Source organism: Sphingopyxis italica (assembly GCF_011926545.1).
Lineage (GTDB): Bacteria > Pseudomonadota > Alphaproteobacteria > Sphingomonadales > Sphingomonadaceae > Sphingopyxis > Sphingopyxis italica.
Map to the genome: position 1 here is coordinate 1,004,939 of NZ_JAATIT010000001.1, position 56,437 is coordinate 1,061,375.

Genomic DNA, 56,437 nt, shown 5'->3' on the forward strand with positions numbered 1-56,437 from the left:
ATCAACGAAAGCGACATGATCCTCAAGCCCGACCTCGATGCGGTCTATGACGATCCCTTCTCGGCAACTCCGATGCTCGTGATCTTCTGCGACATCGTCGAGCCGTCGACCGGCGAAGGCTATGCCCGCGACCCGCGCACCACCGCGAAGCGCGCCGAGGCCTATGTCGCCTCGACCGGCATCGGCGACACCGTCTATGTCGGCCCCGAAGCCGAATTCTTCATGTTCGACGATGTCCGTTTCGAAACCGGCTACAACAAGTCGGGCTTCGAGATAGACGACATCGAGCTGCCGACGAACAGCGGCCGCAGCTATGAGGGCGGCAACCTCGCCCACCGTCCGCGCGCCAAGGGCGGCTATTTCCCCGTCGCGCCCGTCGACAGCGCCATCGACATCCGCGCCGAGATGGTTTCGACGATGCTCGAAATGGGCCTGCCCTGCGACAAGCATCACCATGAAGTCGCCGCCGCGCAGCACGAGCTTGGCCTGACCTTCGGCACGCTGACCGAAACCGCCGACCGCATGCAGATCTACAAATATGTCGTGCACCAGGTCGCGCACGCCTATGGCAAGACCGCGACCTTCATGCCGAAGCCGATCAAGGACGATAACGGCAGCGGCATGCACACGCACATCTCGATCTGGGAAAAGGGCAAGCCGCTCTTCGCGGGTAACGGCTATGCCGGCCTTTCGGACATGTGCCTCTATTTCATCGGCGGCGTGGTCAAGCATGCCAAGGCCTTGAACGCCTTCACCAACCCGACGACGAACAGCTACAAGCGCCTCGTCCCCGGCTTCGAAGCACCGGTGCTGCTCGCTTACTCGAGCCGTAACCGTTCGGCGTCGTGCCGCATCCCCTATGGTGCGGGCGCCAAATCGAAGCGCGTCGAATTCCGCTTCCCCGACGCGATGGCGAACCCCTATCTCTGCTATTCGGCGCTGCTGATGGCGGGCCTCGACGGCATCCAGAACAAGATCCACCCCGGCGACGCGATGGACAAGAATCTCTACGACCTGCCGCCGGAGGAACTGAGCGAAGTCCCGACCGTCTGCGCCAGCTTGCGCGAAGCACTCGACAGCCTGATGGCCGACCACGATTTCCTGCTCAAGGGCGACGTGTTCAGCAAGGACCAGATCGAGGCTTATGTCGAGCTGAAATGGGACGAGGTTTACCGCTTCGAACAGACGCCGAGCCCGGTCGAGTTCGATATGTACTACAGCGCCTGACCAACAGGGGGCTTTGTAGCGGGGCGTCCGGTTCGGGGGAACCGGGCGCCCCTTTTCGTTTGGCGGACCAGGCCGGTCGCGGATTGGCTCGGGTTGGCCGCTCCCCACCCCAAAGCTCGCCAAGGCGCCTATGGCGGCGTCATCATCCCGCGCCGCCCCACCGCGATGAAGGTCGCGAGCAGGAAGATGCCGAACGCGGCCGATACCAGATCGAGCGGATGCGGCCCCGCGACGAGCCCCGCCGCGGCGCCGCCGCCCCAGATGACGCAGAGGGCCAGCAGGATATTGCCCGCGATCGCCGACGCGTCGATCGTCAGCCGCCGCCACAGCTCGTCGAAATTCCGCCACATCGGCAGCATGATCGCGCTGCCGATGGCGAGCAGCGCCAGCACGAGCCAGAACGCCGTCGCCGCCGTCACCGGAGCATTCGCGCCGTCGACCGTCGCATAGGCGAGAAGTGCCAGCGCGGAGCCGATCAGGATGCAGCTCAATGCGCTGCTGCCCATATTCGCCCGTTCCTCGACGATTTCCTCGGCATCGGCGACGTTGAGCATGCGCTGGCCGAACGCGCGCGGCGCCAGCACGCCCAAGCCGACGAACAGCCCCATCAGAACGTAAATCAGGCCGACGCCGGCCAATATGATCTGCGACGGCTGCCAGTCGAGCGTCTCGCCCTTGAGCAACCACATCAGGGCAAACATGCCGCCGCCGCCGGCGAGCGCACCGATCAGGGCCTGCAGCGCCATCTTGCGGCGCGATAGGCCATGGACTTCAGTCGTCATGTCATTCCTCCGGGATCCAGTGATCGATGAACAGCTCGCGCACTTCGAGCCCGAACAGCCGGGTCAAGCGCAGCGCAAGCGGCAGGCTGGGGTCATATTTGTCGGTTTCGACCGCGTTGATCGTCTGGCGCGACACGCCGAGCCGGCGAGCCAGTTCGCCCTGGCTCCACCCCGCGCCCTCGCGGTGTTCGCGTACTCGATTTTCCAACGTCCGGCCCTTCCTTGTAAAGAACTCTTTACATCTCCTGAGGCCGCCTGTCAAACACTCTTTACACCCCTCGAACACCCCTCCTTACACTTTGGTAAGCCCTCGGCGCTAAAAGGCGCCGGACCTGCGGGGGATGTTCGATGTTGCGCATGATGATGACGATGGCCGCGATGCTGCTTACGGCCGGATGCGGCAAGATGATCGAACTGGCGAACCAGACGCGCACCGTCGCCGCGCCGCGCGAAGAGGTGTTCGCCAGCATGTTCGGCGACGATAGCGCCTTCGCGGGCCTGCCGCTCGTCACCAACGGCGGATCGACGCGGCTCTACGAACTCGTCGCCGAAAAGGGCGAGCCCGGGTTCGAGAAGCTGGTCACCGACGAACGGCCCGAAGCCTATAAGGTCAAGATCGCCGTCGCGATGGAAATCCCGCGCGAGGCGCATCTGATCTACAGCGTCGACGATGGCGCACTCCGCACCGGCCTCAAATTCACCTTCGAGGAGCTGGCGCCCGATCGCACCCGGGTGGCGTTCACGATCGACGAACTGACGGGCGCCGGCGCGAAAGGCCTGGAGGTCAACCGATCCGCGCTGAAGCGGATCGCTCGCGACGCGCTGGGCAAGCTCGACGATTTCGAGGAGGTCGAAGAGGCCGCCTGATCGACATCTGCGATATGCGGTAAAATCGCCGCGCTGCGGAGCCTTTCGGCGAATGGCAGGTTAAGGCCAAGGGGGCGGGTTCGATCGCGAAAGGCTGCTGGCCATGCGGATGTTGTTCGTCGTCTCCCTTGCCCTCGCCCCCCTGCTCCTCGCCTCCTGCGGCGACGGAGGAAGCGGCGGCGGCGACGGCGACCCCCCGGGTGCAAACGCCCCGCCCGCGTTCACGTCGCTCCAGACCGTCAGCGTCGCTGAAAACGGGACAGCCGCCTATCAGGCGGCGGCGAGCGACCCCGACGGCGACACGCTGAGCTTCGCGATCGACGGCGGCGCCGACGCCGCACGCTTTTCGATCACTCCCGCGGGCGCGTTGCGTTTCAGCGCCGCGCCCGATTACGACCTGCCCGGCGATGCCGACGGCGACAATGTCTATGCCGTCCAGCTCCGCGTCAGCGACGGCAGCGCAAGCGCGACGCAGGCGGTCAATATCACCGTCACCAACAGCCGCGAGGGAATCGCGGTCGCGCGCGTCGGCACGGGTTTCAACCAGCCCCTGTACGTGGCGCCGATCCCCGGCGACAGCCGCGTCTATGTCGTCGAGAAGGGGGGCAACGTCTATCGCTTCGACCCCGCGAACGGCAGCCGCGCGCTCGTGCTCGACATTGCCGACATCTCGACCGACGGCGAACGCGGGCTGCTCGGGCTGGCGGCCTATCCCGATCATGCCTCGTCGCAGCGGTTGTTCGTCGTCGCGACCGCCACGAACGGCGCGGTGCAGGTGCGCCGCTACACGCTGGGGCAACCCGATTCCTCGACCGCCTACGATACGGTGCTCGACATCCCGCATGCCGAAAACAGCAATCACAATGGCGGCTGGATCGGCTATGGGCCCGACGGCCACGTCTATGTCGCGGTGGGCGACGGTGGCGGATCGGGCGATCCGGGCAACAATGCCCAGAACCGCAATTCTCGGCTCGGCAAGATATTGCGCTTCGCGGTCGGTGGTGGCGGCGACAGCTATTCGCCCGCGCCGGGCAATCCCTTCATGGCGGGCGGCGGCGATCCCTATGTCTACGCCTTTGGCCTTCGCAACCCCTTCCGCGCCGCCTTCTCGGGATCGACGCTAATCATCGGCGATGTCGGGCAGACCGCGGTCGAAGAAGTCGACATGCTGACCACGAGCCAGCCCGGCCTCAATTTCGGCTGGCCGTTTCGCGAGGGGACCCAAAGCTATAGAGGCACCGCGCCGGGCGGATTGACCGATCCGGTCCTCGAATATCTGCGCGGCACGGGCCCGCGGCAGGGGCGGACGGTCACCGGCGGGTATGTTTATCGCGGTCCGGTCGCCTCGCTCCAGGACCATTATGTCTTCGCCGACTTCATCGCGGGCAATATATGGACGGTGCCCTTCGCGGACCTCGTCCCCGGCCAGACGCTCGCGTCTTCGCGCTTCGCGCGGCGGAACGAGGATTTCGCGCCCGATGCGGGGACGCTGAGCCAGATCGCGTCTTTCGGCGAGGACAGCGCGGGCAATCTGTTCCTCGTCAGCCTCGGCGGCGATATCTTCATGGTGCGCCAGGGAACCTGAGCGCGGTGTCGCGGCTTTCCCAAGCGGGGGCCTCGCCTGCAAAGGATACACCATGGCCGCCCCCCTCACCGCCACCGCGATCAACTGCTCGCTCTCGACCGGCGGGCGGGAAAGCTCGACCGACGCGATGCTCGCGGTGCTGACCGAACATTTCGAAGCCGCGGGGGTGAAGGTCGAAGGCCCGATCCCGATCGCCGCGCACGACATCAAATGGGGCGTCAAATCGGACGAGGGCGAAGGCGACGACTGGCCGCAAATCCGCGCGCGCATCCTCGCGTCCGACATATTGATCTTCGGCACCCCGATCTGGATGGGACAGGCGTCGAGCGTCGCGAAGCTCGTGATGGAGCGGATGGACGCCTTTTTGTCGGAGACCGACGACCAGGGCCGGATGCCGAGCTACTCCAAGGTCGCGGTCGCCGCGATCGTCGGCAACGAGGATGGCGCGCACAATGTCTCGTCGCAAATCTTCCAGGCGCTCAACGACGTCGGCTGGACGATCCCCGCGGTGGCGGCATGCTATTGGGTCGGCGAGGCGATGGGATCTACCGACTTCAAGGATTTGAAGGAGACACCGAAGAAGGTGACCGAGACGGCAAAGATGGTCGCAGCGAACGCCGCGCATCTGGCGCGGTTGCTCAAGGAGGCACCCTACTCGGGCTGACGAGGTTGCCGAGCCGCGTTCGAGACGGCAGAAGGGAGACGTCCAGAGGAGTCACCCATGAAATCATTGCCCTTTGCCGCACTCATCGCCCTTCAGATTGCCCTTGCCCCCACCGCACAGGCGAAGCTGAGCAAAGCCGAAAGAGCGATGGTACAGACGGTCGAGGCCGAGCAGAAACGCAGCGTCGCGCTGCTGGAAAGGCTGGTCAACCAGAATAGTGGCTCGCTCAACCTAGAAGGCGTCGAAAAAGTCGGACAAATGATGCGCGCCGAACTCGAGCGCTTGGGTTTCAAGGTCGAATGGAAGCCGATGCGCGATACCGGCCGCGCCGGCCACCTGATCGCGACGCATGTCGGTAAGCCCGACGCCAAGCGCCTGCTCCTGATCGCGCATCTCGACACGGTGTTCGAACCCGATTCGCCGTTCCAGCGCTTCGAGCGCATGGGCGACAAGGCCAAGGGTCCGGGCATCGGCGACGACAAGGGCGGAATGGTCGTCGTCGTCGCGGCGCTGCGCGCGATGGACAAGGCCGGGATGCTGGACGGCGCCAATATCGAATTTCACATGACGGGCGACGAGGAAGACACCGGCGACCCGCTCGCCGTGGCGCGCGCCGACCTGATCGCGGCGGGCAAGCGCGTTGACGTCGCGTTGGGCTTCGAGGGCCTGGTGCGCGATGGGGGCGCGGACATGAGCTCAATCGCGCGGCGGTCGTCCGAAAGCTGGCAGGTCACCGCAACCGGCAAGACCGGGCACAGCTCAGGCATTTTCAGCGCCAATGCCGGCGACGGTGCGATCTATGAACTCGCCCGCATCATCCACCGCTTTCGCACCGAGCTGCCCGAACCCAATCTGACCTTCAACGTCGGGCTGGTCGCGGGCGGCGAGCAGGTATCGCTCGACGAGGGCAAGATTCGCGCGAGCGCGAACGGCAAGACCAATATCATCGCCGCCACCGCGATCGCGCGCGGCGATCTGCGCACGCTTTCGGCCGAGCAGGCAGCGCGCGTGAAGGGCAAGATGGCGGCGATCGTCGCCGATCATGCGCCCGGCACCGGCGCGACGCTCGCCTTCGACCCCGGCGGCTACCCGGCGATGGCGCCGACCGACGGCAACCGCGCGCTGCTGACCCGGCTCAACGCCGTCAACCGCGACCTCGGGCTCGCCGAAATGGCCGCGCTCGATCCTTTGAAGCGCGGCGCCGCCGACATCAGCTTCGTCGCGCCGCACGTCGACAGCCTCGCGGGGCTCGGCGCCTATTCGACCGGCGACCACGGCCCCGAGGAGACGGTCGACATCCCGAGCATTACGCGCCAGGCGACGCGCGCCGCCATATTGATGTCGCGGCTCGCTGCCGAAAAACGCTGACCCGCCAGTTTTGGCAGTTGGCCGCGCTTGATTCATCGGGCACAGTGATTAGGTAGCAATCCGAGACGGAATTGACCGCCGATGGGAGACAGGACATGAGCACCGAAACGCATCTCAAGCAGAATTACATCGGCGGCCGCTGGGTCGATTCGAAGGGCGGCAAGCTCCACGACGTCATCAACCCTGCGACCGAGGAAGCGGCGTCGACCGTCGTGCTCGGCACCGCGGCCGACGTCGACGATGCCGTCGCGGCAGCGAAGACCGCCTTCAAGAGCTTTTCGCAGACGACGCGCGAGGAACGGCTCGACCTGCTGAACCGCATCGTCGAGGAATATAAGAAGCGCGCGCCCGATCTCGCCAAGTCGATGGCGTCGGAAATGGGCGCACCGGTCAGCTTTGCCGGCACCGCGCAGGTCGGCGCCGGCATCGGCGGCTTCCTCGGCACGATCGCGGCGCTCGAGGATTTCAGCTTCACCGAAAAATATGCCGCGGGCATGATCGCCTATGAACCGATCGGCGTCGTCGGCATGATCACGCCGTGGAACTGGCCGCTGAACCAGATCGCGTTGAAGGTCGCCCCCGCGCTCGCCGCGGGTAACACGATGATCCTCAAGCCCTCCGAAGAATGCCCCGGCAATGCGGTGATCTTCGCCGAGATCCTCGAAGCCGCGGGCGTCCCCGCCGGCGTCTTCAACCTCGTGCAGGGCGACGGCCCGACCGTCGGCAACGCGATCAGCGCGCACCCCGGCATCGAGATGGTGAGCTTCACCGGCTCGACCCGCGCCGGCATCCTCGTCGCCAAGGCGGCCGCCGACACGGTCAAGCGCGTCCATCAGGAACTCGGCGGCAAGTCGCCGAACATCGTCCTGCCCGACGCCGATTTCGCCGCCGTGCTGCCGCCGACGGTGCAGGGCGTGCTCGTCAACACCGGCCAGAGCTGCATCGCGCCGACGCGCATCCTTGTCCAGAAGGAACGCGAGGCCGAAGCCGTCGGCGTCATCAAGGCGATGTTCGATGGGACGCAGGTCGGCGATCCGCAGAGCGAAGGCGGCCACATCGGCCCCGTCGTCAACAAGGCGCAGTTCGACAAGATCCAGGGCCTGATCCAGTCGGCGATCGACGAGGGCGCGACGCTCGAAACCGGCGGCACCGGTCTGCCCTCGAACGTCAACCGCGGCTATTACATCAAGCCGACGGTCTTCTCGGGCGTTACCCGCGACATGCGCATCGCCAACGAGGAAATCTTTGGCCCCGTCGCGACGATCATGGCCTATGGCGACCTCGACGAAGCCGTCGATATCGCCAACGACACCGAATATGGCCTGTCGGCGGTGATCTCGGGCGATCCCGCCAAGGCCGCCGACGTGGCGCCGAAGCTGCGCGCCGGCATGGTCGCGGTCAACGCGTGGGGCCCCGGCCCCGGCGCGGCGTTCGGCGGCTACAAGGCGTCGGGCAACGGCCGCGAAGGCGGCGTGTTCGGGCTGAAGGACTTTATGGAAGTGAAATCGATCAGCGGCATTCCGGCGTAAGCCGATAACCTCCCTGCGGCGAAGCCGTGGGGAGGGGGACCGCCGCGAAGCGGTGGTGGAGGGGCCGCGCCCAAGCCCCTCCGTCGGCCGCTACGCGACTGCCACCTCCCCATCGCTTCGCGACAGGGAGAATCAAAGGCCCCTCCCTTGCAGGGAGGGGTTTTTCTTTGCGCACCGGAAAGCTACACGCCCCCCATGACCACCCGCTCGCCGCTCGCCCCCGCCGCCTTCCCCGCCCTCCCCGACATCGCCGGGGTGACGCGCCGCGTCGCGCGCGCGCGGTACAAGGAATGGGATCGCTGCGACCTCACCTTTGTCGAACTCGCCCCCGGCACGACCGTCGCGGGCGTGTTCACGCGCAACGTCTGCTGCTCGTCCGAAGTCGAACTTGGCCGCGAGCAGGTGAAGGGCGGCAAGGGCCGCGCGCTGATCGTCAACGCGGGCAACAGCAACGCCTTCACCGGCTATCGCGGGCGCGAAGCGGTCGAGCAGATCATGGCGCAGGTCGCGGGCCACCTCGGCTGCGAGCCGAGCGAGGTCTTCGTCTGCTCGACCGGCGTCATCGGGGTGCCGCTGCCGAAGGACAAGGCGCGCGCGGGGGTCGAGGCGGCGCTCACCGCCGAGCCCTGTTCGTGGGAAGCCACAGCCGAGACGATCGGCACCACCGACACCTTTCCGAAAGGCTCCGCCGCCAGCGCGATCGTCGGCGACCAGACCATCCACGTCGCCGGCATCGTCAAGGGATCGGGCATGATCGCCCCCGACATGGCGACGATGCTCGGTTACATCTTCACCGACGCCGCGGTCGCACCCGCGCTGTTGCGGGACATGCTGAGCGAGGCGACCAGCGGCAGCTTCAACAGCATCACCGTCGACAGCGACACCTCGACCAGCGACACCGTGCTGCTCTTCGCCACCGGTCAGGCGGGCAACGCCGTGCTGACCACGCGCGACGATCCGGGCGCCGACGCGCTCTATGCCGCGATCCGCGCCGTCGCGCTCGACCTCGCGCATCAGGTGGTCCGCGACGGCGAAGGCGCATCGAAGTTCATCGAGGTGCAGGTGACCGGCGCCACCAGCGACGACAGCGCCAAGCGCGTCGCGCTCGCGATCGCCAACTCGCCGCTGGTCAAGACCGCGATCGCGGGCGAGGACGCCAATTGGGGCCGCGTCGTGATGGCGGTGGGCAAGGCGGGCGAACCCGCCGACCGCGACCGCCTCGCGATCCGCTTCGGCGATCATTGGGTCGCGAAGGACGGCCTACCCGTCGATGGCTATGACGAAGCGCCCGTCGCGGCGCATCTGAAGGGTCTCGAAATCCGCGTCGGCGCCGACCTCGGCCTCGGCGACGGCCGCGCGACCGTCTGGACGTGCGACCTGACGCATGGTTACATCAGCATCAATGCCGATTACCGGAGCTGACGCTCTCCTGTCAGCCTGCGAGCGAGGTCCACTTCGCGTCGCCGGACGCATTCTCGATCACCGCTTCGACGAAGGCCATCGTCCTTAGGCCGTCGGCAGCTCCGGGGAACCAGTCGGCCGCGCCGCGCGGCGGCGGGGTCGCGGCGCCCGCGCGCCCGGCACCCGCACGCAGCGTGCGGCCGAAGCTGCGATAGAGGTTCGCGAACGCTTCGATATAGCCTTCGGGGTGCCCCGCCGGCGTGCGCAGCCGCGCCATCGCCGATGGATCGAGACCCGGCCCGCCGGCGCGGATCACCTCGGTCGGGCGGTCGAGCCAGCGCAATGTCAGGCTGTTCGGCTCCATCTGCGACCAGTCGAGGCCGCCTTCCTCGCCATGGATGCGCAGCCGCAGGCCATTCTCGTCGCCCGCGGCGACCTGACTCGCTTTCAGCACCCCGCGCGCGCCGCCTTCGAAGCGCAGCAGCGCCGCCACATCGTCGTCGAGGCGGCGGCCCGCAACATGCGCCGTCAATTCGGCGCTCAGCGATTCGACCGCGAGCCCCGAAACATGTTCGGCAAGCTGGAAGGCGTGCGTCCCGATGTCGCCGAGGCAGCCGCCGAGCCCGGCGCGCGCCGGATCGGTGCGCCATTCGGCCTGCTTGTTGCCGTCCCGGTCGATCGGCCGGCTGAGCCAGCCTTGCGAATATTCGACCTGCACCAGCCGGATTCTGCCGAAATCGCCGCGCGCGACGCGCACGCGCGCCTCTTCGATCAGCGGATAGCCGCTATAGGTGAAGGCGAGGCCGTAGAGCTTGCCGCTGCGCGCGACCGCCGCGCCGATCACCCGCGCCTCGGCCAGATTCAGCGCCATCGGCTTTTCGGACAGCACGTGAAAACCCGCGTCGAGCGCGGCGATCGCCATCGGGGCGTGGAGATGGTTCGGGGTGACGATCGCGAGCGCCTCCATCCGCTCGTCCGCGGGAAGCGCCGCTTCCGCGGGAAGCAATTTGTCGAAGGTCGCATAGGCGCGGCCCGGATCGAGTCCCAGCACTTCGGCACTCCGCCGGTTGCGGTCGGCGTCGGTGCTGAACGCACCGCATACCAATTCATATTCGCTATCGAGCGCGGCGGCCATACGGTGCACCGCACCGATGAAAGCGCCCTCGCCGCCACCCACCATGCCATAGCGAATTTTCGACCGACCGTTCATCGCATTCCCTCTGCCATAATTCGTAAAATTGTTTGCATTATTCGCTTTCAAACGGTTACATCATCGCACCGGCTGTTGCCAGACGGGAGAGGATAATGAAATTTCTGTTCGCCCTGCCATTGGCGGGTGCAATATTGACTGCCGCGATGATCATGCCATCGCCCATAGCCTACGCCGGCCCTGCCCAAGCGGCCGGCGCGCAGGCCTTTGCCGCGTGCAAGGCCTGCCATACGCTCGAAGCGGGCGGCAAAAGCGTGATGGGGCCCAATCTGCACGGTCTGATGGGCCGGCAGGCGGGCTCGGTTGCCGGGTTCAAATATAGCCCGGCGCTCAAGGCGTCGAAAATTCGCTGGGACGAAAAATCGCTAGACGAATATCTGGCCGCGCCGACGAAGAAGGTCCCCGGCACGCGCATGGTCGTCAAAGTGGCCGATCCGGCGCGCCGCGCGGCGCTGATCGCCTATCTCAAAGCCGAAACCAAGTGACCGGGAAGGCCATCGCATGAAGGGTCCGGCCGTTTTCCTCGCGCAGTTCATGGGCGATGCGGCACCGTTCGACACATTGCCCTCGGCGGCGCGCTGGATGGCGGATGCGGGTTATGTCGGCATCCAGATTCCGACTTGGGACAGCCGCTGCATCGACCTCGCCCAAGCCGCCGAGAGCCAGGATTATTGCGACGAACTCGCCGGCACCTGCCGCGAGGCGGGGGTCGAGATCACCGAGCTGTCGACGCATTTGCAGGGCCAGCTGGTCGCGGTGCATCCCGCCTATGACGCCCAGTTCGATGCTTTTGCGCCCGACGCGCTGAAGGGCAAGCCGGCCGAGCGGCAGGCATGGGCGGTCGAACAGCTCCACCTTGCGGCCAAGGCGAGCCGGCGGCTCGGCCTTGATGCCCATGCGAGTTTTTCGGGCGCGCTCGCCTGGCCCTATCTCTACCCTTGGCCGCAGCGCCCCCCGGGGCTGGTCGAAGAAGCCTTCGGCGAACTCGCGAAACGCTGGCGGCCGATCCTCGACGCCTTCGACGAGCAGGGCGTCGACCTCGCCTATGAGATCCATCCCGGCGAGGACCTCCACGACGGCGTGACCTTTGAACGTTTCCTTGCCGGCGTCGACAATCATCCGCGCGCCAACATCCTCTACGATCCCAGCCATTATGTGCTGCAGGCGCTCGATTATCTCGCCTTTATCGACATTTATCACGAGCGGATCCGCATGTTCCACGTCAAGGATGCGGAACTCAACCCGACCGGGCGCTCGGGGGTCTATGGCGGCTTTCAGGACTGGGTCGATCGCCCCGGGCGTTTCCGATCGCTCGGCGACGGTCAGGTCGATTTCGGCGCGATTTTTTCGAAGCTCACGCAATATGGCTATGCCGGCTGGGCGGTGCTCGAATGGGAATGCTGCCTGAAGCATCCCGAGGACGGCGCGCGCGAAGGTGCTCCTTTCATCGCGGCGCACATGATCCGCAAGGCCGACAAGGCGTTCGACGATTTCGCGGGCGGCAGCGACCCGGCGCTCAATCGCGCGATGCTGGGGCTCGACTGAAAAAATAATCGATAAAAATAACCGCCAAGCGGGGAGAGGGACGCATGACTACGACATTGCACAAGGGCCGGTTATTCTGGCTGGGCGTGCTCGCGCTGTTCACCGCCGCGGCGAGCCTTGCGATCCGCGGCGCGATCGCCAGCGGGCTCAAGGCCGAATGGATCGACCCGGTCGCGCCCTTGCAGGCGGGCGAGCTGATCGCCGCCGCGCTGGGCGCCGCCTTCCTCAGCTTCGCGATCACGCTGTTCGTTGCGAGTGCTTTGCTCGACCAGATCGGCATGAAGCGGTGTCTCGCGGGAGCGGGACTGTGCTTCATCCTCGGCCCGTTGATGATCGTCACCGCCGGCCATGTCGCGACCGGCATGACCATCTATTGGCTTGTCTGGACGGGCATGCTGCTCAGCGGCATCGGCTGGGGGCTGACCGAAGCGGCGATCAACCCGCTGACCGCGCAGCTTTACCCCGAAGACACGACGCACCGGCTCAACGTGCTGCACGCATGGTTCCCCGGCGGCATCATCGTCGGCGGGCTTGCCGGCTTCTTCCTGTCGGCGACCTTGCCGTGGCAGGGGATCATGGCGCTGGTGATGATCCCCGCCGCCGCGACCGTGATCATCGCCGCGACGACGACCTTTCCGCCGCCGCTGCGCGAGCAAAGCGGCGTCAGTTTCGGCGAGATGATGGGCGAGGTGTTCCGCCGTCCGAGCTTCTTCATCTGGTTCGGCGCGATGTTCCTGACCGCGGCGTCCGAACTGGCGCCCGGCCAATGGATCGACGTCGCGCTGTCGAACCGCGTCGGGATGCGCGGCATCTTGCTGCTCGTCTATGTCAACGCGTTGATGTTCATCTTCCGCCATTTCGCGGGGCGGCTCGCCAACAAAATCTCGAACCCCGGTCTGCTCTGGGTGTCAAGTCTGCTCGCGGCGATCGGCCTGTTCATGCTGAGCCAGGCGCAGTCGCCGGCGGCCGCGATCCTCGCCGCCACCGTCTGGGGGCTCGGCGTCTGCGTGATGTGGCCGACGATGCTCGCCTCGGTCGCCGAACGCTATCCGCGCGGCGGATCGTGGGCGATGGGTCTCGTCGGATCGGCGGGCGCGCTCGCCAGCTTCTTCGTGCTGCCGCAACTCGGCGCGATGTTCGACCGCGCCAAGATCGAGTTCGCCGGCGGTCCCGAGGCCTTCGCGCGGCTGACCGGTGCCGCCAAACTGGCGGTCGAGGATGCGGCCGCGTCGCTGTCGTTCCAGCGGCTGGCGATCCTGCCGATCATCCTGCTCGCCGTGTTCGGCTTCATCTGGCTGCGCGAGCGCGGCAAGTCGCGCGCGGCGCTCGCGGGTGAGGCGGCGTGAAGTTTTCACGTCGGACAATGCTGGCGGGCGGCGCCGTCGCGGCGGCAGCCGCAGCGACGGCGGCGCGCGGCGCGGTGCCGTCGAACGCGGCCCGCTTTTCGCTGAAATACGCCCCGCACGAAGGCAGTTTCAAAAGTCGAGGGAGCCGGCTCGGACAGATCGCTTTTGCCGCCGATCAGGGCTTCACCGCGTGGGAAGATAATGAGGCGGCCGGCCGTTCGGTCGCCGACCAGAGTGCGATGGCGCGGGCGCTGCAACAGCGCGGCATGACGATGGGCGTATTCGTTGCGAGCATGCCGCGATGGGGCGATTTCCGGCCGCAGCTCGGCGGCAACGACGATGCCGATCGCGAACGTTTTCTGGCCGACATCCGGGCTTCGGTCGACGTCGCCAAGCGGCTGAACTCGAAACATATGACGATCGTCCCCGGCTTCATGGACCGCAAGCTGCCGGTCGAGATCCAGACCGCGCGCGTGATCGACGTGCTGCGCCGCGCCGCGGAAATCTATGAACCGCATGGGCTGGTCATGGTGATGGAGCCGCTCAACACGCTAGTGAACCATCCCGGCGTCTTCATGTCGACCGTGCCGCAAGGCTATGCGGTCGCGCGCGCGGTGAACAGCCCGGCGATCAAGATATTGGCCGACCTCTATCACGAGCAGATTCAGGCCGGAAATCTGATCAACACGCTGGAGAGCTGCTGGGACGAGATCGCCTATATCCAGTTCGGCGACAACCCCGGCCGCAACGAGCCCGGGAGCGGCGAGATCAATTATCGCAACATCGTCCACTGGCTGCGCGCGAAGAATTTCGCGGGCGTGATCGGCATGGAGCATGGCAATTCGGTCGAAGGCCGCGCGGGCGAGGAGCGGCTGATCGCCGCCTATCGCGCGATCGACGCGGCATGAGGGAGAGACAAGTGAATCGTTTCGCATGGGCCGCGGCCATCGCGGCCGCCATGGCGGCGGGCAGCCCCGCCGCCGCAGAGGAAAAGCCCGGGTTCAAGGACACGCCGATGCTGCCCGGCGGGAAGTGGCATGTGCATGATTCGGATCGTCCGCATCCGGTGGTGGTGACGCCCGGCGCGGTTCCCGGCGCCCCGCCCTCCGACGCCATCGTCCTGTTCGGCGGCCAATCGCTCGATGCGTGGCAGGCGCAGCCGACGCCGTGGGTCGTCAAGGACGGCGCGGCGACCTCGGTCCCCCGCGCCGACGGCAAGGGCGAAAATGCGCTGGTCAGCAAGCAAAGCTTCGGCGATGTCCAGCTCCACCTCGAATTCGCCTCGCCCAACCCGCCCACCAAAACCTCGCAGGATCGCGGCAACAGCGGCATCTGGTTCATGCAGCGTTACGAGGTGCAGATCCTCGACGGCTATCAGAACCCGACCTATGCCGACGGCACCGTCGGATCGATCTATGCCTGGAAGCCGCCGCTGGTGAACCCCTCACGGAAGCCCGGCGAATGGCAGAGTTACGACATCATCTTCGAACGTCCGCACTTCGGACCCGACGGCAAGCTCGTTCGTCCCGCCTATGTCACCGCCTTCCTCAACGGTGTGCTCGTGCAAAACCGCCAGCCGTGGCTCGGCAGCACCGTCTGGCGCAAGGTCGCCACATATGAGGCGCATGGCGATGCCGCGCCAATCCAGCTTCAGGACCATCATTCCCCGGTCTCGTTCCGCAACATCTGGGTGCGCCCATTGCCCGAGGCGGCGGCAAGCCATGATTTCGAAGGCGAAGTGAAATGATCATCGATCGCAGAGACGCGCTCGCGGGCATGGCCGCGATGTTCGGCGCCAGCCTGTTCGCGCCGATCGCCCGCGCGGCGGCCACGCAGGTGACGCCGATCAGCGCCGGCCCGCCCTCCTCGCCGGTGTTCACGCCGCCGCAGCGCGCGCTGATGACCGCGCTCAGCGAGCGGGTGATGCCGACGACCGACACCCCCGGTGCGATCGCCGCCGGCGTCCCCGAATATATCGAGAAGCTGCTCGCCGATTGGGCGAGCCCCGACGACCGCAAACCGATCCTCGCGGGACTCGACGCGATCGAGGCGCGCAGCCGGGCCGATTATAAGGTCGCCGCCGACAAGGCGACGCCCGCGCAGCAGGACGCGTTGCTGACGCTGGCGATGGAAGACAGGCTGCCCGGCGGCGCCGACTTTTTCGACAAGTTCCGCCAGCTCGTGCTCACCGGCTATTTCACGTCGGAAGTCGGCATCACGCAGGAACGCGAATATCTCCCCGTCCCCGGGCGCTACGACGGCGCCTATCCCTATTCCGAGATCAAGAAGGTGTTTTCGTCATGATGATCGGCAGGCGGCAATGGATGGCGGGCGGCGCCGCGCTCGCGGCAACACTCGCGGCGGGGCCACTCATGGCAAAGAGCCTCAAATCAAAGCCGATCGGCATCCAGCTCTACACCGTGCGCGAACTCTTCGCGAAGGACCCGATGGGGACGCTCGAACAGGTCGCGGCGATCGGCTATCGCGAGGTCGAATATGGCGGCGGCGGTTACGACAAGATGGACCACGCCGCGCTCCGCAAGACGATGGAGCGGCTGGGGCTGACATCGCCCTCGATCCACGTCGGCTATGAGGCGCTCGCGAGCGATTTCGACGGCGCGGTCGCGATGACCAAGGCGCTGGGTGCCGACACGCTGATCGTCCCCTATATGGGCGACGCGCATCGCAATGCCGAGGGATGGAAGGCGGCGGTCGCCGATTTCAACCGCTATGCCGAGCGGCTTAAAAAGGCCGGGCTGGGTTTCGCTTATCATAATCATGATTTCGAGTTCACGATGAAGCCGGGCGGCGTCAGCCTGTTCGACACGCTGATCGCCGACGCCGATCCGGCGCTCGTGCAGATCGAGCTCGACCTGTTCTGGGCGGTTGCCGCCGGCGAGGATCCGAAGGCGATCATCCGGCGCCTGGCCGGGCGCATCTATGCCTATCATGTCAAGGACCGCACCGCCGAGGGCAAGATGACCAGCGTCGGCAAGGGCGTGATCGATTTCGCCGACATCTTCACGCTCAACGCCGTCGCCGGCGTCAAGCATTTCTATGTCGAGAATGACCAGTCGCCCGCGCCTTACCTGCCCGACATCACCGCCAGCTTCAGCGCGCTCAGCCGCCTTCGCGCCTGACCGATATTCGAGGATATGACATGACAGACCAGTTCGATGCGATCGTCATCGGCTCCGGCGTGAGCGGCGGATGGGCGGCGAAGGAATTGACCGAAAAGGGCCTCAAAGTGCTGATGCTCGACCGCGGGGTGATGGTCGAACATGGTGCCGATTATGATTATGACGGCCGGCCGGCCTATGAGATCCCGGCGCGCGACAGAATGCCCGAACCTTTGGTCAAGAGCGATTATTTCATCGCCACCCACGGCTATGTCTCGCCGTCGACGCAGAAATTCTACAACAACGACCGGCTCAACCCCTATGCCTATGACGAGGGCGAGAAATTCTACTGGATCCGGCCGGGCGCGGTCGGCGGCAAGTCGCTGATCTGGGGGCGCTGGAGCTTTCGCTGGTCGCCGGAGGATTTCGAGGCGAACAAGCGCGAGAATGTCGGGATCGACTGGCCGATCCGCTATGACGACATCGCACCCTGGTACGATTATGTCGAAAATTATATCGGCGTGTCGGGGTCGCGCGAAAATCTGCCGCAACTGCCCGACAGCGCCTTCCAGCCGCCGATCCAGATGAACGTCGCCGAGAAATGGGTGAAGGAGCGGCTCGAGGCGACGTCGCCGGGGCGCAAGCTGATCAACACCCGCCTGTCGAACATGACCGAGGACAAGGAGGATCAGGGCCGCAGCAAATGCCAGTTCCGCAACCAGTGCGGCCGCGGCTGCTCGTTCGGCGCCTATTTCTCGACCCAGGCGGTCACCCTGCCCGCGGCGCGCGCGACCGGACGGCTGACGCTGCGCTCCGACGCGGTGGTCTCCAACCTCGAATATGATCCGAAGACCAAGAAAGTCACCGGCGTGCGCGTCGTCGACACCAAGACGAAGCAGGCGGAGGTGATACCCGCGCGCCTCGTCTTCCTCTGCGCCTCGGCGATGGCCTCGACCCAGATATTGATGAACTCGCGCATCCCCGGAACGGCCAAGAGCCATTTCGACGCCAGCGGCACCTTGGGCCGCTATGTCATGGACCATATCTTCCGCGTCGGCATTTCGGGCGACATAGCCGGGATGACCGACTATATCGAATATGGCCGCCGCCCGGGCGGGGTTTATGTCCCGCGCTTCCGCAATGTCGGCGGCGAGGAAGGCGTGGGGTTCAAGCGCGGCTATGGCTATCAGGGCAGCGCGCGGCGCGATCCGCTGCCGCCACAGGGCTTCGGCGCGTCGATGAAGCACGGTATGCGCGGCTATGGCCCGTGGAAATTCGGCATGGGCGCATTCGGCGAATGCCTGCCCTATGAGGATAATCGCGTCAGCCTGCACGCCGACAAGGTCGACCGTTTCGGCATCCCGCTGATGCGTTTCGACGTCACCTTCCGCGACAATGAGATCCGCATGATGGACGATGCGCGCAGCGAAGGCGAAGCGATGCTGCGCCGGGCGGGCCTCACCAACGTCACCAGCGGGCGCAGCGAACATGTGCCCGGCGACGCCATCCATGAAATGGGCGGCGCGCGCATGGGCGCCGATCCGCGCCGCTCGGTGCTCAACAAATGGAGCCAGGCGCACGACGCCGCCAATCTGTTCGTCACCGACGGCGCCCAGATGGCCTCGATCTCGTGCGTCAACCCGTCGCTCACCTTCATGGCGCTCACCGCGCGCGCGGCCGATTATGCCGTAAAGCAGCTCAAGGCGGGTGCTATTTAGGCCAGTGGTATCGCGCCGGTGACGATGGCCGCGAGGGTCAGCGTCAAGCTGATCCCGATCGCATATTTGAGCGCGAAACGCTGTGCGTCGGCGACGTCGACGCCGAGCAAGCCGCACGCCAGATAGACGGGCGCGAGCAGCGGGCTCAGCGAATGGACGGGGCCGCCCATCAGCGACGCGCGCGCGATCGCTTCGGCGGAAGTGCCATAGGCCTCGCCGGCATGCGCCAGCACCGGCACGACGCCGAAATAATAGGCGTCGTTCGACATGACGAAGGTGAGCGGCAGCGCCAGCAAGGCGGTGATCGGCGCGAGATAGGGGCCGAAACTCTCGGGTACGCCCGACAGCAGCGACCGCGCCATCGCGTCGGTCATTCCGGTGCCGCCCATAATGCCGGTGAAGGCGCCGGCCGCAAAGATCAGCACGACCACCATGACCACATTGTCGGCGTGCGCCGCGATCCGCTCGCGCTGATCGGAAAGCCGCGGATAGTTGACCGTCAGCGCCACGGCGAGCGCGCCCATGATCAGCACCGGCAAGGGCGCGAGTCCGGTGACCATCCCCGCCATCAAGGCGGCGGTCAGCAGCAGGTTGAACCAGAACAGCCGCGGCCGCCGCTCGGGCCGGTCCGCCGCGACGGGCGGCGCGGGCATCGCGGGGCCGTCCGACTTCCAGCCCAGCCGCGCCCGCTCGCGCGTCCCGAGCCACCACGCGAGCGCCGCGAGCGCCGCCAGCGCGATGAGCATCGCCGGGACCAGCGGCAGGAAGACGTCGTGAACAAGATCGACCTTGACCGCGGCGGCCGCGCGCGCCGAGGGTCCGCCCCAGGGCAACAAGTTCATGATCGCATTGCTGCTGCCCAGAAGCGTCGCGAGGATCAGCGGGTTCATCCCCACGGCCCGGTAGAGCGGCAGCATCGAGGTGATGACGATCAGCGCGGTCGTCGTGCCGTCGCCGTCGAGCGACACGAGTGAGGAAAGCGCCATCGTCCCGATCGCGATGCGAACCGGATCGTCGCCGACCATCGCCAGGATCCGGTTGACCAGCGGATCGAACAGCCCCGAATCCATCATCACCGCGAAATATAGCACCGCGAACGCCAGCATCGTCGCGATCGGCGCCACATCGAGTATGCCGTCCAGCATCATGTCGCCGATCCGCGGACCGGCGCCGGCCAGAAGGCCGCCGACGATCGGAACCGCGATCAGCGCGGCGGCCGCCGACATCCGCTTGGCCATGATCAGGATGATGAACAGCAGGACGGTCGCGAAACCCAGCAGCGCCAATGTCATCGTGAATATCCTCCGGGAGCACGGCTCTCGCAGCCAACACGACAAATCCATCGCAGAAGCCGGCGTCGATCCGCCATATTATCTATCCTTCGCCGACCCTGACCAGCGGCGTCAGCCGGCGAGTTCGGCATCGAGCAGCGGCACATATTGCTGTCCCGAGTGCATGTCGCGTTCGACCATGCCGCCCTGCGGCGTGGTGCGCGGATAGGAAATCTTGATCATCGACAGATCGTCGACCGGAATCCGCTTCACCATCGCCGCCTCGGCGCCATAGAGGCGCGCGAAACTGTCCGCCGAAAGCGCGGGATCGTCGTGATAGCGGGCGAAATTGCCCGGCCCGTCGAAAAATATGTCGAAGGTGACCCAGAAAGGGCCTGCATTCTTCGACCGGATTTCGTGACAGACGTCGCGGAGCTTAACCATGGACCGCCACCTTGCGCGCTTCGGTGGGCCGGGGCGCCAGATCGATATATTCGATCCGGACCAGCTCGAACGGGTCGTCGAGCGCGACGATATGATTCAGCCGGAATTCGAAAAACTGGCCGCACGGCACGTCCGCCGGGCTCAGCATGAAGCCATAGCTCGGTATCTCCTTGTTCATCACATTGGGAAAATGGAAGAAATAGGGATTGCAGGCGTGTGCGATCGCAGTGGCCAATTCCTGCGTGTCGGCGGTGGCGACGAAGATCATGCCGATTTCCGGCGGCGGCGGCGTGCCGGGGGGCACGGGCTTGCCGTCGATGCCATTCCATCCGTACATGCGCAGCGAGATATGGAATTCGCCGAGCTCTTCGGCCGGAAACGATTTGCGCGTGCGGTCGTAAAGCGCCGCCAGCAGCTTGTCGTGGAAATTCCCGATGTCGGTCAGCACTTCGGGATCGCGGATGCCGACGAGCATCATCGTTTGATACTGGCCCGCGCTCGCGCCCTCCAGCTTCATCGAATAGGGTCCGGGTTCCCATGCCGATCCGCTCACCGAAACGGTGCGCTCGTCCTTCTGAACATAGCGCGCGCGCGGGCACCGACCGCGAAGTCGTCATGCAGGAAACGGTGATGACGCGGATCGGCACCGACCGGATTCTGAAATTCGCCTTCGACCTCGCGCAGCGGCGCGAAAAACGCCATCTGACCTCGGCGACCAAGTCGAACGGCATTTCGATCACCATGCCCTATTGGGACGAACGGGTCGAAGCGATGGCGGTCCATTATCCCGATGTAGCCTGGGACAAATATCATATCGACATTCTGACCGCGCATTTCGTCCAGCACCCCGACTGGTTCGACGTGGTGGTCGCGTCCAACCTGTTCGGCGACATCCTGTCCGACCTCGGCCCCGCCTGCACCGGTACGATCGGCATCGCTCCCGCGGGAAACATCAACCCCGAGCGCCGCTTTCCGTCGCTGTTCGAACCCGTCCACGGCTCGGCGCCCGACATCGCGGGTCAGGGGATCGCCAATCCGGTCGGGCAGATCTGGTCGGCGTCGCTGATGCTCGACCATCTCGGTGAGCTTGAGGCGGCGAAGGCCGTGCTGCGCGCGATCGAAGAGGTGCTCGCGTGCCCGCAATATCGCACGCGCGACCTCGGCGGCGCGGCGAGCACCGCCGAATGCACCAGCGCCATCATCGACGCGCTCGAATGACGCGCGCGAGCTGTTGTTAAAGCGCGCCTTCGAGCCAGCCCTTGAGCGCGCTCTTCGGCGCCGCACCGACCTTGGTGTCGGCGATCTCGCCATTTTTGAACAGGATCATCGTCGGGATGCCGCGCACGCCATATTTGCCCGGCGCGTCGGGATTTTCATCGATGTTGATCTTGGCGATCACGACCTTGCCCGCGAGTTCATCCGAAATCTCTTCGAGCGCCGGTCCGATCATCTTGCACGGGCCGCACCATTCGGCCCAGAAATCGACGAGCACGGGGGTGTCGTTGTCGATGACGTCGGCCTGAAAGCTCGCGTCGGTAATCGCTTTGGTACCCATAGTCAGAACTCCTGAAACTCTATTGCCCTCAAGCTAAGGCGTCGGCGCGTCCGGCTCAAGGGCTGAACCCGGCAAATTCGCCTTGGTTGCCGCCAAGCCCGGCTTGTGCGCGTCGAGCAAGGCGTCGCCGAGGACGACCAGCCGCGGCGCGGCGGTATAGAGCAAGGCCGCCTCGACACGCCGCCCCGGAAAGATTACCGCCAGCGCGTCGCGATAGGCCGCCATCTGGCGCAGATAGGCGGGCGCGACCTCGGCGGCGCCCGCCGGCACATGCCGCCCCGTCTTGTAATCGACCACCGTCACCGCCGTATCGGTGACAAGCAGCCGGTCGACGATTCCCGCGACGACGACGCCGTCGACCACCGCCGACAGCGGCACCTCGGCAAGGCTACCGGGACCGAACAGCGCGGCGTGCGCGGGATCGTCCAGCACCGCCAGCACCTCGTCGACCATCGCCGCGCGCGCGGCGGCGTCGAGGGGCGATGCCTGCGCCGACAGCCAGTGCAGCGCGGCGGCGCGGCGGCGCTCGGGCCGGACGGGCGGCAGCCGCTCGAACAGCGCGTGGAGCAGCAGCCCGCGCGTCACAGCCGCCGCGCGCTCGCCACCCTGCGGCGGCGAAGCGACATCGTCCTCCCCGAGCGCAGACGGCGCAAGCGGGCGCGGCGGACGCGCTTCCTCGGGAGCGGGCTGAGTGGCCCAGCGCGGCACGACGACCGGCCCCGATGCCTGCCGCGCCTTCTCCTTCGGCGGGCGCGCCCATTTCTTGGGCTGCACCGCATGGACGCGCTTGCGCCCCCAGCGCGGCCCGGCATCCTGCCAGTCGGCGCCCATATCGGCCATCACCGCATCGACCGCGCTATGCCAATTGTTATCGGGCAGGCTGCGGTCGGCGGTCTTGGTGATCCCGGTGACGACCAGCAACTCCTCGGCGCGCGTCATCGCGACATAGAGCAGTCGCCAATGCTCCTCGCGCTCGGCCGCCTCCTTCGCGTCATGCGCGTTGGCGATCGCGCCGTGGCGTTCGTCCTTGCCGAGCGCGAACACCGGCAATTTCTCCCACTCGCCCATCGACAGATCGAAGCTCAGCCGCCGCGGCCGCGGGTCGTCGGTCGCATCGGCGAGGATGACGATCGGCGCCTGCAGCCCCTTCGATCCGTGCACCGTCATCACCCGCACGACGTCGCTGCGCGCCTCGCTCTGGCGTTTGATCTCGGCCGTGCTGGCGGTGATATGGGCGAGGAAGCCGAGCAGCGACGGCGCTTCCTGCCGCTCGAAGGCGAGCGCCTGCCCGAGCAGTTCGTCGATCGGATCGCGCGCCTCGCGGCCAAGGCGGCGATAGAGCTTGCGCCGCCCGTCGAGCGGCCCCGACAACAGCGCGTCGAGGAAACGAAAGGGCGTGGTGAAGTCGGCCATGCCGAGCCATCCGCGCAGCGCCGCCATCGTTTCGGACGGAGCTTCGCCTTCGCGCGCGCGCAAGGCTTCCCACAAGGCGCGGCCCTTGCGATCATGGGCAAAGCGAAACAGATCGTCCTGCGTCCAGCCGAGCAGCGGCGAGACGAGCAGGTTCGCGAGGTTGAGGTCGTCGAGCGGCTGGACCGCGAAGCGCATCGCCGCGAGCAGATCCTGCACCGCGAGCGATTGCGTCAGCGAAAAGCGGTCGATCCCCGCGACCGGCACATGCCGCGATTGCAGCCGCGCGACGATCCGCGCCGCAAGGTCGCGGCGGCGGCGGACGAGGATCAATATGTCGCCCGGCGCGACGCTCCGCCCGTCCTTGCCATGTTCGATCCAGTCCTGAACCTCGTCGGCGATCGCGCGCGACAGGAGCAGGCTGGCGGGGTCGCTCGCCGCCACGGAGGAATCGTCCGACCCCGCTTCGCCTTCGCTTTCGTCGCTCTCGCTTTCGTCATCGGCGCTGGCGCCGGCATCGATCGCCTTGCCGACGGGCAGCGGCTCCCACAATTCCACGCGGCCCGCGCGGTCGCGGTTGAAATCGGCGGGAATGTGCGGCGGCTCGTCGCTCGCCAGCCCCATCAATTCGGTCGCGCCCGCCGCGATCCACGCGTCGACGACGTCGAGCACCGCGGGGCTCGACCGGTAATTGGTGTCGAGATCGACATCCTCGAACGGCCGCCCGCCCGCCACCGCGCGCTCGCCGAAGCGGATGCGCGCCGCCTCGAACGCCGCGGGCTCGGTACCCTGAAAGCCGAAAATCGCCTGCTTGCGGTCGCCGACGGTGAACATCGTGCGGACCCGGTCGTCCTTGGCGCCCAACCCGGCAAAAAACTCCGCCGCCAGCGACAGGATGATCGCCCATTGCCGGGCATTGGTGTCCTGCGCCTCGTCGACCAATATATGGTCGGTGCGCTGGTCGAGTTTGAAGCGCACCCACTCGCCGAAATCGCCGATCGCGAGCAGGTGGCCCGCGATGCTGATCAGGTCGTCGAAATCGGCATAGCCCTTCTCGCGCTTGGCGAGCGCATAGGCCTCGGCGAAGCGGCTCCCGAGGTCCCAAGCCGCCGCCAGTTCGTCGGCGACCTGCATGGCGGCCGCGGTCGCCAGCAATTCGTCCGCCGCAGCGACGATGCGTTCGGCGGCGGCCCGGCAGCCGCGCATCCCGCCCTTGTCCTTGACATAATCGGCGCGCATGTCGCCGGTCGCGGTGAGGAAGCAGCCGCGCACCGCGGCCAGCATCGCGGCGCGTTCATGCACATCGGCGCGCGACCAGTCGCCCATCATCGCGGCGCGCCCTTCGCCGGTTTTCGTCCCCCAATCGCGCCCGCTGGCCGCGACGGCGGCAATATCCCCGTCGGCGATCGCGCCGCCCGCCAGCGCCGCCGCCTGCCATTCGACCGGATCGCCGTGCGGCAGGCCGAGCCGCGTCCGCAGATCATGCGCCTTGGGCGCCAGACGCGGGGCGTTCGCCGCGGTGAAGCTGCTCGCGCAGCGGGCGAGGAAGGCGATGGCGGCATCCTGCCCCAGCCGCCGCGACAGCATCGCGGCGACGCCGCGCATCGCATCGCCATCGGCGCCCGGCTGCGCCAGCAGCTTGCCCAGCACTTCGCGTTGCAACGCCCCCGCCTCGCCATCCTCGAGCGCGCGGAACCCCGGCAATATCCGCGCCTCAAGCGGAAAGCTCGCCAGCAGGGTCTGGCAAAAACTGTGGATCGTCTGGACCCGCACGGCGCCGCCGGGGCTGTCGATCACGGTCGCGAACAAGGATCGCGCACGCTGCATCAGCGCCGGAACGCCGCGATCGTAACCGATCAGGTCGAGGTCCAGCCCCAAGGCCTGAAGCTCGGTGCGCAGGTCGCCATCGTCCATCCGCACCCACATCGCCAGCCGCTCGTGGATGCGGTGCGCCATTTCGGCGGCGCCCGCCTTGGTGAAGGTGATGCACAGGATCGCCTCGGGCGACACGCCTTCCAGCATCAGGCGCAGCACGCGTGCCGACAGCACCTGCGTCTTGCCCGTGCCCGCCGACGCACCGAGCCAGACATGATCGCCCGGCTGCGCCGCCGCGCGCTGCCCCCGATCGAGCATTTTCAACAGCTTGTCGGGATCGATCATGTCGGTCGCTCCTCGTCCGCACGGTCGTCGGTGTCGCCGCGCCCGAACCATTCGTCGCGGCGCATCAGCTGGTCGAAATCGGCATAACGCTTGCCAGCCTCGCCCGGAACGAAGGGCTCCTGCCCCCGCAAGTAGTGCGCCATCAGGTCCGCGAGAACCTCCTGGGCGCGCTCGACGACCGCCGCCGCGGTGGGGGGATTGGGCTTTTGCCCGCGGATCGCCTTGACCGCGCCATCGACGCCTTTTTTCCGGTCACGCCGCAATTCCCAATATTCAAACGCATCGACCGTTTCGGGAGCGAGGTCGCCGAGCCCCGCCTCCTGCGCGAGCAGCCCGAGAAGACCAAGCTGGCTGTTCAATCCGTCGCCGGTCGATTTGGCCGACGGCGCCGCGCCCGTCTTGTAATCGACGATCGCGAGTGTCCCGTCGGCCGTCTGGTCGACGCGGTCGGCGGTCCCGTGCAGCCGGATGCCATCGACGACCAGTTCGCCGCGCACCTCGCCCGCGACCGGCCAGCGTTCGTCGCGCGACGCCCATATGCGCTCCGCCGCCCAGCGCAGCGACGGCTCGATCCGCGGCAGCCAAAAGGCACGGGCGAGCGAATCGAGCGCCGGGTCGGAACGCAGCGCCGCGAGTTCGGCATCGAACGCGGCTTCGGTCAGTCCCGCCGCCTGCCAGTCCTGCAGGAATTTATGGACACGGATGCCGAACCATTTGGCGTCGGGGCCGCTGCTCAAGGGATCGAGTTCGCTCAGCCGCAAGATCTTCGCCGCGTAAAAGGCGAAGGGATCGCGGGCGAGCTGGTCGACCCCGGTGACGCTGATCGCGGTCGGCCGCGCCGCGAGCGGCGGCGCCGGGCACGGTTTTTCGGCCGGCGCGCTGGTGCCCGGCGGCACGTCGAGAGCGGCGGCGAGCGCCGTCACGCTTTCGCCGCCGACTCGCGCCTCGGGCAGCTCCCCCGCCAGCGCCGCGAGCCGCAGCCAGAAGCGCGAGGCCACCGCGGGATCTCCGCCGCTCCGCTGCGCGCGCGTCACCACCACCTCGCGCGCCGCGAAAGCGCCCGCGAAATCATGCGCCGCCGCGCCCTGCTGGCGCTCGGGCGCGGCGAGACCGAGCATCCGACGAATGCCGGGCGCAAGCCATGGATCGGGGCTCTGCTGCTGCGGCCAGCGACCTTCGTCGAGCCCGCCGAGAATCATCAGATCGGCGCGCTGCAGCCGCGCCTCGAGCAAGCCCCAGATGAACAGCCGCGGATGCCCGCCATAGGGCGGCCGCACGCGCTCCCCCGACAGGAGGTCCGCCAGCATCGCGGGGAAATCGGCGGGCAGGGCGAGCGCCGGCCCGTCGCCCTTCGCCAGCGCCCAGCGATCGAACAGTTCGGACAGCGCGCGCCCGGCATGGCCCGTCCACACGCCCTCGCCGGCGAGCCAGCCGAGCGCAGCCTGCAACGCGCCGAGCAGCACCGATGGCGGCGCCGGAACGCCCGCCGCGAAGGGCGCCATCACGACGCCGAGGCCGGCGGCGACATCGCCCCACCATTCGCCGATCGCCTGCGCCTCGGCGTAACAACGCCCCTTCGGATCGGCGGCGCGTTCGGCAATCCGCGCCGTCACGCCGCCCCAACCGGGAACCAATCCCGGCCCGCGCAGCACCAGATCGAGCCGCCGTACCTGATCGAGCCAGCCGCGCCGCGCCGCGCCTGCGCGCACCAGCGGATGCCCGAGCAGGCCGACGAGCCGCACCGGATCGAACGCCGCGGCGAATTCGGCGAGCGCGAGCAGCAGCGCGCCGGGCGGCGTCTGGCCGAGCGGCTGCCCCGCGCTATCGTCGACCGCAATATCCCAGCGGGCCAGCGCCGCCGCCACCCGCGTCGCGAGCGCGCGGTCGGGGGTCACCAGCGCCGTGGTGCGCTCGCCCGTTTCGAGCGCGTGGCGCATCATCAGCGCGATCCCCTGCGCCTCCTGCCCGTCGTCGGCGAAGACGGCGGCGCTGACGCCGGCGATGCCGGATGCGAGATCCCCCGCCCGCTGCCAGCGCGCCGTATAGGCGGCGGGCGCGAAGAGCAGCGAGGTGAAGGAAGCGCGCGCATCGGGGCCGTCGAACGGTGACGCGGCGGGCCACTCCATCACCTCGTCGCGCGATACGCCCATCCGGCCGAGCAGCAGCTTCAGATGATATTGCGGATGCGTTTCGAGCGGGCGCTCTCCCGGCTTGTCGGGATCGGCCTTGACCGGCCCGAGCGCGTCCCATTCCTCGTCCGCCATGCCCAGATCGAGCCCCGGCAGGACGACCATGCCGGTATCGAGGTCAGCGACGGTGCGGAGCAGCCGCGCGATCGCGGGCGCCGCCGTCGTCACCCCCGCCGCGACGACGAAACGCGCGGGCGGCGCCACGCGCCACCCCTTGCTCACGCGGCCCAGCAGCCGGTTGCGCCGATCGGCACGGTCGATATGCCCCGTCGCCCCGAGCATCGCGGGCCACGCATCGACGAGCAGCGACAGCCGCCGCCACGACGCCTGCCAATGCCCCGCGAGATCGCCGAGTGCGCTTTCGATGTCGGCGAGCCGCGCCGGCGCGACCTCCTCATAATGAAGCTGGTCGATCACGCGCCCCAGCCCCTCGGCAAGCTGGAACGCCGCCGCCCCCACGATCGCGTGCTCGCCCGGAACATTGTGCTTCTCGATCAACCCCGCGAGCATCAACCGCCGTTTCAGCGCGTCGATCGCGGGGGGAATGGCGTCGCTCTCGTCGATCGGGTCGAGAGCAAGGGCAACCGATTCATCGAGATCGGCATCGCCGATCACCGCGAGCCGCGGCATCAGCAGCCCCGCGCCGCCGACACGCACGAATGCCGCCTGCACCGCGCTGCGCGCGCGGTTGCTCGGCAACAGAATCAACCCCTCGGCCAGTCCCAGCGCGCCGTCGGCGTAACGATCGATCAACCCCGCCGCGAGCGCGTCGGCAAACGCCCGCTGGACCGGGATAGAGAAAATGGTGGGCCGGCCAGTCGCAGCCATTTCAATCCTTTTCGTGTCAAACCTCACTCAGCGCGGCTTCGGTCGGAGCGATGCTCGCGGGGGTGCCGACGTCGAACCATTGCCCCATATGCGACAGGCCATAAAGCCGCCCCGCCGCGATCGCGCGTTCCCAAAAGACCATCGTCGAAAACGGCCCTTCGGGCGCATTGTCGAGAAACCGCCGCGAAATAAGCTGGATCCCCGTATAGACGAAGGGGGCGATATGCCCCGGCTTGCGGCGCGACAACTTGCCGGCGGGATCCATGTGGAAATCGCCGCGCCCGCCATGCCCGCTCGCGCTCGCCTGACGGATCAGCAGGAGCAGCGCGTCCATCCGCTCGCCATCCCAGTGACGCGCAAGGTGCCGGATGCTGTCCTGCGGCCCGTCGGTCCAGATATTGTCGCTGTTGACGATCAGGATCGGATCGCCCTTGAGCTGCGGCAGCGCCTTGACCATGCCGCCACCGGTTTCGAGCAATTGCTCGCGCTCGTCGGACACCGCGATGGTGAACGGGCGCTTCTGCGCCGCGAGATGCGCTTCCAATGCGTCCGCCAGATAATGGACGTTGACGACGACATGGCCAATGCCGGCCGCCTCGATCCGGTCGAGGCTGTGGTCGATCAGCGCCTTGCCCGCGACACGCACCAGCGGCTTCGGCCGCGTTGCGGTGAGCGGTCGCATCCGCTTGCCGAGCCCCGCCGCCATCACCATCGCGCTTTCGATCTTCGCGCTCACAACCATGCCTCCGCCCGCTTCGAAGCGGGGACATTGGCGTCGAACCATTGCCGAACCGGGACAAGCGCCGGATGCGCGAGGTCGCGTTCGAGCAGCCCCCACATGCGCGGTTGGAAGCTCTTGTAATGCGGCTTGTCGTCGCGCTTCCACAGGCGGACGAAGACGCCGAGGATACGCGTGTTGCGCTGTGCCGCCAGCGCCCAATAGGCGTTTTCGATATCCCGCCCCGTCGCTTGGCTGTAGCGCGCGAGCATCGCCGCCTCGACCGCGGGCGTCACGTCGCGCCGCGCGTCTTCGAGCACCGACGCGAGATCGTAGGCCGGATGTCCGACGAGCGCGTCCTGAAAATCGAGCAGGCCGTAATGCGCGATCCCGTCCTTTCCGCGCACCAGCATGATATTCTCGGCGTGGAAATCGCGCAGCACGGTAACGCGCGGCAGGCCATCGGTCTCGACCGGGGTCAGCACCGCTTCCCACGCGCCGCGAAACGCATCGCGGTCGACCGCGATATCGAACGCCGGGCAATACCAGTCGGTGAACAGCATCACTTCGTCGAGCCATTGTTCGAGCCCGTGCACCGGCAGCCCGTCCATCGGCGGCCGCGCGTGGAGGTGGACGAGCAGATCGGTCACCCCCGCATAATAGCCGGCCTCTTTATGAAGCTGCGCATCGACCGTTTCGCGCAGCCGCACGTCGCCGAAATCCTCGATCAGCAGCAGGCCTTGCGCAAGGTCGCGGGCGATGATCGTCGGCGCGCTCAGTCCCTGCTCGCACAGAAATTCGGCCACCGCGATGAACGGCCGCGGGTCCTCGTGCGGCGGCGGCGCGTCCATCAGCACCGCCTGCCGGTCGCCATCGACAATCCGGAAATAGCGGCGAAAGGACGCATCGCCCGCCAGCGGCAGAATCTGGGCATCGCCCCAGCCATGCGCGGCAAGAAAGGCGGGCGCATGGGCGGGCGGAATCATCGGAGCGGCCATCGTGCTTCCCAAGCGGGCGGTACATCGGCTGTCAAGACGCGCACGTCGCCTTCACCCGAAATGCGCAGGCTCAGCGCATCGGACCAGCCTTCGCCGCCCAGCCGCTCGGGCCATTCGATCAGCAAGGCGCCGTCGTAAAGATAGTCGTCGAGCCCCAGTTCAATGAGTTCGTCCGTATCCTCGATCCGGTAAAGATCGACATGCGCGACGGGCAGATCGGTCTCGGGCGGCGCATAGGGCTGAACGATCGCGAAGGTCGGGCTCGGCGCCTCGCCCGCCAGCCCGCGCGCCTTCAGCATCGCGCGCGCCAGCGTCGTCTTGCCCGCGCCGAGATCGCCCGACAGCAAGACAACATCGCCCGCTGCCAGCGCCACACCGATCGCGGCGCCGATCCGTTCGGCTTCGTCGAGATTATAGGAAAATGTAAAGCTCATCGGACCAGTTTTCATGTCTGCGCCCCTGCGAAGGCAGGGGCCCATCTCCGGACGGCGCCATGTTGAGTCTGCAGGAGATGGATCCCTGCCTTCGCAGGGATGCAGTCGGAAAGGAGGACCGTATGGATTCTCACGCTCCCCGCGGCAGGCTGATCCGCACGAGCGTGCCCTGACCTTCTTCGCTCACCACTTCCATCGTCCCGCCGTGCGCGGCGACAAGCTGGCGCGCGAGCGCGAGGCCGATGCCGCCGGTCGCGGTGCCCGCCTGCCCCCCCTTGGCGACCGCGGCCGCCGTCTCGGGCATGCCGGGGCCGTTGTCGGACACGATGATGTCGACCCCGCGCGCGTCGCCGTCGGCGTGGAGCAGCACGCGCGCACCCGACTTGCGCGACGGCGAGGTGAAGCGCACCGCATTGTCGAGCAACCCCGCGACCAGCCGCGACAGCCGCGGCGCATCGCCCTCGACGCTGCCGAGATTCGCCGAGATATTGCCGACGAGCTCGACCTTCTCGCCGTCGGCAAAAGGCTTCGCATCGGCGAGCGCGCCTTCGAGCAATGCTTTCACATCGACCGGCGCGCGCTCGATCGCGAGCGTCCCCGCCTCGCCCTGCGCCAGGTCGAGCACATTGTCGATCTGGCGCCCAAGCACGCCGACCGAATCCATGATCGCATCGATATAGGCGCGCTGCTGGTCGCCGAGCTTTCCGGCATAGCCCGCCTGCAGCATCTCGCCGAAGCCGCCGATCGAGGTGAGCGGCGTGCGCAGTTCATAGCTCATCCGCGACAGGAAGGCGGTCTTGGCCTTGTCGGCCGCCTCGAGCGCCTCGTTACGGTCGCGCAGCGCCCCCTCCATCTTCCGGCTCGCGGTGATGTCGAGCATGATCAGCAGCGCATTGCCGTCGGGCAGCGGGATCGACGCGAAGTCGAAATGGCGCCCGTCGGCGAAACGCACCTCGCCGACGCGCTGCTGCCGTTCCAGGGTCGCGGCGCGGATGACCTCCTGCACGATGCTGATCTGGTTGGGCTTGGCGAGCCGGTCGGCAAGCCCCGCCATCAGCGCATCGACGCGCGGGTGCGCCGCGAGCGTCGGCTCGTCGATGCCCCACAGACGGCGGAAACGCTGGTTCCACAAATGCAGCCGCCCGTCGGGGGCGAAGACCGCGACCGCCTCGAACAGATTGTCGAAGGTCGCGGTGCGCACGCGCAGCAGCGTGTCGCGCGCGCCAGCGAGCTGCACTTGCTCGGTCTTGTCCTCGGCGATCAGCAGCAAGCCGCCGTCGGGGGTCGGCTGCGCGACGACGTGCAGATGCGTCCCGTCGCGGAGCAACCAGTCCTCCTCGCTCGCCTCGGCCTGCGCGAACCAGTCGACATGCGCCTGCCGCCATTCGGGATAGTTGCGCACCTCCGGGGTCCGCCCGCCCTCGCGCCACGCGTCGAGCAGCCGCGCGAAGGGCAGCGCCTCGGCAACATCGTCGGCCTCGATTCCGAACAGGCGGCGGAACGGCAGGTTGGCGAAACTGAGTCCCTGGTCGGGGCCGAATTGCGCCACCGCCGCCGACAGCCGGTCGAGCAGTTCGCGCTGCGTATCGACGAAGCGGCGGTGCGCGCCGCGTTCGGTTTCGAGTTCCTGGATGTCGATCGCATAGCCCGCGACGCCGATCAGGCGGCCGCCCTCGGGCGCCAGCGGCACGTCGACGACGCGCATGATCCGCCGCTCGCCCTCGATCGTCACCGGAATGGTGCGCATCTGCGCCGACCCGGCGGCGCGCGCCGTGTCGGCGGCATCGGCGGCGCTCACCCCCGCGACGGTTTCGCACAGCTCGATACCCCCGTCGATCACCGCGGCGGCACTTTTTGCCTCGACCGCGCGGACATAGGCATTGTTGACGAGCGCGAGCGACAGGTCGGTGTCGCGGAACCACATCGGGAAGGGCGCGGCCTCGATCAGCCCCGACAGCGCCTCGAACGCCGCCATCGCCTCGTCGCGCTCCTGCCGCGCATGCGCGAGCGCCTGCTGCCCGTCGGTCGCATCGCTCAGCCACAGCAGCACGCTGCCCGCTCCCCCGACCGCCTCGGGCGCCGCGGCGCCGTGGACGATGATCGTGCGGTGGCTGCCGTCGGGCTTGAGGCTCAGCACAAACGGTTTGGCGCCGCGCTGCGCGCCGAGGATCGCCTGACGCAGCGCGTCATGCGCCTGCGCATCGAGCCCGCTACCGAGCCCGCGCAGCTCGTCGAAATTGCGCGGGCCTTGGTTAAGCCCCAGCCAGCGCCCGAGCCGCTCGCTCGCCTCGATCCGCCAGTCGGCGCGGACGATCACGGGAAGCTGCGGCGACGCCTCGACCAGGCTCGCCAGCCGTTCGGCCTGCCCGGCGACGAACGCCGAACGCCGCTGCATCGCGATCCCGCGCAGCGTCGCCCATAATCCGGCGAGCAGCCACAGCGCCGCGAACAGACCGAGCGCGAACAGAAACGCGGGGGAAAGCGTGTCGCTCATCCCGTCCTATGTCCTCGTCTGTCCGAATATCCCGCGCGCATGATCGCCAGCCCTAAAGGCGAAGGAGTCATGTTTCAATCGCATGTCATACGGATCGGCGCGCCGCATCATCCGATGGGCGCGCCGATCACAGCTATTGTGATGTTTCCGCTATGCGGAAACGTTGCGGCACCGGCCCGCTCCCCCTCCCGGCCTCCCATAGGCTACTATCGTCAGGGAGGCCGGGAGGGGGAGCGGGCCGGTGCCGCCTTCGCCGTCAGGCGAAGAGATCAATAACGATAATGGTCGGGCTTGAACGGCCCTTCGACCGGCACGCCGATATAGTCGGCCTGCTTCTGGCTCAGCTGGCTCAGCTTCACGCCCAGCTTTTCGAGGTGCAGCGCCGCGACCTTTTCGTCGAGATGCTTGGGCAGCACGTAAACGTCGTTCTTATACTGCTCGCTGCGCGTCCACAGCTCGATCTGCGCCAGCGTCTGATTGGTGAAGCTCGCCGACATCACGAACGACGGGTGACCCGTCGCGTTGCCGAGGTTCACGAGGCGGCCCTTCGACAGGATGATGATCTGCTTGCCATCGGGGAACTCGACCAGGTCGACCTGCGGCTTCACTTCGGTCCACTTGTAGTTGGCGAGCGCCGCGATCTGGATTTCGCTGTCGAAGTGGCCGATGTTGCAGACGATCGCCATATTCTTCATCGCCGCCATATGTTCGGCGGTGATCACGTCGGCGTTGCCGGTCGCGGTGACGAAGATGTCCGACCGCTGGACGGCTTCGTCCATCGTCACGACCTCGAAACCTTCCATAGCCGCCTGCAACGCGCAGATCGGGTCGATTTCGGTGACGAGCACGCGCGCGCCGCCGTTGCGGAGGCTCTGCGCGCTGCCCTTGCCAACGTCGCCGAAGCCGGCGACGGTGGCGACCTTGCCCGCGAGCATCACGTCGGTGCCGCGGCGGATCGCGTCGACGAGCGATTCCTTGCAGCCATAGAGGTTGTCGAACTTCGACTTGGTGACGCTGTCGTTGACGTTGATCGCGGGGAAGGGCAGCTCGCCCTTCTTGGCGATGTGGTACAGGCGGTGGACGCCGGTGGTCGTCTCTTCGGACACGCCCTTGATCGCCTTGACCGTCTTGGTGAGGTAGCCGGGGTTCGCCGCGACGAACGCCTTCAGCGCGCGCTGCATCTCGATCTCTTCCTCATTCTCGGGCGCCGGCATCGTTTCGCCGGCCTCGAGCTTCGCGCCCCACAGCGCGAACATCGTGGCGTCGCCGCCATCGTCGAGGATCAGGTTGCAGGTCGTGCCGTCCTCGACACCCCAGTCGAAGATGCGGCCGACATAGTCCCAATAATCGGCGAGGCTTTCGCCCTTCACCGCGAACACCGGCACGCCCGTCGCGGCGATCGCGGCGGCGGCATGGTCCTGCGTCGAGAAGATGTTGCACGTCGCCCAGCGGACTTCGGCGCCGAGCGCGGTCAGCGTCTCGATCAGCACCGCGGTCTGGATCGTCATGTGCAGCGAGCCGACGATCTTGGCGCCCTTCAGCGGCTGCGCCGCGCCGAATTCGGTGCGCAGCGCCATCAGGCCCGGCATTTCGGTTTCGGCGATGTTGATTTCCTTGCGCCCGAAATCGGCGAGGCTGATGTCGGCAACGACATAGTCACGGGTGTCGGCGGCGAGAGTGGCCACGGGGGATTCTCCATATTGGCTAAGGTCGACCGCAGGCGAGCGGCCACGAAAAACATGCCCGGCGCCCTATCCGAAAGCGCGCTGCGGATCAAATATAAACTTTTCTTTATATCGCTTCCGCCGCACCGCCCGTCGTCGCACGGCCCATGCGAATCGGCGGCGCCAAAACGCACCGTCCGCGAAAATAATTTTTGCGCGCACCGATTATGACAATCGGGACGTCCCGATTGTGACAAGGAGTCGCCAAGCCCAAGATTCTGAAAAACCGGACTTATAATGCGCCTTGCATTCAGCATAATCGCTCTTTGTGACAGCTATGTTACAAACCCCCGAAAACATTGACTTTTTGTCCAGCGCGCGAGAAAATCATCTCAAGTTTTCGGGGAGATACCAGAGATGAAAAAAATTCTGCTGCCGCTGATCGCCTTGGCTCTTTCGAGCCCCGCCGCGGCGCAATCGATCGTCGTCGTAACCGCGCCGCACGCCGATTCGGACGTGCTGCCGGTCGCCTATTCCGAACTCAGGGCCGGTGAGAATCGGGCCGCGGTCGAGAAACTGACCGGCGAAACGACGCTCGACGCGCGCGACCCGTCGCGCCTGATCAATCTTGGCACCGCTTACGCGCGTCTGGGTCGTACCGCCGAAGCCGCCGCAGCCTATGATGCCGCGATCGGCAGCCCGATCCGCTACGACGTCGAACTGGCAAGCGGCCGCTACATGGATTCGCGCTGGGCCGCGCGCACCGCGCTCGCGAGCCTCAGCCAGGGCAAGCCGCTGCTCGCGCTGGCGCGCTAAGCCTCGCCGCCCTCGGTCGTCAGCAGACGGGCATCCACTCCCGCCTCGGCGAACGCCGCCTGCCACCTTTGGGCGGGCGGCGTTTCGAACAGCAGGCCATCGCTGCCCGGCGTGACATGCCAGCCATGGCGGACCATTTCGTCTTCGAGCTGCCCCGAGGACCATCCCGCATAGCCGAGCGCCACCAGCCAGCGCGACGGGCCGCGCCCTTCGCCGATCGCGCGCAAGATGTCGTGCGAACTCGATATCATCCAGCGATCGCCGACCTGCACCGCCTCCTGCCCGCCCCAGTCCCGGCTGTGGAGCACGAAACCGCGCGACGGCTCGACCGGACCGCCGAGGAAGACCGGCTGGTCGAGCGGTTCGTCATGTTCGATCTCGAGCTGGTCGAGCACCGCGCCGACGGTCATCCCGTCGATCGGATCGTCGATACCGATCCCCATCGCGCCATCCTCGTCATGGCTGATCATCGCGATCACCGAATGCTCGAAACGCGGATCGCCGATACCCGGCAGCGCGAGCAACAATTGGCCGGTGAACCAGGTCGGGGCACTCTCCATATCCGTACAATGCCGCGACACGCCCAAAGGGTCCAGCCTCTTTGCTCCGGCGAATGGTGAATATCGGTTTTGGGGCGGGATGCGGAAAAAGCGGTCCATACCCGCGAACGGCCCGTCCGGCTAAAGCGCCCATCCGAACGCGCGGCGCAGTTCGGCCGCGCCGTCGCGTTCATAGGGGAGGCCGTGCGCCATCACGACGCGCTCGCAATCCCAGGAGAGGATTTCCGCCATCGCGGCGCGCACCGCGCGGCGGCGCGGCCAGAAGGTCAGGCGCATGTCGACCGGCGTGCCGCCCCCGGGGTGCGCGACCCCCGCCAGCCGCACCAGCGCGCGAAACAGCCGGCTGCGTACGCGCGCGGGTTCGAAATTCTCGATCAGATCGGTCAAAATGACGGTGCGCGAGGCTTGGTGAAAGAAGACCGCTTCGCTGACCATCGTGCCCGGCAAGAGCACGCCGGCGATCCCGTCTGGAAGCGGCATGGCGGGACCTTCGAGCAGCGCGTCGACACGGAAATGGCGCTTCGCCTTTTCCGCGAGCCCCGGCACCGCGAGGGTTCGTGCCACGGGATAGCGCGCCTGCCAGTCGGCGACATACCAGTAATGGATGCTGTTCGGAGCGACGAGCCAGACGACCTCGCCCAACCGGTCGATCACGGCGAACAGCGCATCGTCGGGTGCGGTCGGTGAGTGGACCCACAGCCGCCCGCCAGGCAGGCGCACGACCGTCATCCGCGTCGGAAAGGGCATCGATGCCGGGCCATAGTCCATGCGGATTTCGGGGCCGTCGACGGTCCAGATTCGCTCGCCGAACGGCTTGGGCACGTTGAGCGGCGCGTAGGGGACGAAGCTGGACATGCGCGGCAGGGTAACAGATGCGGCGGCGGGGTTGCAATTTGCGGGCGGCAGCGGACATGGAGTGCGGACGGGTTTAGGCAGGAGGTGGCGCTGAGTTCAGCCCTAAACCCTCTCAGTCTCTAAATGCGGCAGAAGTGCGATCCGCCGAACCGACCACTTTACCCAGTCTTCGCCGGTTTCATGGACATCGGCCTCATAGTATAAATCGATGGATTGCTCGTTTCGCGTCGGCCCGCACGAAGTCAGAGATTTCAGATCGTCGGCGAAAGTGAGTTCGATCTTGTTCATACGCCCTTGCTGAAGACTGCCAACAAGATGGGATTTGACCAGAGATCTCGCGGCCGACTCATCTTCTTTCATTAGCTGGTAATTGCGAAATGAGACGAGCGCCTGTTCGACCGCTTCCTTTCCTTTAAAAAACATCTCCGACTCGGTCAGCATGCTCGCGTCGAAGGCTACAAGTGTCGTTTCTTCCTGAAAGAGGCCTTCAAGTATACCGCCGTCGCCCGATTTGAGGAAATCGACCAGGCGACCACCCCAGTCGTCATTGTCATATTCGGCATAGCTGCATGCAGAGACGGACTGCGATGCCGTAATTGCCAAGCCGACGGCCAACCCGCGCATCAAGTCGCGACGCTCGATCATCCTTATTCTCCGGTTGAGCTTTAGCGGAAGAAACAGTTCGCGCCGGCGAACAGCGCGTCGATCTTTGCCGCATCGCCCGGCGCGGCGAACATGCCGCCGATGACCTTGTCACCCGTGCCGATGCTGAATTCCTCGCCGAGTGTGCTGTCCTCGATGTCGACGATCGTCACCGATTCCGCCGCCTTGGCACGCGTCGTGCCCACCGCGATCCCGCTCATCGTCGAATAGCTATCGGCGCCGGGTTCGTTGCCGAGGAACCAGCCGGCGAATTTGCCGTCCTGGAAATTGAGCGTCATCGCATCGTAGCGGGTGAATTCCATCGCTCCCGCGCCGCATTCCGCGTTCGTGCTGCGGTCGTCCTCCTTGCCCGCGACGTTCGCCAAGGCCGTTTCGGCCTGCGCGCGCGGGACGCCGAAGGCGAGCAGGCTCGTCTTGCCGCTGGTCTTGTCGACGAAGCGCAGCCCTTCGCCGTCGAGGCTGACCGCGGTGGTCGCGGCGTTGGGGCCGTCGTTCTTCGCCGCGGGCACCGGCGGCGCGACGGGGTCGGCGTCCGCAGGCGCTTTCTCGGCGGCCGGTTTGCACGCCGCGAGCAGGCCGAACATCGCGAGGGTCATGAAATTGCGCATATTATCTCCTTTCGCGGTGCGGGATCGCGAGCACCAGTATCGCACCCAATAGCGCGAGCGCCATATCCTTTTGCGCGTCCCAGATGTCGCCTTGCTGCCCGTTATAGCGGTCGACGGTCTCGCCCGCCGCGACGATGGTGAGAAGCCATTCGAAAATCTCGTAAAGACACGAGATCGCGAGCACCCAGCCGAGCACGGCTAGCCCCGCGCCGCGCCGCGCGAGCCCGCCCCAGCGCCTCGCGATTTCGGCGACGGGAATGACCGACAGCGCACCGAAGGCGAAATGGACGAGGCGGTCATAATGGTTGCGCGTCCAGCCGAAGGCGTCGGAGAGGCTGGTGCCGGTCAGCGCGCGCGCCCAGTCGTCATAGGGGACATTGCTGTAGGCGTAACGGCCGCCGAGCGTGTGGAGCGCCATGAAGGCTACGATGCAGGCAACCGACGCGGTCGACATCGGCCAGCGGCGGAGCAACCAGGGGGCCGCGACGATCAGGAGCATCGTCGGAATATGCTGGAGCAGCGCGATCTCGGGATAGGGCTGGTCGATCTGTGCGAGAAGCAGCAGCGCGAGGAGCAGGCCGAGCAATTGTTTTTGCGCGCGCGGGAAGGTTGCGAAAACGGCGATCATCGCCCCTTCCTATCCGCTCGCATCGAGCGAAGTCGAGATGCCCCGAAGGAGTGGACTCCGACGGGTGTCTCGAAGGTCGAAGTTTATCCTGAGCGCCTGCCAAGGCAGTCGAAGGGCTCGACACGAGCGGGATCGGGAGTTCGATCAGCCCTTCTTCAGATGCCGGCGGCCGAGCAGTTCGGCGATCTGCACCGCGTTCAGCGCCGCGCCCTTGCGGAGGTTGTCCGAAACGCACCAGAGGTTCAGCCCGTTTTCGACCGTCGGGTCTTCGCGGACGCGCGACACGAAGGTCGCGAAGTCGCCGACACATTCGACGGGGGTGATGTAGCCGCCGTCCTCGCGCTTGTCGTGGAGCACGACGCCCGGCGCCTCGCGCAGGATGCGCTGTGCGTCCTCGGCCGACAGCTCGTCTTCCATCTCGATGTTGATCGCTTCCGAATGGCCGACGAAGACCGGAACGCGGACGCAGGTCGCGGTGACCTTGATCTTCGGATCGAGGATCTTCTTGGTCTCGACGACCATCTTCCACTCTTCCTTCGTCGATCCGTCGTCGAGGAATTTGTCGATGTGCGGGATGACGTTGAAGGCGATCTGCTTGGTGAACTTCTGCACGTCCTTCTCGTCGCCGACGAAGATCTGGCGCGTCTGGTTCCACAGCTCGTCCATGCCCGACTTGCCCGCGCCCGACACCGACTGATAGGTCGAGACGACGACGCGCTTGATCTTCGCGGCGTCGTGGAGCGGCTTCAGCGCGACGACCATCTGCGCGGTCGAGCAGTTCGGGTTCGCGATGATGTTGCGCTTCGTATAGCCGTCGATCGCGTCGGGGTTCACCTCGGGCACGATCAGCGGCACATCGGGGTCCATGCGATAGAGCGACGAATTATCGATCACGACGCAGCCGGCGGCGGCGGCCTTCGGCGCATGAATCGCCGTCGCATCGCTGCCGATCGCGAAGATCGCCATGTCCCAGCCGGTCCAGTCGAAGTTGTCGATGTTCTGGCATTTGACGGTGCGGCCGCTGTCGCCGATTTCGACGTCGGTGCCCTGGCTGCGCGACGATGCGACCGCTGCCAGTTCGTCGATCGGAAATTCGCGCTCGGTGAGAATGGCGAGCACTTCGCGCCCGACATTGCCCGTGGCTCCGGCGACAACGATACGATAACCCATTTACTCACTCCTCAAGGCAAGAACTCGATTGAAAATGTTTCGGTAATTCAGACTTTCCAGCGGAAATGGCCGGTCAGCTTGTGGTCGAACAGCGCATCCTCCTCGCGCGTTCCGCCGCCGATATTGTGGAGAACGAGCGGCACGCCCGTCGTATCCTTGCGGTCGGACACGACGCCGGTGTGCGGCATCCGCCCGCCGACGATCTGGGTGAAGATGTCGCCCGGGCGCCAGTCGGCGGGATCGTCGGTCACGGGAAGCGCGGCGCCTTGTCTGCGCCAATAGGTCGCAAGGTTGGGCACGCGGCGATGATCGATGTTGCGATCGGGGCGCCCCAGCTTCCAATTCTTCGGATAGGCCCCAAAATTGGCACGCATGTCGGCGTTTACAAGGGCCTGCAGGTCGAGGCCGAGCGCATCGCGAAAGGCGCGGATCACGACGTCGGTGCACACGCCCTTCGCGCGGTCGACATCGCCGTTCGGGAAGCGGAGGACGCTATAGGCGGGATCATAGGACAGCGTGACGCCGACCTGCCGCCGCGCCGCACTCACCAGCCGCTGCGCATTGGTGAGCGCCATCGCCTCGCCCGACACGCCAAACGCCAGCACCGCGCCAAGGAAGGCGCGCCGCGTCGGCTGGAACGGGAAGACGGACTGCTGCATGAAATTCGCTTTGCCCAAAAGAAAACGACCGGCTCTGCCTGTTGGCGGAACCGGTCGTTTTTGAAAGCTGTTTCGGCTTTGTAGAGGAGAAGCTCTCCTTAGCCTTCGCCGGCTTCCGACCGGTATTCGCGGCGCTCCGCAATACGCGCCGATTTACCAGTGCGGCCACGAAGATAGTAAAGCTTCGCACGACGCACGGCACCCTTGCGGATGACGGTAATGCTGTCGATGTTGGGCGAATAGAGCGGGAACACGCGCTCGACACCTTCGCCGAACGACATTTTGCGCACGGTGAAGTTGGAGCCCATGCCCTTGTTCGAGCGTGCGATGCACACGCCTTCGAAATTCTGGACGCGGGTGCGTTCGCCTTCGACCACCTTCACGCCCACTTTTAGCGTGTCGCCGGGACGGAAGGTCGGAATGGTCTTTGCCGCCTTGGCGATTTCTTCGGCTTCGATCGTCTGGATGAGGTTCATGGCCTCTATTCCTTCTTCTTTTGCCGCGCGCCAGAGGCAGGTCGGTCCCGAGCATCGACATGACGCTCCCAAAGGTCCGGCCTGCGTAACCGTGTATGATCTTCCGCCTGTTGTTTCCGCCAGGCGGCGATCTTCGCATGATCCCCCGATCGCAGCACTTCGGGGATCGTGCGCCCTTCCCAATTAACGGGCCGGGTATAGTGCGGATATTCGAGCAAACCGTTTTCGAACGATTCGTCGTCCCCGCTAGAAGCCGCGCCCATTACGCCGGGAAGCAGCCGAATGCAAGCGTCGAGCAGCAGCAGCGCGCCCATCTCGCCGCCCGACAAAATGATGTCGCCCATCGAGACCTGTTCGATCGGCCGCGCATCGAAAATCCGTTCATCGAATCCCTCGAACCGGCCGCAGAGGATGATCGCACCCGGACCGGCCGCAAGCTGGCGCACACGCGCCTGCGTGATCGGCGCTCCGCGCGGGGTCATCGCGAGCACCGGCAGGCCGGGATGCGCCGCCGCGGCGTGATCGATCGCGGCCGCCAGCACGTCGGCCTTGAGCACCATCCCCGCGCCGCCGCCCGCGGGCGTATCGTCGACGGTGCGGTGCTTGTCGGCCGCGAAGTCGCGGATCTGGACCGGCGCGCAATGCCACGTGCCGCTTTCGAGCGCGCGCCCCGCCATGCTGTGCCCCAGCGGGCCGGGGAACATGTCGGGATAAAGGGTGAGCGGAACCGCGGTGAAGGTCATGGCAGCGTCCAGTTTTCGACCTTCAGCCCCGGCACGTCGGCGAAGTCGGCTTCGTTGTTGGTGATCACGGTCGCGCCGATGCTGAGCGCGTGGGCCGCAAGCAGACGGTCGAATCGGGCGCGCTTGAACGGCAATTGGGCATAGACCCGCGCTGCCGCCTCATCGAAGGGGACAAGCGGTATGGCTTCGATGAATGCCTCGAGAATCTCGGGCGGCGGCGGTTTGCCGACATAAGCATCATAGGCGACCTCGGCATAGCTGATGACCGAAATGGCGATTTCGCCCGGCGCGCAATCCGCGATCCGTGTGGTTAGCACCTCATGCCCCTCATCCATGGCATAGACGGCGGCATTGGCGTCGATCAGATAGCGGATCACGCCTTCCTTGCCGCCTCGGCTGCCTTGCGGGCGGCAATCGTGCTGGGACGCTCCTCGAAGTCCTCGCGCGGCGCGAGCTTGAGCCCCGGCGCCTTGCCCGCGAAACCGCTGACGTCGATCCTGGCTTTCGGCTTGTCGGCGGGTTCGAAGCGGAATTCACCCCGCTCCTCGCGGACGATCATCTCCGTCCCTTCTGCCAGCCCAAGAGCCTTGGGCAGGCGCAGCGCCAGCGAATTGCCCGACTTGAAAACTTTGGCGCGATATTCCTTGGTCATGGCACACTCCGTATATACATTATGTATATACATCGCTGTTGCCGGTCAAGCCGGCGGCGCGCGCACCGCCTCGGGAAGCAGGTGGCGATCCTTGGCGAGTTCGGCGTGAAGCCATTCGCGGAAACGTTCGATCTTGCGCACCCCGACGCGATTGTCGCGATGGACGAGCCACATGCCCGACGCCGCCGAAACATAGAGGGTGTCGAAAGGCTGGACCATCCGGCCGCTCGCCAGTTCGGTCCGCCAATAGAGCGGGGTCATCATCGCGACGCCGAATCCCGCCTGCACCGCGCTTCCTTCCTGCAACTGGCTGTCGAGTTCGATGCCGCGCCGCGACGGCACGGGCGGAGTCGCGACCCCGGCGGCGGCGAACCATTCGGCCCACCAGCCGTCGTTCGGCGCGAGCCGCTGGACGCGCAGCAGGTCGGCGGGCTCGCGGATATCATGTTCCTCGATAAAGGCGGGCGAGGCGATCGGCGCAAGATATTGGCGCATCAGGAAATCGGCGCGCAGCCCCGGCCATACGCCCCTGCCGATGCGAATCGCGACATCGACGTTCGACGCGTCGAAATCGATCAGCTGGTTGCTCATCGCCATGCGCACCGCGAGCTCGGGATATTGGAGCTGGAAGCTGCCGATGCGCGCGCTGAGCCAGGTGCCGCCGAAGCTGGTCGCGGCGTTGATCGTCAGCACATCGGCTTCGTCGCTGCCGAGCGCGGCGAAGGCGTCGCCCATCGTGGCGAAAGCATTGCTGATCGCGGGGAGCAGACGCTGCCCCGTTTCGGAGAGGCGCACCCGGCCCTTTTCGCGCACGAAGAGCGCGCGGCCGAGCCGGTCTTCCAATTGGCGGACCTGATAACTCACCGCCGCCTGCGTCAGCCCCAGTTCCTCGGCGGCGCGCGAGAAATTCTGCAAACGACCGGCGGCTTCAAAGGTGCGCACGGCGGCGAGAGGTGGCAGGCGGGACATGCCACCTTATAAGCTCAGCTTATGATATGGTCTACGCCTTTTGTTGGCGGTGCGGCGCGCGAGCGGGCATCTAGGCTGCACCCAAGCGAAAGGAGATGAACGATGAAAGACGAGCAGCTCATGCGCGTTTGGAATGACGGTCATGATCATTTCAGCGCCGATATCACCCGCGGGCTGAAATGGCTCGCGACCCCGTTCCGCCGTCTCGGCGAATGGATCGCGGTGCCGAGCGCGCCCGGCGAGGACAGCGTCTTCACCCGCGCCGCCGCACGCTGCGGCATCCGGCCGCGGCAGACACGATAAGGTTTCCCTGCCCCCTCTCAAAAGGTCCAGGGCGAAACGGGGTGAGGCGTTCCTTGCTAAAGCCTCACCCCGTTTCGACTATGGTCGCGCCTCGGGTGCGACGACGCGGAAGCGTAGCGCCTGCACCGTCGCCGGCTTTGTCGGGGCGAGCAGCAATATCCCGTCGAGCTTGCCCTTTTCGCAGTCGAGCCGAAAGGCGGTCGACATCGCGCCCATCGGCGCGAGCGGTTCGTCGGCCGGGCATTCGCCGACCTCCTTCTTCAGCTCCGCGAACTCGGCCGCCCAATTGTCGACCGAGCGGTCCATCAGGAAATTCATCGCGAGTCTGCCTTGCAGCGGCCCCAAATGGCCCGCGGCATAAGCCGCCCTGGCCGCCGCATAGGCTTCGGCCACCGCCGGTGACACCGGAATCGACCGCGCCCTGAGCAGTCCCGCCTTTTCGATTGCGACCGCCGTGTCCCACGCGGGGCCCGACGGACCGGCATAGGTGCGGTTGGCCAGCGCGAAGACGCCGACGCCATGATCGGGCATCAGCATCACATGGCTGCCATAGCCCGGATAGCCGCCGCCGTGCGCGAGCGTAAGCCCGAGGTCGCAATCCTGCGCGACGCGCCAGCCCATGCCATAGGCGGCGGCCTGTTTGCACGCGGTCGCGCCGCTCGCACCGATGCGGTTCGTCACCGAGACGAAGTTCAGCCCCTGCGCCACTTCGCGCACCGTCGCGCGCTTGACCGGGCCATCGTCCGCATCGTCGCGCGCCGGCCAGGCCGACAGCAGGAAGGCGACCCACTTCGCATAGTCGCTCGCGCTGACCTGCAGCCCGCCCATCGCGTTGAACGCGCCATCGGCCATTTCGGGCTCCGCCGACCAGCGGCCGTTTTCCCAGCGATAGCCGAGCGCGGTGCGCGCCGTGGGCGCTTTGGGCGCGTCATAACCGCTGCTTGTCATGCCGAGCGGGGCCAGGATCGTCCGCTGGACATAGGCCGTGTAAGGCATGCCCGAGGCGTTGGTGACGATCCGGCCGAGCAAGGCATAGCCGAGGTTCGAATATTCATGTCGGCTCTGCGGCACGCGGCTGAACGGCACGCCCGCCGCGATCAATCTGGTGAACTCGTCCTGCGGCAGCACTTGCTGGCGGTCGCCCCACGGATCGTCGGTGACGAGGCCGCCGACATGCTGGAGCAGGTCGCGCACCCGGATGCGCGGGCTGTCCCTCGTCGGATAGGTCCAGCCCTTCATCTCGGGGATATGCTGCTCCGCGAGATCGTCGAGACGGAGCTTGCCGTCGTCGCGCAGTTTGAGGATCGCGAGCGCCGTGAACGCCTTGGTCATCGAGGCGATACGGAACAGACTGTCGGGGGTGACCCGGCGCTTGTCGACGAGGTTCTGGACCCCGATACCCTTCACATAGGCGAGCCTGCCGTCCCTGACGACACCATAGACCATGCCGGGAATATGCGCCTCGGTCTGGTATTTCGCGAAGAGCGCGTCGATTTCGGGGCCGAGCTGGTCGAGGCTTTCGGGGGCGGTGTCCTGTGCCGCCGCGGGGACGACGCCTCCGAGGATGAGAGCGAAAACGAAACCCGGTGTCCAGCGCATAGTCCCTCCATGACGATCGCCGTCAGGCTAACAGCGGCGGCGGCGACCGGCAATCAGGGATGACAGGACATCGCAGGATAGCGAAGGTCCGAAGACGACCGATTGCGGACGACGGTTCTCAAGGATAGACTTTAGCGGCGGCAGCTGGTGCCGCATCAAACGCGGAAAAGATTCGCAATGCAGCTTTCCCGTGGGGTGCGCTCGAAATCTAGCGAAAGCCTCAGTGGCCGGATCTATAATCAGCGGAACGATTCAGGCAGTGGCAGGTGGATTGATCAAAGTATGGAAAAATCCCGTATGCAACCTCTTCAGATGAGAATGGTGATTTCGGTAGCATTAGTGTTGGCCATATATTGGGCAATGGTGTTTTTTGGATTGCCATTTTGGAAAGCTGGAATCATCTCTGGATTGATTTGTGTTCCCATTGCGTACTTCTCAATTAAGCGGAACAAACAATCGTAGCCCCAAACGTCGGAGCAGTCAGACGAAGAAATGGACGGATGGCAGTGTGCTAGTGATGTTGCTTGGAATGCCGCCAAGGACACTGTTGACACGATAACGTCCGCTCCCCACCCCTAAGCAGCCGCTGCTAATGCCCCATATCCGCCGCCGATGCCTTGGGCCCGCCCGGCCGGGGCGGCCTCAGCAACAGCACCAGCGGCACCGACGCCAGCGTCACCCACATCATCAGCCAGAAATCGTCGATATAGGCGACCATCGCCGCCTGTCGGTTGATCTCCGCATTGACCATCGCCATCGCCGCGTCGCCCGCGATGCCGAAGCGGTCGGCGGTCGACGGGTCGAGCAGGCCGACCGAGCTGTTGGTGACATGTGCTGCCAGGTCCTCGTGGCTCGTCTGGATGTTCGCGCCGAGCAGGGTGGTCACGACCGAAATCCCGACCGAGGCACCGATGCTGCGGAACAGGTTGAGCAGGCTCGATCCGTCGGTGCGATACTGCGGCTGGATGGTCGCAAAGGCCATGGTGTTCAAAGGAATGAAGATCAGCCCCATGCCCAGCCCCTGCACCAGCCCGCTGACGATCACCGGCTGCATCCCCATCGTCAGCGACCAGTGACTCATCTGCCACAACGAATAGGCGGCGATCAGCAAACCCGTGCCGACCATCCAGCGCGCGTCGATCTTGCCGAGCAATTGCCCCGCGACCCACATGCTCGCCAGGATTCCGATCCCGCGCAAAGCGAGGACGACGCCGGTATCGATCACCGGCCAGCCGAACAGATTTTGCAGCATCGGCGGCAGCAGCGCCATCGACGCGAACATCACGACGCCGATCACGACCATGAACCCCATCGCGGTGACGAGATTGCGGTCGGCGAGCATCAAGCGGCTGAACAGCGGCGCGCGCGCGGTGAACATATGGACGATGAACATCCACAGACACGAAATGGCGACGCCCAGTTCGATCCAGATTTCGATGCTGTCGAACCAGTCGAGATGCGCGCCGCGATCGAGCATCAGCTGCAATGCCGCGAGTCCCAGCGCGAGCATCGAAAATCCGAACAGGTCGAACCGGCGGGTGGAGGTCCGTGTCCTGGGTAGCAGCGCCCACATCATCGCCAGCGTCAGCAGTCCGACGGGCAGGTTGACGTAAAAGACCCAGCGCCAGTTGACGCTTTCGGTCAGCCAGCCGCCCAATATCGGCCCCAGAATCGGCCCGATCATAATCCCCATGCCCCAGATCGACATCGCGCGCGCATGGCGTTCGGGCGGGTTGATGTCGAGCATCACCGATTGCGACAGTGGCCCGATAAAGGCGGCGCTGATCCCCTGCAGGAAGCGAAAGGCGACCATCTGTTCCAGCGTCTGCGCGGCACCGCACGCCATCGAGGCGATGATGAAACCAACGATGGCCGCCATGAACAATTCGCGCCGCCCGATGCGGTCGGCGAGCCAGCCGGTGATCGGCATCGCGATCGCCGACGCGAGGATATAGCTCGTCAGCACCCACGTCACCGTCTCGCTCGTCGCGCCGAGCGCCGACTGCATGTGCGGGATCGCGACATTGGCGATCGTCGTGTCGAGGATCTGCATGATCGACGCGCCCATGACCGCGACGGTGAGCAGGCCGCGATAGCGCACGCGCTCGTGGAGCGGGATGGAGTCGTCGTCGGGCAGCGCCGCGGCGGCGGAGCGACGGGGGAGCGAGCGGGAGACCATTAGAGCGTCTTTGCCCTCTCCCCTTCAGGGGAGAGGATATGCAGGCTTGCGAGCTTGCTCGCTAGCCGGAGTTGGAGAGGGGAAACAATGCCGCGATCCCCTCTCCAAGCTACGCTAGCTCCTGCGGAGCAAGCTTCGCTATCCTCTCCCCTGAAGGGGAGAGAGCAGGGAGAATGCCGCCTCACCCCTATTCCCCCGAAACCGCACCGCCGCCCGTAAACACCCGCACATCGGCCGACAGCCCCGCGATCATATCGCGCGACGGCTTTTCGTCGAACGCGATGCGCACGGGCACGCGCTGCGTCACCTTGACCCAGTTGCCCGTCGCGTTCTGCGCCGGCAGCACCGAAAATTCGCTGCCCGTGCCCGCGCCGATCGTCAGCACATGGCCGCGCACCGTCAGCCCGGGATAGGCGTCGAAGCTGATCTCGGCGCGCTGGCCGACGCGCATGTCGGCGAGGTCGGTTTCCTTGAAATTGGCTTCGACCCACGGATGCGCGGTGTCGACCAATGTGACGGCGGGCAGTCCCGCGACCATCATCTGGCCGACCTGCAGCCGGTCCGATTGCGCGATGCGCCCCGCGCTCGGCGAACGCACCGTCGTCCGGTCGAGGTTCACCTGCGCCTGCGACCGCTGGACGCGCGCGGCCTCGACCTGCGGGTTGATTCCGCTCGACGGACCCGCGGCGAGCTTGGTGCGCGCTTCGGTGGCGGCGGCTTCGGCCTGACGGACGCGCTCGCGTGCCTGGCTGAGCGCGTGGCGCGATGCGTCATAGGCGGCTTTGGTGGTGAAGCCCTTTTCCATCAGCGCCGCCTGCCGGTCGAAATTCACCTGCGCGAACTTCACGTCCTCGCGCGCCGCGGCGATGTCGACGCTCGACGTGTTCGCGCTCGCCGACAGATTGCCCACCTCGACCTTGGCGGCGTCGATCGCCGCGGTCGCCTGCGCGACGCTCAGCGCATAGGGTTCGCCGTCGATGCGAAAGAGCAATTGCCCCTTCGCGACCTGCTGGCCATCGCGGACGGCAACTTCGGTGATCCGCCCGCCGACCTCGGCCGCGATCGACACCTTGTCCATCTGGACATAGGCATTGTCGGTCGACACCGATCCGCCGCTCGTCAGCCACCAGACGGCACCGCCCGCGATCAGAGCGAGGGGCAGGCCGAACATCAGCAGGCGCGTGCGCCAGCTCGCCTTGGGTGCGGCTTCGGTCGCGGGCGCCGGGTCCGGCAGCGGATCGGCCTTCGGCGCGCGCTTCGGCGGCGTCGCATCTTCGGCTTGCGGGCGGGAAGGGGAGAGCTGGTCCATCAGGCGGTCTCTTTTTCTTTTTGGCAGATGCGGCGGGACAAATTGGCGCGGACGCGTTCGACGAGGTCAATCAGCTGCTCGCGCTCGGCGGCGCTCAGCCCTTCGGTCGCTTCGGCGGTCAGCGCCTCGGCCATTTCGCGCATCCCGTTCAGCAGCGCGCCCGCGCGGGGGGTCAGGTATAGCTGCCACGCGCGGCGGTCGGCGGGGTCGGCGCGACGCTCGACCAGTCCGGCCTCGACGAGCCGGTCGACCATCCGCGACAGCGTGATCGGCTCGACCTCGATCAATTCGGCGAGCGGGCCCTGCCTTATGCCCTCGTGACGCTTGAGGTAGGTGATCAGCCGCCACTGCAGCGCGGTGATGCCGCTATCCTTCGTGCGCGCGTTGAACGCGCGCCGGAAGAGGCGCGCGGTGTCATTCAGCAAGAATCCGATCGTTTCGTTCATAGCGCAGCATATAATAGCAACTGCTACTATATTCAATCGCCCTTCGGGGTTGGCAACTGCCTCGAATATGGTGTAAATTTCTTTACCGTGCTTGCATGGCACTATTTTTCGGGCAGGATGTGGGGATGACTCTGACCGCCGACCTTTTCTGGTCCTTTCGCTCGCCGTACAGCTATCTGGCGATTGCCCGTTATCGCGCGCTCGCCGCGAGCCATGACGTGACGATCAATTTGCGCCCGGTCTATCCGCTCGCAATCCGCCAGCCCGACTTTTTCGAGCGCAATCACCCCAATTGGCTGAGCTACACGATGCGCGACATGATCCGTGTCGCGCAATTTCACGGCATCCCCTTCGGCCCGCCGCGTCCCGACCCGATCGTTCAGGATTTTGCGACGCGCGCGATCGCGGCGGAGCAGCCCTATATTTATCGACTGACGCGGATGGGGCAGGCGGCGGCGCGGCGCGGCAAGGGCCTGGCCTTTGCGCATGAGGCGGGGCAACTGATCTGGGGCGGCGCGCAGGACTGGCATATCGGCGATCATCTCGCGGACGCCGCGCGCCGCGCCGGGCTCGACCTCGCCGAACTCGATGAAGAGGCGGCGCGCGACGCCGAGGCGCTCGACAATGAAATCGCCGGCAATCAGGTCGCGCTTGAAATCGCGGGTCATTGGGGCGTGCCGACGCTGGTGTTCGAAGGCGAACCCTTTTTCGGGCAGGACCGGATCGAGATGGCGAAGTGGCGCATGGAACAAAAGGGACTGCGCCCGCGCTGATCGGCGCTTGCCCGATGGCATGTCGAGAAGGCATAGCCGTCGCATGACGAGCGAACCGAAGTTTTTCGAAGCGCGCGACGGCGTGCGGCTGGCGTGGCACGAGACGGGCGAAGGCGCCCCGATCATCCTGCTCCACGGGCTCTTCTCGAACGCCGAGGTCAACTGGATCAAATTCGGTACGGCGGCGCGCGTCGCGCGCGAAGGCTATCACGTGATCATGCCCGATCTCCGCGCGCATGGATCGAGCGACGCGCCGCACGAGGAGGAGCATTATCCGTCCGATGTGCTGGTGCACGATCTGGAAGATATGGTCGCGCACCTCGGTCTGACCGAATTCGACCTCGGCGGCTTCTCGCTCGGCGCGCGGACGAGCGCGCGCGCGGTCGTTGCGGGAATGAAGCCGCGGCGGCTGATCCTCGGCGGGATGGGCCTCGCGGGGCTTGCCGGCTGGCAGCGGCGCGGGCGCTTCTTCAAGCGGGTGATCGCCGAATATGAAAGCGCGAAACGCGGCGACGACACCTGGCTGTCGATCCAGTTCATGAAGACGATGAAGGTCGATCGCATCGCGGCGGGGCATCTGCTCGACAGCTTCACCGACACGACGCCGGAGATGCTGGCGGCGCTGACGATGCCCGTGCTCGTCGTCTGCGGCGAACAGGACCAGGACAATGGTTCGGCCGAAGAACTGGTCGGGGCCTTGCCCGACGCACGGCTTGCGACGATTCCGGGGACGCACATGTCGAGCGTGACGCAGCCCGAGCTCGGCGAGGCGATCGCGGCCTTTCTCACGGCTTGACCGGACTCGCCGCAAGCGCCTAGCTGTTCTCATTGCGCCGCAGAGCGCTGAAATAACATTCCAGAGGACGCACCCATGAAAGCCATGATTTCGACGCTGTCGCTTGCCCTGTCGCTCGCGGTGGCGGCCCCCGCCTTTGCGCAAACCGCACCCGCCGCCGCCCCTGCCGCCGCCCCCACCGCTGCCGACGCCGACACCTTCATCGCCGGGGTCGAGAAGGATCTGTTCGACTATACGGTCGAGGCGAGCCAGGTGAACTGGGTCAATTCGACCTATATCACCGAGGATACCGACGCGATGGCGGCGCGGATCAACGCGGTCGGCACCGAAAAGTCGGTCAAATATGCGCTCGAGGCCGCGAAATATATGAATGTCGCGGGGCTCAGCGCCGACACCAGGCGCAAGCTCGACATATTGCGCAACGGCATCGTGCTGCCCGCGCCGACGACGCCGGGCGCCGCGACCGAACTCAACCAGATCGCGACCGACCTGCAGTCGCAATATGGCAAGGGCCGCGGCACGCTGAACGGCAAGGAAATTTCGGGCTCGGACATCGAGGCCGAGATGGGCAATCTCGAGAACACGCCGGCGCAATTCGCCGAAATGTGGACGAGCTGGCACGACAAGGTCGGCGCGCCGATGAAGGACGATTATGCGCGCATGGTCAGTATCGCCAACGAAGGCGCGAAGGAACTGGGCTTCGCCGACACCGGCGCGATGTGGCGCTCGGGTTACGACATGCCGCCCGAGGAGTTCGCCCAGCTGACCGAGAAGATCTGGCAGGACATGAAGCCGCTTTATGTCGCGCTCCACACCTATGTCCGCTGGAAACTCAACGAGAAATATGGCGACGCGGTGCAGCCCAGGACCGGCCCGATCCGCGCCGATCTGCTCGGCAATATGTGGGCGCAGGAATGGGGCAATATCTACCCGCTCGTCGCACCCGCGGGGACCGGCGACCTTGGTTATGACATCGGCGACCTGCTGACCGCGCAGGGCAAGACCCCGCTCGACATGGTGAAGGCGGGCGAGAATTTCTATTCGTCGCTCGGCATGGCGCCGCTGCCCGAAACCTTCTGGAAGCGCAGCCAGTTCCTGAAGCCCGCCGACCGCGAGGTCGTGTGCCACGCCTCGGCGTGGGATGTCGACAACAAGGACGATATCCGCATCAAGATGTGCATCAAGGTGAATGCCGACGACTTCATCACCATCCACCACGAGCTCGGCCACAATTATTACCAGCGCGCCTATAACAAGCAGCCGTTCCTCTATTTGAACGGCGCGAACGACGGCTTCCACGAGGCGATCGGCGATTTCGTCGCGTTGTCGATCACCCCGCAATATCTCGTCGACATCGGCCTGCTCGACAAGGCGAAGGTGCCGAGCGCCGACAAGGATATCGGCCTGCTGCTGCGGCAGGCGATGGACAAGGTCGCCTTCCTGCCCTTCGGCCTGCTCGTCGACCGCTGGCGCTGGGGCGTCTTCGACGGCACGATCCAGCCCGCCGATTACAACAAGGCGTGGACCGAGCTGCGCACGCAATATCAGGGCATCGTCCCCCCGGGCGAACGGCCGGCGAATGCGTTCGACGCGGGCGCGAAATTCCATATCCCGGGCAACACGCCCTACACGCGCTATTTCCTTGCGCGCGTGCTGCAGTTCCAATTCTATCAGGCGGCGTGCAAGCAGGCGGGCTGGAAGGGGCCGCTTCACCGCTGCTCCTTCTACGGCAACAAGGAAGTCGGCGCGAAATTGAACGCGATGCTCGAAATGGGCGCGTCGAAGCCGTGGCCCGATGCGCTCCAGGCCTTCACCGGCAGCCGCGAGATGTCGGGCAAGGCGATGGCCGACTATTTCGCGCCGCTGAAGACATGGCTCGACGAACAGAACAAGGGCAAACCGCAGGGCTGGTAAGCCGGGGTCGATCCCGAATGAAAGGCCGGGGTGGCGACGCCCCGGCCTTTTTTATTGCGCCTCGACCGCCTGTTTGAAGCGTGCCAGCCGCGCGCTCGCCGCCGCCGCGTGCGGGCCGATCCAGCGGTCGTGGATGTCCTGGATCGGCACCGCGTTGAGGTGGTTCCAGCGGGTGCGGCCACGGCGCTCGGCGATGACGAGGCCGGCCTCCTCCAGCACTTTCAAATGCTGCATCACCGTACAACGGTCGATGTCGGCAAAATGGCCGCACAGCGCGCCGGTCGTCAGCGGCTGGTCCTTGAGATCGTCCAATATCTGGCGCCGGATCGGCGAGGCGAGCGCCTTGAACGTCGCGTCGAACTGGTCGTGAATTGACATGTTATATAAATATAACATAAAAAGAGGCGACTCAAGCGGAGAATGGACATGGAACTGAAATTCAGGGTCGCGGCGCGGATCGCGAAGCCGGTGCACGACGTGTTCGAGGCGGTTGCCGATCCGGCTAAACTGTCGCATTATTTCACGACGGGCGGCGCCAAGGGCCGGCTCGAGACCGGCGCGACGGTGGAGTGGGACTTCCACGATTTTCCCGGCGCCTTTCCGGTCTGGGTGATCGAGGTGGTCGAGGACGAGAAGATCGTTCTCGAATGGCAAGCGAGCGAAGGCGAGCCCCACAATGTCGAGGGCGGCGAGCAGAAGGACAGCGATTATCGCACCAAGGTGACGATGCGCTTCAAGTCGCTCGACGACGGGCGCACGCTCGTCGAGATCGCCGAAGAGGGCTGGCGCGAGAATCAGGGCGCGCTCAGCGCCTCCTACGGCAATTGCCAGGGCTGGTCGCAGATGCTCTGCGCGCTGAAAGCGTGGATCGAGCACGGCATCAACCTGCGCGAGGGCATGTATGTTTGAGGTGCGCTGGCGCCTTCCTGGTTGAATGTCGGCTTTGGGGGCGGTGAGCGGACAGGCCAAAGATTCGTCATTCCCGCGAAAGCGGGAACCCAGCGCGGGATCAGCCTACGCGCGCTCTGGATCCCCGCTTTCGCGGGGACGACGATGTAAGAGACGGCAACAAACGGTCGTTTTCTGCCGCTCCTCTCTCTCCGTTCGTGTCGAGCGAAGTCGAGACACCCATCGAACTTGCGCCACCCCGATGGGCATCTCGACTTCGCTCGATGCGAACGGATTGGGTTAAGTTGTTGTGTCTATTATCGGCCGTTACCGGAACGGCGGCTCGTTGAAGGCGCGCAATTTCCGGCTATGCAGCTTGGCGCCCTCGTCGCGCATCGTCTCGCACGCGCGGATGCCGATCTGGAGGTGCGCGGCGATCGCTTCCTCATAGAAGCGGTTCGCCTGTCCGGGCAGCTTGAGTTCGCCGTGGAGCGGCTTGTCGCTGACGCAGAGCAAGGTGCCGTAGGGGACGCGGAAGCGGTAGCCCTGCGCCGCGATCGTCGCGCTTTCCATATCGATGCCGATCGCGCGCGATTGCGAAAAGCGCAGCGCGCTGTCGGTGTAGCGCAGTTCCCAGTTGCGGTCGTCGGTGGTGACGACGGTGCCGGTGCGCATCCGTTTTTTAAGGTCGGCGCCGGTCGCGCCCGATACCGTTTCGGCGGCGGTCGCGAGCGCGACCTGCACTTCGGCGATCGGCGGGATCGGGATCGCGACCGGCAGCACCGCGTCGAGGATATGATCGTCGCGAAGATAGGCGTGCGCGAGCACATAATCGCCGATGCGCTGGCTGGGGCGCAACCCGCCGCAGTGGCCGATCATCAGCCACGCCTCGGGCCGCAACACCGCGAGATGGTCGCAGATCGTCTTGGCGTTCGACGGGCCGACGCCGATGTTGACGAGCGTGATGCCGCCGCCATCGGGCGCGATGAGGTGATAGGCGGGCATCTGGTGCCGCCGCCAGGCGCTGTCGGCGACGAGCGCGCTCGCGTTGACGCCGGGCTGGTCCACGTAAAGCCCCGCGGCGCCGGCGAGCGCGGTGTAGCGCCCTTGGCCGACCTGCGCGCCCGCCCAGGCGACGAATTCGTCGACATAGCGGTGGTAGTTGGTGAACAGGATGTAGCGTTGAAAATGTTCGGGCGCGGTGCCGGTGTAATGACGGAGGCGCGCGAGCGAGAAGTCGGTGCGCAGCGCGTCGAACAGCGCGAGCGGCTGCGATGCGGTCGGATCCGCGCCGAACAGGCCGTCGGCGAGCTCGTCGCCGATGTCGGCCAATTCCGTGGTCGGGAAATGGCGCGCAAGTTCGAGCGGGGTGACGCCGCCCATGTCCGACCCGTCGCTGGCGTCGAGCACATAGGGGAAGGGAATCTGCTGCCCCGTATGCTTCACCTCGAGCGTGATGTCATAGTGGCGCGCGAGGAGCATCAGCTGGTCGCGGAGATAGTCGGCGAAGAGGTCGGGGCGCGTCACCGTGGTTTCGAAGACGCCCGCGCGTTCGAAGCGGCCGAAGGAGAGATTATGCCCCTTCTGTCCCTCGCGCTGTTCGCCGGTGGTGGTGAGCCGGATCGCCGGATAGTCGAACAGACCCTTCGCGGCGGCGTCGGCGGGCGGCAGCGTGCGATCGCGGACATAGGCGGCGATGGCGAATTTGAGATTGGTGACCGACGTGCGGAACGCGGTTTGAAGTTCGGCGATGATGTCGTCGACGAGCGCGGTGGGGTCGGTTGGGTCTTGCGATGAGTTGGATGTCATCGCGTCGCTGTTGCATGAAAATGTGACAAAAGGGAAGGGCTGGTGGGAAAGCTCCTCCCCATCGCGCAGCGTTGGGGAGGATCCAGGCTTTTACAGCTGTTCGAGCATATGGTCGGCGCTCGACACCTTGAATTCGCCCGGGGCCTCGACATTGAGCTGTTCGACGACGCCGTCGTTGACGATCATCGAGAAACGCTGGCCGCGCTTGCCCATGCCGAAGGCGGTGCCGTCCATGGTCAGGCCCACGGCGTCGGCGAAGGCGCCATTGCCGTCGGCGAGCATGGTGACGGCCTCGCCGGCATTGGCATTCTTGCTCCACGCGCCCATCACGAAGGCGTCGTTGACCGCGGTGCAGACGATCTCGTCGACGCCCTTGGCCTTGAGATCCTCGGCCTTGTCGACGAAGCCTGGCAGATGCTTGGCCGAGCAGGTCGGCGTGAAAGCGCCGGGGACCGAGAAGAGCGCAACCCTGCGGCCCTTGAAATAATCGGCGGTATTGACCTGCTCGGGTCCGTTTTCGGTGACCTTCACAAAGGTCGCGTCGGGGAGCTTGTCTCCGGTCTGGATCGTCATGGTCGGCATCCTTTCGCTTGAGGGGATTTCGGTCGCGCCGACATCGGGTGCGCCGGTCGCCAAGTCAAGGATGAGCAAGGACGGGGTGGTCATTTGGCGGGGGCGACGGATTGTATTAACGACCGCCCACCATCCCAAGGCGGGGCGCTATTCGACGAACGCCGCTTCCACCGTCACGCCGTCGGCGTTCCATGCCGGCACCGCGCGCGCATTCATCGGCACCATGAAGCGTTTGCCGCCCGGTTTCTCGATTTCGAGGATGTCGCCCGCGCCGAAATTCTCGACCGCGGCGACATGGCCGATCGCGGCGCCGTCGGTCGACACGCACGGCAGGCCGAGCAGGTCGTGGTGATAATATTCGCCTTCGCCCAAGGCGGGCAGCGCCGAGCGCGGGACGGTGAGCAACGTGCCACGCAGCGTCTCGGCGGCGCCGCGGTCGGTGATTTCGACGAAAGTAGCGACCGCGCCCTGATTGGCGGGGCGCACCGATTTCAGGGTCAGCTTGCGGTCGCCAGCCTCGAAA

55 protein-coding genes and 1 pseudogene (2 of these 56 cut by a window edge) are annotated in these 56,437 nt (G+C 66.0%); 22 read left to right on the forward strand and 34 right to left on the reverse strand.

Annotated elements, in window-relative coordinates; translation table 11 throughout:
• Positions 1-1,227 carry the 3' portion of a type I glutamate--ammonia ligase gene (glnA, locus tag GGR90_RS04435; RefSeq protein ID WP_167919646.1) on the forward strand. The gene continues 186 nt to the left of window position 1, outside the view, so 1,227 of the gene's 1,413 nt are visible here — the last part of the coding sequence; the start codon falls outside the window, past its left edge; its stop codon occupies positions 1,225-1,227.
• 128 nt (positions 1,228-1,355) lie between these two features.
• Here glnA and GGR90_RS04440 read toward each other — a convergent pair whose 3' ends face one another.
• A complete protein-coding gene (locus tag GGR90_RS04440) occupies positions 1,356-2,009 on the reverse strand; it encodes a hypothetical protein (protein ID WP_167919648.1) in 654 nt (217 codons plus the stop codon).
• Between the two features lies 1 nt (position 2,010).
• The gene (locus tag GGR90_RS04445) at positions 2,011-2,217 is read right to left on the reverse strand and encodes a helix-turn-helix transcriptional regulator (RefSeq protein WP_167919650.1); all 207 of its coding nucleotides are present in this window, start codon (positions 2,215-2,217) and stop codon (positions 2,011-2,013) included.
• 140 nt (positions 2,218-2,357) lie between these two features.
• Between GGR90_RS04445 and GGR90_RS04450 the strand changes: the two genes are divergently transcribed.
• From GGR90_RS04450 to argJ, 6 genes are all read left to right on the forward strand, one after another.
• Positions 2,358-2,876, forward strand: a complete 519-nt coding sequence (locus GGR90_RS04450; RefSeq protein WP_167919652.1) for an SRPBCC family protein — start codon at positions 2,358-2,360, stop codon at positions 2,874-2,876.
• Positions 2,877-2,979: 103 nt separating this feature from the next.
• Positions 2,980-4,461 carry a PQQ-dependent sugar dehydrogenase gene (locus GGR90_RS04455; protein ID WP_167919654.1) on the forward strand — a complete coding sequence of 494 codons (1,482 nt, stop codon included), beginning with the start codon at positions 2,980-2,982 and terminating at the stop codon, positions 4,459-4,461.
• Between the two features lie 52 nt (positions 4,462-4,513).
• On the forward strand, positions 4,514-5,125 hold the full coding sequence (locus GGR90_RS04460) for a flavodoxin family protein (RefSeq protein ID WP_167919656.1): 612 nt from the start codon (positions 4,514-4,516) through the stop codon (positions 5,123-5,125).
• A 57-nt stretch (positions 5,126-5,182) separates the two neighbouring features.
• A complete protein-coding gene (locus GGR90_RS04465) occupies positions 5,183-6,493 on the forward strand; it encodes a M20/M25/M40 family metallo-hydrolase (RefSeq protein ID WP_167919658.1) in 1,311 nt (436 codons plus the stop codon).
• Between the two features lie 95 nt (positions 6,494-6,588).
• Positions 6,589-8,022: an aldehyde dehydrogenase family protein gene (locus GGR90_RS04470; protein WP_167919659.1), complete on the forward strand. Its 1,434-nt coding sequence runs from the start codon at positions 6,589-6,591 to the stop codon at positions 8,020-8,022.
• 195 nt (positions 8,023-8,217) lie between these two features.
• Positions 8,218-9,444, forward strand: a complete 1,227-nt coding sequence (gene argJ / locus GGR90_RS04475) for a bifunctional glutamate N-acetyltransferase/amino-acid acetyltransferase ArgJ (protein WP_167919660.1) — start codon at positions 8,218-8,220, stop codon at positions 9,442-9,444.
• Between the two features lie 10 nt (positions 9,445-9,454).
• Here the strand turns inward: argJ and GGR90_RS04480 are convergent, their stop codons facing one another.
• On the reverse strand, positions 9,455-10,633 hold the full coding sequence (locus GGR90_RS04480; RefSeq protein WP_167919661.1) for a Gfo/Idh/MocA family protein: 1,179 nt from the start codon (positions 10,631-10,633) through the stop codon (positions 9,455-9,457).
• Positions 10,634-10,728: 95 nt separating this feature from the next.
• Here GGR90_RS04480 and GGR90_RS04485 point away from each other — a divergent pair, with 95 nt between their 5' ends.
• From GGR90_RS04485 to GGR90_RS04520, 8 genes are read left to right on the forward strand one after another with little or no spacing between them, the layout of a single operon-like run.
• On the forward strand, positions 10,729-11,118 hold the full coding sequence (locus tag GGR90_RS04485) for a c-type cytochrome (protein WP_167919662.1): 390 nt from the start codon (positions 10,729-10,731) through the stop codon (positions 11,116-11,118).
• Between the two features lie 16 nt (positions 11,119-11,134).
• Positions 11,135-12,178 (forward strand): sugar phosphate isomerase/epimerase family protein, encoded by a 1,044-nt coding sequence (locus GGR90_RS04490; protein WP_167919663.1) that lies wholly within the window; start codon positions 11,135-11,137, stop codon positions 12,176-12,178.
• 44 nt (positions 12,179-12,222) lie between these two features.
• Positions 12,223-13,524 carry an MFS transporter gene (locus tag GGR90_RS04495; protein ID WP_167919664.1) on the forward strand — a complete coding sequence of 434 codons (1,302 nt, stop codon included), beginning with the start codon at positions 12,223-12,225 and terminating at the stop codon, positions 13,522-13,524.
• The gene (locus GGR90_RS04500; protein ID WP_167919666.1) at positions 13,521-14,432 is read left to right on the forward strand and encodes a TIM barrel protein; all 912 of its coding nucleotides are present in this window, start codon (positions 13,521-13,523) and stop codon (positions 14,430-14,432) included. Before GGR90_RS04495 ends, GGR90_RS04500 begins: the two co-directional genes overlap by 4 nt.
• 11 nt (positions 14,433-14,443) lie before the next feature.
• A complete protein-coding gene (locus GGR90_RS04505; RefSeq protein ID WP_342449886.1) occupies positions 14,444-15,271 on the forward strand; it encodes a 3-keto-disaccharide hydrolase in 828 nt (275 codons plus the stop codon).
• Positions 15,271-15,828: a gluconate 2-dehydrogenase subunit 3 family protein gene (locus tag GGR90_RS04510; protein WP_167920814.1), complete on the forward strand. Its 558-nt coding sequence runs from the start codon at positions 15,271-15,273 to the stop codon at positions 15,826-15,828. Before GGR90_RS04505 ends, GGR90_RS04510 begins: the two co-directional genes overlap by 1 nt.
• Positions 15,825-16,664 (forward strand): sugar phosphate isomerase/epimerase family protein, encoded by an 840-nt coding sequence (locus GGR90_RS04515; RefSeq protein ID WP_167919670.1) that lies wholly within the window; start codon positions 15,825-15,827, stop codon positions 16,662-16,664. Before GGR90_RS04510 ends, GGR90_RS04515 begins: the two co-directional genes overlap by 4 nt.
• A 20-nt stretch (positions 16,665-16,684) precedes the next feature.
• On the forward strand, positions 16,685-18,361 hold the full coding sequence (locus tag GGR90_RS04520) for a GMC family oxidoreductase (protein ID WP_167919672.1): 1,677 nt from the start codon (positions 16,685-16,687) through the stop codon (positions 18,359-18,361).
• Here GGR90_RS04520 and GGR90_RS04525 read toward each other — a convergent pair.
• The 3 genes from GGR90_RS04525 to GGR90_RS04535 form a co-directional block, all read right to left on the reverse strand.
• Positions 18,358-19,653, reverse strand: coding sequence for a CitMHS family transporter (locus GGR90_RS04525; protein WP_167919674.1), 1,296 nt, complete (start codon positions 19,651-19,653; stop codon positions 18,358-18,360). The two genes, GGR90_RS04520 and GGR90_RS04525, sit on opposite strands and share 4 nt — an antisense overlap.
• A gap of 111 nt (positions 19,654-19,764) precedes the next feature.
• Positions 19,765-20,076, reverse strand: coding sequence for a DUF4387 domain-containing protein (locus GGR90_RS04530; protein WP_167919676.1), 312 nt, complete (start codon positions 20,074-20,076; stop codon positions 19,765-19,767).
• Positions 20,069-20,593: a hypothetical protein gene (locus tag GGR90_RS04535; RefSeq protein WP_209023558.1), complete on the reverse strand. Its 525-nt coding sequence runs from the start codon at positions 20,591-20,593 to the stop codon at positions 20,069-20,071. The genes GGR90_RS04530 and GGR90_RS04535 overlap by 8 nt, the downstream gene beginning before the upstream one ends.
• 77 nt (positions 20,594-20,670) lie before the next feature.
• Between GGR90_RS04535 and GGR90_RS04540 the strand changes: the two are divergent.
• Positions 20,671-21,294: pseudogene (locus GGR90_RS04540) on the forward strand (isocitrate/isopropylmalate family dehydrogenase); the annotation flags it as partial.
• A gap of 16 nt (positions 21,295-21,310) precedes the next feature.
• On the opposite strand, the gene trxA reads toward GGR90_RS04540, so the two are convergent.
• The 8 genes from trxA to ahcY all read right to left on the reverse strand — a co-directional run bounded on the left by trxA (position 21,311) and on the right by ahcY (position 34,547).
• Positions 21,311-21,631 carry a thioredoxin TrxA gene (gene trxA / locus GGR90_RS04545; RefSeq protein ID WP_167919678.1) on the reverse strand — a complete coding sequence of 107 codons (321 nt, stop codon included), beginning with the start codon at positions 21,629-21,631 and terminating at the stop codon, positions 21,311-21,313.
• 33 nt (positions 21,632-21,664) lie between these two features.
• On the reverse strand, positions 21,665-25,201 hold the full coding sequence (addA, locus tag GGR90_RS04550) for a double-strand break repair helicase AddA (protein WP_245198389.1): 3,537 nt from the start codon (positions 25,199-25,201) through the stop codon (positions 21,665-21,667).
• Positions 25,198-28,218 (reverse strand): double-strand break repair protein AddB, encoded by a 3,021-nt coding sequence (gene addB, locus GGR90_RS04555; protein WP_167919680.1) that lies wholly within the window; start codon positions 28,216-28,218, stop codon positions 25,198-25,200. Before addB ends, addA begins: the two co-directional genes overlap by 4 nt.
• 16 nt (positions 28,219-28,234) lie before the next feature.
• Positions 28,235-28,960 (reverse strand): nucleotidyltransferase family protein, encoded by a 726-nt coding sequence (locus GGR90_RS04560; protein WP_245198390.1) that lies wholly within the window; start codon positions 28,958-28,960, stop codon positions 28,235-28,237.
• The gene (locus GGR90_RS04565) at positions 28,951-29,922 is read right to left on the reverse strand and encodes an aminoglycoside phosphotransferase family protein (RefSeq protein ID WP_167920817.1); all 972 of its coding nucleotides are present in this window, start codon (positions 29,920-29,922) and stop codon (positions 28,951-28,953) included. Before GGR90_RS04565 ends, GGR90_RS04560 begins: the two co-directional genes overlap by 10 nt.
• Positions 29,919-30,383, reverse strand: coding sequence for a tRNA (adenosine(37)-N6)-threonylcarbamoyltransferase complex ATPase subunit type 1 TsaE (tsaE, locus tag GGR90_RS04570; RefSeq protein WP_245198391.1), 465 nt, complete (start codon positions 30,381-30,383; stop codon positions 29,919-29,921). Before tsaE ends, GGR90_RS04565 begins: the two co-directional genes overlap by 4 nt.
• Before the next feature lie 115 nt (positions 30,384-30,498).
• A complete protein-coding gene (locus GGR90_RS04575) occupies positions 30,499-32,862 on the reverse strand; it encodes a PAS domain-containing sensor histidine kinase (RefSeq protein ID WP_167919684.1) in 2,364 nt (787 codons plus the stop codon).
• Between the two features lie 269 nt (positions 32,863-33,131).
• Positions 33,132-34,547 carry an adenosylhomocysteinase gene (gene ahcY / locus GGR90_RS04580; protein ID WP_167919686.1) on the reverse strand — a complete coding sequence of 472 codons (1,416 nt, stop codon included), beginning with the start codon at positions 34,545-34,547 and terminating at the stop codon, positions 33,132-33,134.
• 396 nt (positions 34,548-34,943) lie between these two features.
• Here ahcY and GGR90_RS04585 point away from each other — a divergent pair, with 396 nt between their 5' ends.
• A complete protein-coding gene (locus tag GGR90_RS04585) occupies positions 34,944-35,342 on the forward strand; it encodes a hypothetical protein (protein ID WP_167919688.1) in 399 nt (132 codons plus the stop codon).
• Here GGR90_RS04585 and GGR90_RS04590 read toward each other — a convergent pair.
• The 12 genes from GGR90_RS04590 to GGR90_RS04645 all read right to left on the reverse strand — a co-directional run bounded on the left by GGR90_RS04590 (position 35,339) and on the right by GGR90_RS04645 (position 43,325).
• A complete protein-coding gene (locus GGR90_RS04590) occupies positions 35,339-35,902 on the reverse strand; it encodes a YqgE/AlgH family protein (protein WP_167919690.1) in 564 nt (187 codons plus the stop codon). The two genes, GGR90_RS04585 and GGR90_RS04590, sit on opposite strands and share 4 nt — an antisense overlap.
• A 120-nt stretch (positions 35,903-36,022) precedes the next feature.
• Positions 36,023-36,757 (reverse strand): DUF4336 domain-containing protein, encoded by a 735-nt coding sequence (locus GGR90_RS04595; RefSeq protein ID WP_167919692.1) that lies wholly within the window; start codon positions 36,755-36,757, stop codon positions 36,023-36,025.
• A gap of 102 nt (positions 36,758-36,859) precedes the next feature.
• Entirely contained in the window at positions 36,860-37,402 is a 543-nt protein-coding gene (locus GGR90_RS04600; RefSeq protein ID WP_167919694.1) for a hypothetical protein, read from the reverse strand.
• Positions 37,403-37,422: 20 nt separating this feature from the next.
• On the reverse strand, positions 37,423-38,028 hold the full coding sequence (locus GGR90_RS04605; protein WP_167919696.1) for a hypothetical protein: 606 nt from the start codon (positions 38,026-38,028) through the stop codon (positions 37,423-37,425).
• Position 38,029: 1 nt separating this feature from the next.
• A complete protein-coding gene (locus GGR90_RS04610) occupies positions 38,030-38,656 on the reverse strand; it encodes a DUF2238 domain-containing protein (protein ID WP_167919698.1) in 627 nt (208 codons plus the stop codon).
• A 144-nt stretch (positions 38,657-38,800) separates the two neighbouring features.
• Positions 38,801-39,826 carry an aspartate-semialdehyde dehydrogenase gene (locus GGR90_RS04615; RefSeq protein ID WP_167919709.1) on the reverse strand — a complete coding sequence of 342 codons (1,026 nt, stop codon included), beginning with the start codon at positions 39,824-39,826 and terminating at the stop codon, positions 38,801-38,803.
• Positions 39,827-39,873: 47 nt separating this feature from the next.
• The gene (locus GGR90_RS04620) at positions 39,874-40,485 is read right to left on the reverse strand and encodes a DUF1287 domain-containing protein (RefSeq protein WP_167919711.1); all 612 of its coding nucleotides are present in this window, start codon (positions 40,483-40,485) and stop codon (positions 39,874-39,876) included.
• 98 nt (positions 40,486-40,583) lie between these two features.
• Entirely contained in the window at positions 40,584-40,961 is a 378-nt protein-coding gene (gene rplS, locus GGR90_RS04625) for a 50S ribosomal protein L19 (RefSeq protein WP_037513643.1), read from the reverse strand.
• 5 nt (positions 40,962-40,966) lie between these two features.
• A complete protein-coding gene (gene trmD, locus GGR90_RS04630; RefSeq protein ID WP_167919713.1) occupies positions 40,967-41,704 on the reverse strand; it encodes a tRNA (guanosine(37)-N1)-methyltransferase TrmD in 738 nt (245 codons plus the stop codon).
• Entirely contained in the window at positions 41,701-42,081 is a 381-nt protein-coding gene (locus GGR90_RS04635; protein ID WP_167919715.1) for a PIN domain-containing protein, read from the reverse strand. The genes trmD and GGR90_RS04635 overlap by 4 nt, the downstream gene beginning before the upstream one ends.
• Entirely contained in the window at positions 42,078-42,356 is a 279-nt protein-coding gene (locus GGR90_RS04640; protein WP_209023559.1) for an AbrB/MazE/SpoVT family DNA-binding domain-containing protein, read from the reverse strand. The genes GGR90_RS04635 and GGR90_RS04640 overlap by 4 nt, the downstream gene beginning before the upstream one ends.
• 45 nt (positions 42,357-42,401) lie before the next feature.
• On the reverse strand, positions 42,402-43,325 hold the full coding sequence (locus GGR90_RS04645; RefSeq protein WP_167919720.1) for a LysR substrate-binding domain-containing protein: 924 nt from the start codon (positions 43,323-43,325) through the stop codon (positions 42,402-42,404).
• 102 nt (positions 43,326-43,427) lie between these two features.
• Between GGR90_RS04645 and GGR90_RS04650 the strand changes: the two genes are divergently transcribed.
• Positions 43,428-43,628, forward strand: a complete 201-nt coding sequence (locus GGR90_RS04650) for a hypothetical protein (RefSeq protein ID WP_167919722.1) — start codon at positions 43,428-43,430, stop codon at positions 43,626-43,628.
• A gap of 78 nt (positions 43,629-43,706) precedes the next feature.
• On the opposite strand, the gene GGR90_RS04655 is transcribed toward GGR90_RS04650, so the two are convergent.
• The 4 genes from GGR90_RS04655 to GGR90_RS04670 form a co-directional block, all read right to left on the reverse strand.
• Positions 43,707-45,227: a serine hydrolase domain-containing protein gene (locus tag GGR90_RS04655; protein ID WP_167919724.1), complete on the reverse strand. Its 1,521-nt coding sequence runs from the start codon at positions 45,225-45,227 to the stop codon at positions 43,707-43,709.
• A gap of 589 nt (positions 45,228-45,816) precedes the next feature.
• A complete protein-coding gene (locus tag GGR90_RS04660) occupies positions 45,817-47,406 on the reverse strand; it encodes an MDR family MFS transporter (protein ID WP_167919741.1) in 1,590 nt (529 codons plus the stop codon).
• Between the two features lie 187 nt (positions 47,407-47,593).
• Positions 47,594-48,715, reverse strand: coding sequence for an HlyD family secretion protein (locus tag GGR90_RS04665; RefSeq protein ID WP_167919743.1), 1,122 nt, complete (start codon positions 48,713-48,715; stop codon positions 47,594-47,596).
• Positions 48,715-49,161 carry a MarR family winged helix-turn-helix transcriptional regulator gene (locus tag GGR90_RS04670; RefSeq protein WP_167919745.1) on the reverse strand — a complete coding sequence of 149 codons (447 nt, stop codon included), beginning with the start codon at positions 49,159-49,161 and terminating at the stop codon, positions 48,715-48,717. The genes GGR90_RS04665 and GGR90_RS04670 overlap by 1 nt, the downstream gene beginning before the upstream one ends.
• Before the next feature lie 125 nt (positions 49,162-49,286).
• On the opposite strand from GGR90_RS04670, the gene GGR90_RS04675 reads away from it, so the two are divergent.
• From GGR90_RS04675 to GGR90_RS04685, 3 genes are all read left to right on the forward strand, one after another.
• Complete coding sequence (locus tag GGR90_RS04675; RefSeq protein ID WP_167919747.1) at positions 49,287-49,934, forward strand: 2-hydroxychromene-2-carboxylate isomerase; 648 nt, start codon at positions 49,287-49,289, stop codon at positions 49,932-49,934.
• A 43-nt stretch (positions 49,935-49,977) separates the two neighbouring features.
• Positions 49,978-50,730: an alpha/beta fold hydrolase gene (locus GGR90_RS04680; protein ID WP_167919749.1), complete on the forward strand. Its 753-nt coding sequence runs from the start codon at positions 49,978-49,980 to the stop codon at positions 50,728-50,730.
• A gap of 75 nt (positions 50,731-50,805) precedes the next feature.
• Entirely contained in the window at positions 50,806-52,644 is a 1,839-nt protein-coding gene (locus GGR90_RS04685) for a M2 family metallopeptidase (RefSeq protein ID WP_167919750.1), read from the forward strand.
• Between the two features lie 51 nt (positions 52,645-52,695).
• On the opposite strand, the gene GGR90_RS04690 is transcribed toward GGR90_RS04685, so the two are convergent.
• Entirely contained in the window at positions 52,696-53,022 is a 327-nt protein-coding gene (locus GGR90_RS04690) for an ArsR/SmtB family transcription factor (protein WP_167919751.1), read from the reverse strand.
• A gap of 48 nt (positions 53,023-53,070) precedes the next feature.
• Between GGR90_RS04690 and GGR90_RS04695 the strand changes: the two genes are divergently transcribed.
• Positions 53,071-53,553: an SRPBCC family protein gene (locus GGR90_RS04695; protein ID WP_167919753.1), complete on the forward strand. Its 483-nt coding sequence runs from the start codon at positions 53,071-53,073 to the stop codon at positions 53,551-53,553.
• A gap of 306 nt (positions 53,554-53,859) precedes the next feature.
• Here the strand turns inward: GGR90_RS04695 and GGR90_RS04700 are convergent, their stop codons facing one another.
• From GGR90_RS04700 to rimM, 3 genes are all read right to left on the reverse strand, one after another.
• Positions 53,860-55,341: an AMP nucleosidase gene (locus tag GGR90_RS04700; RefSeq protein ID WP_167919755.1), complete on the reverse strand. Its 1,482-nt coding sequence runs from the start codon at positions 55,339-55,341 to the stop codon at positions 53,860-53,862.
• Positions 55,342-55,431: 90 nt separating this feature from the next.
• Positions 55,432-55,914, reverse strand: coding sequence for a peroxiredoxin (locus GGR90_RS04705; protein WP_167919757.1), 483 nt, complete (start codon positions 55,912-55,914; stop codon positions 55,432-55,434).
• 147 nt (positions 55,915-56,061) lie between these two features.
• Positions 56,062-56,437: the 3' portion of a ribosome maturation factor RimM gene (gene rimM, locus GGR90_RS04710; RefSeq protein ID WP_167919759.1), read on the reverse strand. The gene runs 119 nt beyond the window's last position; only the last 376 of its 495 coding nucleotides appear in the window; its start codon lies beyond the right edge, outside the window; the stop codon is at positions 56,062-56,064.

Coding starts and splice junctions, on each gene's coding strand:
- GGR90_RS04440 (WP_167919648.1), bottom strand. CDS start 2,009: ATGACGACTGAAGTCCATGGCCTATCGCGCCGCAAGATGGCGCTGCAG.
- GGR90_RS04450 (WP_167919652.1), top strand. CDS start 2,358: ATGTTGCGCATGATGATGACGATGGCCGCGATGCTGCTTACGGCCGGA.
- GGR90_RS04455 (WP_167919654.1), top strand. CDS start 2,980: ATGCGGATGTTGTTCGTCGTCTCCCTTGCCCTCGCCCCCCTGCTCCTC.
- GGR90_RS04460 (WP_167919656.1), top strand. CDS start 4,514: ATGGCCGCCCCCCTCACCGCCACCGCGATCAACTGCTCGCTCTCGACC.
- GGR90_RS04465 (WP_167919658.1), top strand. CDS start 5,183: ATGAAATCATTGCCCTTTGCCGCACTCATCGCCCTTCAGATTGCCCTT.
- GGR90_RS04470 (WP_167919659.1), top strand. CDS start 6,589: ATGAGCACCGAAACGCATCTCAAGCAGAATTACATCGGCGGCCGCTGG.
- argJ (WP_167919660.1), top strand. CDS start 8,218: ATGACCACCCGCTCGCCGCTCGCCCCCGCCGCCTTCCCCGCCCTCCCC.
- GGR90_RS04480 (WP_167919661.1), bottom strand. CDS start 10,633: ATGAACGGTCGGTCGAAAATTCGCTATGGCATGGTGGGTGGCGGCGAG.
- GGR90_RS04485 (WP_167919662.1), top strand. CDS start 10,729: ATGAAATTTCTGTTCGCCCTGCCATTGGCGGGTGCAATATTGACTGCC.
- GGR90_RS04490 (WP_167919663.1), top strand. CDS start 11,135: ATGAAGGGTCCGGCCGTTTTCCTCGCGCAGTTCATGGGCGATGCGGCA.
- GGR90_RS04495 (WP_167919664.1), top strand. CDS start 12,223: ATGACTACGACATTGCACAAGGGCCGGTTATTCTGGCTGGGCGTGCTC.
- GGR90_RS04515 (WP_167919670.1), top strand. CDS start 15,825: ATGATGATCGGCAGGCGGCAATGGATGGCGGGCGGCGCCGCGCTCGCG.
- GGR90_RS04520 (WP_167919672.1), top strand. CDS start 16,685: ATGACAGACCAGTTCGATGCGATCGTCATCGGCTCCGGCGTGAGCGGC.
- GGR90_RS04525 (WP_167919674.1), bottom strand. CDS start 19,653: ATGACATTGGCGCTGCTGGGTTTCGCGACCGTCCTGCTGTTCATCATC.
- GGR90_RS04530 (WP_167919676.1), bottom strand. CDS start 20,076: ATGGTTAAGCTCCGCGACGTCTGTCACGAAATCCGGTCGAAGAATGCA.
- GGR90_RS04535 (WP_209023558.1), bottom strand. CDS start 20,593: ATGAAGCTGGAGGGCGCGAGCGCGGGCCAGTATCAAACGATGATGCTC.
- trxA (WP_167919678.1), bottom strand. CDS start 21,631: ATGGGTACCAAAGCGATTACCGACGCGAGCTTTCAGGCCGACGTCATC.
- addA (WP_245198389.1), bottom strand. CDS start 25,201: ATGATCGATCCCGACAAGCTGTTGAAAATGCTCGATCGGGGGCAGCGC.
- addB (WP_167919680.1), bottom strand. CDS start 28,218: ATGGCTGCGACTGGCCGGCCCACCATTTTCTCTATCCCGGTCCAGCGG.
- GGR90_RS04560 (WP_245198390.1), bottom strand. CDS start 28,960: ATGGTTGTGAGCGCGAAGATCGAAAGCGCGATGGTGATGGCGGCGGGG.
- GGR90_RS04565 (WP_167920817.1), bottom strand. CDS start 29,922: ATGATTCCGCCCGCCCATGCGCCCGCCTTTCTTGCCGCGCATGGCTGG.
- tsaE (WP_245198391.1), bottom strand. CDS start 30,383: ATGAAAACTGGTCCGATGAGCTTTACATTTTCCTATAATCTCGACGAA.
- GGR90_RS04575 (WP_167919684.1), bottom strand. CDS start 32,862: ATGAGCGACACGCTTTCCCCCGCGTTTCTGTTCGCGCTCGGTCTGTTC.
- GGR90_RS04585 (WP_167919688.1), top strand. CDS start 34,944: ATGAAAAAAATTCTGCTGCCGCTGATCGCCTTGGCTCTTTCGAGCCCC.
- GGR90_RS04590 (WP_167919690.1), bottom strand. CDS start 35,902: ATGGAGAGTGCCCCGACCTGGTTCACCGGCCAATTGTTGCTCGCGCTG.
- GGR90_RS04595 (WP_167919692.1), bottom strand. CDS start 36,757: ATGTCCAGCTTCGTCCCCTACGCGCCGCTCAACGTGCCCAAGCCGTTC.
- GGR90_RS04600 (WP_167919694.1), bottom strand. CDS start 37,402: ATGATCGAGCGTCGCGACTTGATGCGCGGGTTGGCCGTCGGCTTGGCA.
- GGR90_RS04605 (WP_167919696.1), bottom strand. CDS start 38,028: ATGCGCAATTTCATGACCCTCGCGATGTTCGGCCTGCTCGCGGCGTGC.
- GGR90_RS04610 (WP_167919698.1), bottom strand. CDS start 38,656: ATGATCGCCGTTTTCGCAACCTTCCCGCGCGCGCAAAAACAATTGCTC.
- GGR90_RS04615 (WP_167919709.1), bottom strand. CDS start 39,826: ATGGGTTATCGTATCGTTGTCGCCGGAGCCACGGGCAATGTCGGGCGC.
- GGR90_RS04620 (WP_167919711.1), bottom strand. CDS start 40,485: ATGCAGCAGTCCGTCTTCCCGTTCCAGCCGACGCGGCGCGCCTTCCTT.
- rplS (WP_037513643.1), bottom strand. CDS start 40,961: ATGAACCTCATCCAGACGATCGAAGCCGAAGAAATCGCCAAGGCGGCA.
- trmD (WP_167919713.1), bottom strand. CDS start 41,704: ATGACCTTCACCGCGGTTCCGCTCACCCTTTATCCCGACATGTTCCCC.
- GGR90_RS04640 (WP_209023559.1), bottom strand. CDS start 42,356: ATGACCAAGGAATATCGCGCCAAAGTTTTCAAGTCGGGCAATTCGCTG.
- GGR90_RS04645 (WP_167919720.1), bottom strand. CDS start 43,325: ATGTCCCGCCTGCCACCTCTCGCCGCCGTGCGCACCTTTGAAGCCGCC.
- GGR90_RS04650 (WP_167919722.1), top strand. CDS start 43,428: ATGAAAGACGAGCAGCTCATGCGCGTTTGGAATGACGGTCATGATCAT.
- GGR90_RS04655 (WP_167919724.1), bottom strand. CDS start 45,227: ATGCGCTGGACACCGGGTTTCGTTTTCGCTCTCATCCTCGGAGGCGTC.
- GGR90_RS04660 (WP_167919741.1), bottom strand. CDS start 47,406: ATGGTCTCCCGCTCGCTCCCCCGTCGCTCCGCCGCCGCGGCGCTGCCC.
- GGR90_RS04665 (WP_167919743.1), bottom strand. CDS start 48,715: ATGGACCAGCTCTCCCCTTCCCGCCCGCAAGCCGAAGATGCGACGCCG.
- GGR90_RS04670 (WP_167919745.1), bottom strand. CDS start 49,161: ATGAACGAAACGATCGGATTCTTGCTGAATGACACCGCGCGCCTCTTC.
- GGR90_RS04675 (WP_167919747.1), top strand. CDS start 49,287: ATGACTCTGACCGCCGACCTTTTCTGGTCCTTTCGCTCGCCGTACAGC.
- GGR90_RS04680 (WP_167919749.1), top strand. CDS start 49,978: ATGACGAGCGAACCGAAGTTTTTCGAAGCGCGCGACGGCGTGCGGCTG.
- GGR90_RS04685 (WP_167919750.1), top strand. CDS start 50,806: ATGAAAGCCATGATTTCGACGCTGTCGCTTGCCCTGTCGCTCGCGGTG.
- GGR90_RS04690 (WP_167919751.1), bottom strand. CDS start 53,022: ATGTCAATTCACGACCAGTTCGACGCGACGTTCAAGGCGCTCGCCTCG.
- GGR90_RS04695 (WP_167919753.1), top strand. CDS start 53,071: ATGGAACTGAAATTCAGGGTCGCGGCGCGGATCGCGAAGCCGGTGCAC.
- GGR90_RS04700 (WP_167919755.1), bottom strand. CDS start 55,341: ATGACATCCAACTCATCGCAAGACCCAACCGACCCCACCGCGCTCGTC.
- GGR90_RS04705 (WP_167919757.1), bottom strand. CDS start 55,914: ATGACGATCCAGACCGGAGACAAGCTCCCCGACGCGACCTTTGTGAAG.